Source organism: Acinetobacter sp. YH12052 (assembly GCF_013419835.1).
Classification (GTDB): Bacteria; Pseudomonadota; Gammaproteobacteria; order Pseudomonadales; family Moraxellaceae; genus Acinetobacter; species Acinetobacter amyesii.
This window is the reverse complement of the sequence record NZ_VOZI01000002.1, coordinates 57,672-115,342: the sequence shown is the minus strand read 5'-3', so window position 1 is coordinate 115,342 and position 57,671 is coordinate 57,672. Positions and strand designations below refer to the sequence as shown.

The 57,671-nt window shown below is 39.0% G+C and carries 48 protein-coding genes, 1 pseudogene and 1 riboswitch (1 of these 50 only partly in view); of the genes and pseudogenes, 21 read left to right on the top strand and 28 right to left on the bottom strand.

Annotated elements, in window-relative coordinates; genetic code table 11:
* On the bottom strand, positions 1-146 hold the 5' portion of the coding sequence (locus FTU06_RS01790) for a hypothetical protein (protein WP_180144532.1). It extends 52 nt beyond the left edge of the window; 146 of the gene's 198 nt are visible here — the first part of the coding sequence; the start codon lies at positions 144-146; its stop codon lies off the left edge, out of view.
* An 11-nt stretch (positions 147-157) separates the two neighbouring features.
* The gene (locus tag FTU06_RS01785) at positions 158-598 is read right to left on the bottom strand and encodes a CopG family ribbon-helix-helix protein (protein WP_078190923.1); all 441 of its coding nucleotides are present in this window, start codon (positions 596-598) and stop codon (positions 158-160) included.
* A gap of 447 nt (positions 599-1,045) precedes the next feature.
* Between FTU06_RS01785 and FTU06_RS01780 the strand changes: the two genes are divergently transcribed.
* From FTU06_RS01780 to FTU06_RS17045, 4 genes are all read left to right on the top strand, one after another.
* Positions 1,046-2,128 (top strand): putative zinc-binding metallopeptidase, encoded by a 1,083-nt coding sequence (locus FTU06_RS01780; RefSeq protein ID WP_180144529.1) that lies wholly within the window; start codon positions 1,046-1,048, stop codon positions 2,126-2,128.
* 190 nt (positions 2,129-2,318) lie between these two features.
* Positions 2,319-4,283, top strand: a complete 1,965-nt coding sequence (locus tag FTU06_RS01775) for a triacylglycerol lipase (protein WP_180144526.1) — start codon at positions 2,319-2,321, stop codon at positions 4,281-4,283.
* 232 nt (positions 4,284-4,515) lie between these two features.
* Entirely contained in the window at positions 4,516-5,385 is an 870-nt protein-coding gene (locus FTU06_RS17050) for an AAA family ATPase (protein WP_373684681.1), read from the top strand.
* Between the two features lie 2 nt (positions 5,386-5,387).
* Entirely contained in the window at positions 5,388-6,278 is an 891-nt protein-coding gene (locus FTU06_RS17045; protein WP_373684680.1) for a hypothetical protein, read from the top strand.
* A 30-nt stretch (positions 6,279-6,308) separates the two neighbouring features.
* Here the strand turns inward: FTU06_RS17045 and FTU06_RS01765 are convergent, their stop codons facing one another.
* The 6 genes from FTU06_RS01765 to FTU06_RS01740 all read right to left on the bottom strand — a co-directional run bounded on the left by FTU06_RS01765 (position 6,309) and on the right by FTU06_RS01740 (position 13,343).
* On the bottom strand, positions 6,309-6,611 hold the full coding sequence (locus FTU06_RS01765) for a helix-turn-helix domain-containing protein (RefSeq protein WP_078190926.1): 303 nt from the start codon (positions 6,609-6,611) through the stop codon (positions 6,309-6,311).
* Between the two features lies 1 nt (position 6,612).
* On the bottom strand, positions 6,613-6,960 hold the full coding sequence (locus tag FTU06_RS01760; RefSeq protein WP_180144525.1) for a type II toxin-antitoxin system RelE/ParE family toxin: 348 nt from the start codon (positions 6,958-6,960) through the stop codon (positions 6,613-6,615).
* Between the two features lie 128 nt (positions 6,961-7,088).
* Positions 7,089-10,694, bottom strand: coding sequence for an urea carboxylase (uca, locus tag FTU06_RS01755; protein ID WP_180144523.1), 3,606 nt, complete (start codon positions 10,692-10,694; stop codon positions 7,089-7,091).
* Positions 10,695-10,698: 4 nt separating this feature from the next.
* Entirely contained in the window at positions 10,699-11,361 is a 663-nt protein-coding gene (locus FTU06_RS01750; protein WP_180106789.1) for an urea amidolyase associated protein UAAP2, read from the bottom strand.
* 11 nt (positions 11,362-11,372) lie between these two features.
* Positions 11,373-12,110, bottom strand: a complete 738-nt coding sequence (locus FTU06_RS01745; RefSeq protein ID WP_180144521.1) for an urea amidolyase associated protein UAAP1 — start codon at positions 12,108-12,110, stop codon at positions 11,373-11,375.
* A gap of 29 nt (positions 12,111-12,139) precedes the next feature.
* A riboswitch (guanidine-I (ykkC/yxkD leader) is annotated at positions 12,140-12,251 on the bottom strand.
* Between the two features lie 198 nt (positions 12,252-12,449).
* Positions 12,450-13,343, bottom strand: coding sequence for a LysR substrate-binding domain-containing protein (locus FTU06_RS01740; RefSeq protein WP_168377518.1), 894 nt, complete (start codon positions 13,341-13,343; stop codon positions 12,450-12,452).
* A 190-nt stretch (positions 13,344-13,533) separates the two neighbouring features.
* Between FTU06_RS01740 and FTU06_RS01735 the strand changes: the two genes are divergently transcribed.
* Complete coding sequence (locus tag FTU06_RS01735; RefSeq protein ID WP_180041495.1) at positions 13,534-14,235, top strand: HAD family phosphatase; 702 nt, start codon at positions 13,534-13,536, stop codon at positions 14,233-14,235.
* An 89-nt stretch (positions 14,236-14,324) separates the two neighbouring features.
* On the opposite strand, the gene FTU06_RS01730 is transcribed toward FTU06_RS01735, so the two are convergent.
* The 4 genes from FTU06_RS01730 to FTU06_RS01715 form a co-directional block, all read right to left on the bottom strand.
* Positions 14,325-14,642 carry a hypothetical protein gene (locus FTU06_RS01730; RefSeq protein ID WP_111884393.1) on the bottom strand — a complete coding sequence of 106 codons (318 nt, stop codon included), beginning with the start codon at positions 14,640-14,642 and terminating at the stop codon, positions 14,325-14,327.
* A gap of 223 nt (positions 14,643-14,865) precedes the next feature.
* Positions 14,866-16,365 (bottom strand): succinate CoA transferase, encoded by a 1,500-nt coding sequence (locus tag FTU06_RS01725; RefSeq protein ID WP_180144519.1) that lies wholly within the window; start codon positions 16,363-16,365, stop codon positions 14,866-14,868.
* Positions 16,366-16,498: 133 nt separating this feature from the next.
* Complete coding sequence (locus FTU06_RS01720) at positions 16,499-17,668, bottom strand: thiolase family protein (protein WP_078193795.1); 1,170 nt, start codon at positions 17,666-17,668, stop codon at positions 16,499-16,501.
* Positions 17,669-17,769: 101 nt separating this feature from the next.
* On the bottom strand, positions 17,770-19,548 hold the full coding sequence (locus tag FTU06_RS01715; RefSeq protein WP_180011711.1) for an acyl-CoA dehydrogenase C-terminal domain-containing protein: 1,779 nt from the start codon (positions 19,546-19,548) through the stop codon (positions 17,770-17,772).
* A 606-nt stretch (positions 19,549-20,154) separates the two neighbouring features.
* Here FTU06_RS01715 and FTU06_RS01710 point away from each other — a divergent pair.
* On the top strand, positions 20,155-20,760 hold the full coding sequence (locus FTU06_RS01710; RefSeq protein ID WP_078190941.1) for a TetR/AcrR family transcriptional regulator: 606 nt from the start codon (positions 20,155-20,157) through the stop codon (positions 20,758-20,760).
* Positions 20,761-20,826: 66 nt separating this feature from the next.
* Here the strand turns inward: FTU06_RS01710 and FTU06_RS01705 are convergent, their stop codons facing one another.
* From FTU06_RS01705 to cysK, 4 genes are all read right to left on the bottom strand, one after another.
* Entirely contained in the window at positions 20,827-21,021 is a 195-nt protein-coding gene (locus FTU06_RS01705; RefSeq protein ID WP_180144516.1) for a heavy-metal-associated domain-containing protein, read from the bottom strand.
* Positions 21,022-21,087: 66 nt separating this feature from the next.
* Positions 21,088-21,507 carry a Cu(I)-responsive transcriptional regulator gene (gene cueR, locus FTU06_RS01700; RefSeq protein ID WP_180003682.1) on the bottom strand — a complete coding sequence of 140 codons (420 nt, stop codon included), beginning with the start codon at positions 21,505-21,507 and terminating at the stop codon, positions 21,088-21,090.
* Between the two features lies 1 nt (position 21,508).
* Entirely contained in the window at positions 21,509-24,181 is a 2,673-nt protein-coding gene (locus FTU06_RS01695) for a heavy metal translocating P-type ATPase (protein ID WP_180144514.1), read from the bottom strand.
* 569 nt (positions 24,182-24,750) lie between these two features.
* The gene (gene cysK, locus FTU06_RS01690) at positions 24,751-25,749 is read right to left on the bottom strand and encodes a cysteine synthase A (RefSeq protein WP_180102056.1); all 999 of its coding nucleotides are present in this window, start codon (positions 25,747-25,749) and stop codon (positions 24,751-24,753) included.
* A gap of 282 nt (positions 25,750-26,031) precedes the next feature.
* Here cysK and FTU06_RS01685 point away from each other — a divergent pair, with 282 nt between their 5' ends.
* The 11 genes from FTU06_RS01685 to gcvH all read left to right on the top strand — a co-directional run bounded on the left by FTU06_RS01685 (position 26,032) and on the right by gcvH (position 38,485).
* The gene (locus tag FTU06_RS01685; protein WP_078193801.1) at positions 26,032-26,349 is read left to right on the top strand and encodes a helix-turn-helix transcriptional regulator; all 318 of its coding nucleotides are present in this window, start codon (positions 26,032-26,034) and stop codon (positions 26,347-26,349) included.
* Positions 26,350-26,652: 303 nt separating this feature from the next.
* Complete coding sequence (locus FTU06_RS01680; protein ID WP_180144511.1) at positions 26,653-28,389, top strand: SulP family inorganic anion transporter; 1,737 nt, start codon at positions 26,653-26,655, stop codon at positions 28,387-28,389.
* A 204-nt stretch (positions 28,390-28,593) separates the two neighbouring features.
* Positions 28,594-29,787, top strand: coding sequence for a serine/threonine transporter SstT (gene sstT / locus FTU06_RS01675; protein WP_180144509.1), 1,194 nt, complete (start codon positions 28,594-28,596; stop codon positions 29,785-29,787).
* Positions 29,788-29,821: 34 nt separating this feature from the next.
* Positions 29,822-30,496, top strand: coding sequence for a YoaK family protein (locus tag FTU06_RS01670; RefSeq protein ID WP_180144507.1), 675 nt, complete (start codon positions 29,822-29,824; stop codon positions 30,494-30,496).
* A gap of 12 nt (positions 30,497-30,508) precedes the next feature.
* Positions 30,509-31,045 (top strand): DUF2058 domain-containing protein, encoded by a 537-nt coding sequence (locus FTU06_RS01665; RefSeq protein WP_168377529.1) that lies wholly within the window; start codon positions 30,509-30,511, stop codon positions 31,043-31,045.
* Between the two features lie 248 nt (positions 31,046-31,293).
* Positions 31,294-32,544: a mechanosensitive ion channel family protein gene (locus tag FTU06_RS01660; protein WP_168377530.1), complete on the top strand. Its 1,251-nt coding sequence runs from the start codon at positions 31,294-31,296 to the stop codon at positions 32,542-32,544.
* A gap of 635 nt (positions 32,545-33,179) precedes the next feature.
* Positions 33,180-34,463 (top strand): sensor domain-containing diguanylate cyclase, encoded by a 1,284-nt coding sequence (locus FTU06_RS01655; protein ID WP_180144503.1) that lies wholly within the window; start codon positions 33,180-33,182, stop codon positions 34,461-34,463.
* Positions 34,464-34,558: 95 nt separating this feature from the next.
* Entirely contained in the window at positions 34,559-36,433 is a 1,875-nt protein-coding gene (locus tag FTU06_RS01650) for an ABC transporter ATP-binding protein (RefSeq protein WP_078193808.1), read from the top strand.
* Positions 36,411-36,860 (top strand): MaoC family dehydratase, encoded by a 450-nt coding sequence (locus FTU06_RS01645; RefSeq protein WP_180008877.1) that lies wholly within the window; start codon positions 36,411-36,413, stop codon positions 36,858-36,860. Before FTU06_RS01650 ends, FTU06_RS01645 begins: the two co-directional genes overlap by 23 nt.
* Before the next feature lie 149 nt (positions 36,861-37,009).
* Complete coding sequence (locus tag FTU06_RS01640; protein WP_180008879.1) at positions 37,010-38,038, top strand: AraC family transcriptional regulator; 1,029 nt, start codon at positions 37,010-37,012, stop codon at positions 38,036-38,038.
* Positions 38,039-38,110: 72 nt separating this feature from the next.
* Positions 38,111-38,485 (top strand): glycine cleavage system protein GcvH, encoded by a 375-nt coding sequence (gcvH, locus tag FTU06_RS01635; RefSeq protein WP_180144501.1) that lies wholly within the window; start codon positions 38,111-38,113, stop codon positions 38,483-38,485.
* Between the two features lie 97 nt (positions 38,486-38,582).
* Here the strand turns inward: gcvH and FTU06_RS01630 are convergent, their stop codons facing one another.
* Both FTU06_RS01630 and FTU06_RS01625 read right to left on the bottom strand, forming a co-directional pair.
* On the bottom strand, positions 38,583-39,773 hold the full coding sequence (locus tag FTU06_RS01630; RefSeq protein ID WP_168377534.1) for a PilT/PilU family type 4a pilus ATPase: 1,191 nt from the start codon (positions 39,771-39,773) through the stop codon (positions 38,583-38,585).
* A 270-nt stretch (positions 39,774-40,043) separates the two neighbouring features.
* On the bottom strand, positions 40,044-41,126 hold the full coding sequence (locus FTU06_RS01625; protein ID WP_180088380.1) for a 3-deoxy-7-phosphoheptulonate synthase: 1,083 nt from the start codon (positions 41,124-41,126) through the stop codon (positions 40,044-40,046).
* A 700-nt stretch (positions 41,127-41,826) separates the two neighbouring features.
* Here FTU06_RS01625 and FTU06_RS01620 point away from each other — a divergent pair.
* Positions 41,827-43,410: an ATP-binding cassette domain-containing protein gene (locus tag FTU06_RS01620; RefSeq protein ID WP_180088382.1), complete on the top strand. Its 1,584-nt coding sequence runs from the start codon at positions 41,827-41,829 to the stop codon at positions 43,408-43,410.
* A 491-nt stretch (positions 43,411-43,901) separates the two neighbouring features.
* On the opposite strand, the gene FTU06_RS01615 is transcribed toward FTU06_RS01620, so the two are convergent.
* From FTU06_RS01615 to FTU06_RS01605, 3 genes are all read right to left on the bottom strand, one after another.
* Positions 43,902-45,071 carry an acyl-CoA desaturase gene (locus FTU06_RS01615; protein ID WP_180048929.1) on the bottom strand — a complete coding sequence of 390 codons (1,170 nt, stop codon included), beginning with the start codon at positions 45,069-45,071 and terminating at the stop codon, positions 43,902-43,904.
* A 35-nt stretch (positions 45,072-45,106) separates the two neighbouring features.
* Positions 45,107-46,126, bottom strand: a complete 1,020-nt coding sequence (locus tag FTU06_RS01610; RefSeq protein ID WP_180144498.1) for a flavin reductase family protein — start codon at positions 46,124-46,126, stop codon at positions 45,107-45,109.
* 291 nt (positions 46,127-46,417) lie between these two features.
* Positions 46,418-47,533, bottom strand: coding sequence for an S-(hydroxymethyl)glutathione dehydrogenase/class III alcohol dehydrogenase (locus FTU06_RS01605; RefSeq protein ID WP_078193885.1), 1,116 nt, complete (start codon positions 47,531-47,533; stop codon positions 46,418-46,420).
* 125 nt (positions 47,534-47,658) lie between these two features.
* On the opposite strand from FTU06_RS01605, the gene FTU06_RS01600 reads away from it, so the two are divergent.
* Complete coding sequence (locus FTU06_RS01600) at positions 47,659-49,215, top strand: phospholipase D family protein (protein ID WP_180144496.1); 1,557 nt, start codon at positions 47,659-47,661, stop codon at positions 49,213-49,215.
* 92 nt (positions 49,216-49,307) lie between these two features.
* Here the strand turns inward: FTU06_RS01600 and FTU06_RS17040 are convergent.
* Positions 49,308-49,980 (bottom strand): annotated as a pseudogene (locus FTU06_RS17040) (class I SAM-dependent methyltransferase).
* A gap of 137 nt (positions 49,981-50,117) precedes the next feature.
* Between FTU06_RS17040 and FTU06_RS01590 the strand changes: the two are divergent.
* Positions 50,118-50,555: a hypothetical protein gene (locus tag FTU06_RS01590; RefSeq protein ID WP_180144493.1), complete on the top strand. Its 438-nt coding sequence runs from the start codon at positions 50,118-50,120 to the stop codon at positions 50,553-50,555.
* Positions 50,556-50,657: 102 nt separating this feature from the next.
* On the opposite strand, the gene FTU06_RS01585 is transcribed toward FTU06_RS01590, so the two are convergent.
* On the bottom strand, positions 50,658-51,266 hold the full coding sequence (locus FTU06_RS01585) for a uracil-DNA glycosylase family protein (RefSeq protein WP_180011442.1): 609 nt from the start codon (positions 51,264-51,266) through the stop codon (positions 50,658-50,660).
* Between the two features lie 38 nt (positions 51,267-51,304).
* Entirely contained in the window at positions 51,305-52,021 is a 717-nt protein-coding gene (locus FTU06_RS01580) for an SGNH/GDSL hydrolase family protein (protein WP_180011440.1), read from the bottom strand.
* A 228-nt stretch (positions 52,022-52,249) separates the two neighbouring features.
* Here FTU06_RS01580 and FTU06_RS01575 point away from each other — a divergent pair, with 228 nt between their 5' ends.
* On the top strand, positions 52,250-53,614 hold the full coding sequence (locus FTU06_RS01575) for an alpha/beta hydrolase-fold protein (RefSeq protein WP_180144490.1): 1,365 nt from the start codon (positions 52,250-52,252) through the stop codon (positions 53,612-53,614).
* A gap of 64 nt (positions 53,615-53,678) precedes the next feature.
* Here FTU06_RS01575 and FTU06_RS01570 read toward each other — a convergent pair whose 3' ends face one another.
* From FTU06_RS01570 to FTU06_RS01555, 4 genes are all read right to left on the bottom strand, one after another.
* Complete coding sequence (locus FTU06_RS01570; protein ID WP_180144487.1) at positions 53,679-54,725, bottom strand: fatty acid desaturase; 1,047 nt, start codon at positions 54,723-54,725, stop codon at positions 53,679-53,681.
* Between the two features lie 295 nt (positions 54,726-55,020).
* Positions 55,021-55,764 carry an SDR family oxidoreductase gene (locus FTU06_RS01565; RefSeq protein ID WP_078190968.1) on the bottom strand — a complete coding sequence of 248 codons (744 nt, stop codon included), beginning with the start codon at positions 55,762-55,764 and terminating at the stop codon, positions 55,021-55,023.
* Between the two features lie 19 nt (positions 55,765-55,783).
* Positions 55,784-56,482, bottom strand: a complete 699-nt coding sequence (locus tag FTU06_RS01560; protein WP_111884351.1) for a histidine phosphatase family protein — start codon at positions 56,480-56,482, stop codon at positions 55,784-55,786.
* Positions 56,479-57,600 (bottom strand): phosphotransferase family protein, encoded by a 1,122-nt coding sequence (locus FTU06_RS01555; RefSeq protein ID WP_180144484.1) that lies wholly within the window; start codon positions 57,598-57,600, stop codon positions 56,479-56,481. The genes FTU06_RS01560 and FTU06_RS01555 overlap by 4 nt, the downstream gene beginning before the upstream one ends.
* Between the last annotated feature and the right edge of the window lie 71 nt (positions 57,601-57,671).

The following is a 57,671-nucleotide window of genomic DNA, read 5'->3' as shown; positions in this document are numbered from 1 at the left end:
AAAAACGATGATGTATTCGGATTGCTGACAGATTGAGCATGGTGTTTTGTACGATTTGGTCTATGGTTGGCTGCATTAGTATGTGCTTGCTGTTGGTCTGTCACTTGGTCTTTAAACTGACCTTGTGATCGATATAATTGGCCCATTTTAAAACTCCTTAATTCTTTGCATTTTGCGGAATTGGCGGCATCACAGCGTCCATCAACTCCAAATGTCCTTTAATCACACCCTTAAGTGCTGAAAAATGCTGACTGATAACTTTGAGCTCTGAACTGACGCCTTGCAGAATCATGACTTCTAAAATTTTGTGGTCATCGAGTTGAATATGCAGCGAGCTCACTACTTGTTCTAAAAACTGCTGCTGTAAATCTAAAAGCTGAATACGTAGCGCCGTACTACTTGCGTCATAAAGTAAGGTAAATGTGCCAACCATCACTTCGTTGCGCTGCTCCTGATCGGCAATCAGATGCTTATTGATCATGTCTACAATGGCCTGAGAACGGCTTTCATAATGCTGATCGACAATTTTTTGATCCAAAGCATCGACTGTTTTTTCAGGCACTGTAATACTGATACGCGCCAGCTTTTGTTTAGGCACTGTTTTTCCTTATTTTTTTTGCTGAATATAGAAACCCGCGCGGGCGCTCAGTAGCTCAATAAAAAACTGCTTTAATTGATGCAGAAATGTTGCTGATTGATGGCGGTTCATATGCATCTCCTGTTTGAGTAATACAAAATATTTATTTCGTAATATCGATAGAAATGCAGAAACTGTGCCAAGTGAGGAATATGAAAAATGGTCGATTTTTTGGGCTTTTAACTTTCATTTAGATTTTATTGTTCATAAATTGTGCAATAAATGCACTCCTACCGCCCCATTTGCACTATTGCTGCGATGTATCTTTTGATGAAGGACTATTTTTTAATAGCGTTGTTCTTAAGCAAGAGCATTGACCGACCAGCAACAAACTCGAAGTGCAATTTATTTCATCAACATTGAACATCATTTATACTGATTGATCATTCTATTCATCACTCAACGCCTATGAAATATTTCAGCTGCGCGGTATGTTCTAACCAAATCTTTTTTGCCAATTCACACTGTGTCAATTGTCAGACTGCGCTGGGTTATATTGCCTCTGAAAAGCAAATGGGCTGTTTTGAAAAGCACAGCAGTACGTTATGGCTTGCGTTAAATCCTGAAATAAAGGGAAAACGCTTTAAACCTTGTCATAATTATCAGCATCATCAGGTATGTAATTGGATGGTACCTGCCGACAGTGAAGAAATTTATTGTGAATCTTGCCTACTGACGCATACCATTCCCAACTTAGATAACCCAGACCATATTGTGTACTGGGCACGATTGGAACATGCCAAACGGCGTTTTTTATATTTAATGCAGCAACTGAATACCATGCCGCGTCCTAAACGCAGTCAAGATGACCGTTTTGGCCTGCGTTTTGACTTTCTCATGCCAACAGAAAATACACCGGTTATGACCGGTCATGCCAATGGCATTATTACCTTGAATGCCAGTGAAGCAGATGTGATTTACCGCGAAACAACGCGTATAAAAATGGGTGAAAACTACCGTACACTTCTAGGTCATTTTAGACATGAAAGCGGTCATTATTATTTTGATTTGATCAAACATTTACACCCTGAACTGATTGAGGAATTTCAAGAACTGTTTGGTGATGAACGACAAGATTATAGTGAAGCTTTGAAACGTCATTATAATGACGGTGCTCCGCAAAATTGGGCGGATTACTATGTTAGTTCCTATGCCAGTACACATCCTTGGGAAGATTGGGCGGAAACATGGGCGCATTATTTGCACATGATGGACACTCTTGAAACCGCCTACTATGCAGGATTAGTGGTCAAAACCAATAAGTCAGATTTGAATAATTTAGAACTGAAAGAGAACCCGATTGGCGCTCAGGATTTTGACCTATTGCTGCAACACTGGATGACCTTGACCTTTAATTTAAATGCGTTGAACCGCAGCATGGGCTTAGATGATGCTTATCCATTTACGTTGTCGAATCCGGTATTGGATAAACTTAGATTCATTCATCATAAATTGCTCAATATGACCTTAAAAAATCAGCAGCACAATTAGATTAAATTTAACACGTGACAGTGTTTGAATCTCAAATCAACTTTTCGGTATCACAGCATTCGAACATTAGCTTAGTTTGAAAGGATACATACGTAGTAATTTTCTAGGATTGAGCGCTGTAACACCTGCCCTATTTTTACTATTTTATAAAGGTTAAAATAACAAAAAATAGATGCCTGTGACCTTTCCAATGATGCCTTTCACGCATTTACCCGCTCGTTTTATGTGTATCATCAGCCTGAGTTTGCTTAGTGGATGCCAATTGGTCAAATTACAAGAAAATCAACTCAGTGCGTCACTAAATAATAAAACAGATAGCATATTAACCCATCAGAAGCTCAGTACATTTAGCCATCAAATCCTGTTAATGGTGAATGAAAGCGACCAATCTTGTTTAAATGCGCTTGAAAGCTGTATTCACAAAATGCGTAATAATGAAACTTTAGATATTGCTCAAGTCTATGCAGCAGCAAGTGAGCTGTACATAGCACGTGCTTTAAGCGCCGAACAAAATCCACAATGCAAAAAAAGCTTAAAACAACACAGCGGAAAATTAGCTTCAAGCAAAATTAAAATGTGTATGGATCAGCAGCTTGCAGACTTTGATTTCAGTCTGCGTTACAGCTATGTCTATCTATTTAAATCCGCTCAAGCCCCTGAAGAGCGCTTATTTGATTTGCGTCAGGGACAAGTCCGTACCTTTTATAATGTGGCTTTATCACGTCTGATAACCTCATCATTCACCCGTTTTGACTATCAGAAAATGCCTGAAAGTTTAATGTTGGGATCATCGCTTTATCATTTTAACTATGAACATTATCCTGAAATCAAAAATGCGGACATTGATAAATTACTGTCGAGCTATAATTTTAATTTTTCAGGCTTAAAAACTATTAACCGTCAGGAAGGCATAGGCTCTGAATTTGTCTTAGTCAAAAAAGCCACGGATCTGTCTGCTGCGCAGCCTTTTATATTAGATCCTGAACAATATTATTCAAATAAACCCAACCCCAATATCCATACAGCACGCTATTTATCTGTCAGTGCAATCGCAGAGCCTGCCAAGACTAATAGCAGCATTAGTGAAATTTTGTCACCGCAATCAGAGTTTAAGGTTGAATTATTTAATCCCTATCAATTTAAAAAGGCAAAAATTGAATCTCAGTCCTACACGCTAACGGCCAATTATTCTGTGCCTTATGGACTTTGGTTAGCCGAAAATAAATTAGGACAATCTGGCTATTGGACACTTCTGAATAAGGAAGAACATTTGCGCATGCCACATGTGTTTATGTTAGAGCCATATCAACCCAATAAAAAAATTATTGTTATGGTTCATGGCCTTGCCAGCAGTCCTGAAACTTGGATCGGCCTGACCAATAACATTATGGGTGATCAAAAACTACGTGATCATTACCAAGTTTGGCAAGTGTTTTACTCAACCAATATGCCAATATTTGAGAGTCGTTTTCAAATCAATGCTTTACTCAAACAGGCATTTGCAACTGTTCAGCCCAATACGCCTTCGGCTCAGGATGCTGTCATTATCGGACATAGTATGGGCGGCATCATCAGTCGTTTATTGGTTAGCGATGCAGATATTTCCGCTCAAGCTATTCCACTCATGAACTATGAACAAAACACTCAGTTACAACGTCATCCAATTATCCGCGATCGTTTTGTCTTTAAAGCCTTGAAGCCATTTAGCCGTGCAGTTTTCATTGCCGCACCGCATCATGGTACTGACTATGCAGACCGCTGGTTTACCAATTTGGCGAAAAAAATCGTGGTATTGCCTTTAAGTTTTTTAAATGATGTCAATGTTGAAATTCCGAATGCAAAAAATTCAACTATGGGCCTGATTAAGTCTGGACCTGCAGATTTAAGTCAACAATCACGTTTTATGCTGTTGACTGCTGACATCATGCCAAATAAAGATATTCCTTATCATTCTATTATGGGAAATCAGACGCAAAGTACTGAACCGAGCAAAATGTCGGATGGCATTGTTCCCTATACAAGTTCTCATTTAGATGGTGCGGTGTCTGAAAAAATATTCAATGGTGGACATTCCATCCATGAGTCTGCAGATACCATTTTAGAATTGCGACGCATTTTGAGAGTGCATATGGACAATGAAGCGTTGAATCAATAACGATAAAATTGCTTTATGTATTTATAAATTATCTTTTAAAAGCAGTGTTTTATTGCTAAATTAGCTCCTATATTTGGGGGCTATATGACAGAAAAATTATATTATTGGGCAGAAAATTTAGAAGGCTATAATTCCGATATTGACAACGATTTTCCTTATTCAATTGAGATAAAAAGGCTCAATTTTTTTTATTGGTAAAAACAATGCCGGTAAAAGCCGTTTCTTAAGAAACTTGTTCATAAATAGTACACATACGATACCAGACTTTTCTTTTCCTAATTTATCTAATTATTTTACTGAATTAAAATCCATCATTGAATCAAGTCAAGGTACTATTTGGCTTGGGGCGATGAGCTCAGGCGAAAATCGAACTACACTATTTAAATTGATAAATGATGCCATAGACTGTCCTATTTTTCCTAGAAATAGATATAAAGAGAATTATCAGCGTACAATAGATCAATTAAGTAAAGTGAGAATTGAATATACACAAGAATTTACATATAAAGTTTCTGAAATTCAGAAATATGTTAATGATTTTGAAAATAATATAGTTTATGAAAAATCAAAATCTTATATCCCTATCCTACGCGGTATGCGTCCTGTCACAGAACAAGAGAATACACAGCCTTATATTAAACGAGCCCAAAAAGATTATTTTTCAGATACGAATAAATTTAACTCTAATAATATTATTACTGGTGAATGCTTATACAATGAACTTAAAATTCATCTTTTAGGTGAACCTGAACAACGTGAACTAATTAAAGATTATGAAGAAAAATTAAGTCAATATTTTTTTGATAATGAGACTGTTTCACTTATCCCTAAGCATGATCAAGATGTTGTAAATATTAAAATTGGTAACGATCAACAATTCCCTATTTCACAGTTGGGTGATGGCTTACAACAAGCGATAATCTTAACTTATGAAGCTTATATAAAAAGTAAAGACAAAGAAGGCAAACCAGAAACGCATGCCTTTTTCATAGAAGAACCAGAACTGCACATGCATGCAGGTATGGTTCGTCAATTGATGAACTTTTATCTTAATGAAACACCGCATTATTATTTTTTACTACTCACTCCAACCATTTACTAGATATGGCAGATGAATCTGACCAAGTCATGATTCAAAAGTTCGTAAAGCAACCTAAAGAAGAAGATCCTACGAAATTTGATTTTAAAATTTACCGTTGTGACAGAGATCGAGACTTACTTGCTTCATTAGGCGTACGTCCATCTTCTGTCTATTTAGCAAATTGCACCATTTGGGTAGAGGGCATTACAGATCGGCTTTATATCACTAAATATATGGAAAAATATTTAGCTGAACTAGAGTCAGCTGATATGGAGCTTTATAAAAAATACCGTAGATTTATGCCGAACTATCACTATACGTTTGTGGAATATGCAGGCAGCAATTTATCTCATTGGTCTTTTGATGATGATTATCCTAAAACACGGGAAGAAAGAATCGAATTTTTAAAGCAAGACCGTGGTCAAAGTGCAACTGCTGTTGCAAGTGACATGCTATTAATTGCTGATGGGGACATACAAAAAAATTCTGAAAAAATTAAGTTATTAAGAAAGGAATTAAATAAAGAAAATTTAATTATTTTGGACTGTAAAGAAACTGAAAATACTTTACCTAAAGATTCAATTCTTCGAGTTGCAAAAGCAAAGTTTCCTCGACTTCAAAATGTAAAACAGAGTTATGATATTTCTTTAATAGACGGTATTACAGAAGATAATTATTTCGATAATAACCTATACGGCATTGGTCGATTGCTTGATGAAAAAATCAAAAAATCTACCTCACCTACAAAGTCAGCTTTTGCAGATGGCCCTGGCGTAGGTACAATTAAAGATAAATTAAAATTCTGCCGAGAGATTATTAAAGATTTTGATGCAAACTCTGATTGGAAATTAACGCCTAAAGCTAGAGAATTATGTAAGAAAATTTTTAAGCATATCGAAAATTGTAATTCTTGAAAATAGACCGCTTAAGCGGTCTTTTTTTAATTAAACATTAAATCCAATATGCTTACCTGTAGGTAATTCGACATCAATACGAAGTTTTCCCCCCATTGCTTCTACATATTTTTTCATGGTTGATATTTTTAAATCATTACCACGGTTTTCGATTGCAGAAAGCGAAGGCTGTTTAATCCCTAAAGTTTCTGCTAATTCTTTTTGAGAAATTTCCAACTCTTCACGAATCATGTGAAGATGCTGTTCAAGCATCAGTTCTTCTGCCATTTGCTGAATACGAGCTTGGCTTTCAGCAGAGCGAGCTGCCAATAACTCTTGTAAACTTTTTGCCATGTTAGGAATCTCCTAAACTCTTTAAATGCAAAGTGTATTGCTCATCTGCAATTGCCAGCATTTCTGTATAAAAACGCTTTTTACCGCTTTTATCACCAATGCATAACACAATCGCTTGTCTTAATGGATCAAAAGCAAAGAAAGCTCGAATTGGTTTGCCACGGTGTTGCACACGAAGTTCTTTCATATTGGGATATTTAGAATCATATACAGTGTCCACCAAAGGTCGACCTAAGCTTGGTCCTTGTGATTGCAACACAACTAAAGCTGCCAAGACCTTTTCTTGTGTCGAATCGTCTTGCTGAGCAAGCCATTCATTAAATACATCTGTGGTCAATACTGTCCACATAGCACAACCAAAATATAGACTATAAGCTATATCATAATTTAATCGAGTAAACACTGCAAATAAAAAACCGCCCTCACGGACGGTCTTAAAATTGCCTCCTTTTTTAAAGGAGGGTTAGTGAGGATTTTTTATGCCACAGGCGACAACGTAAACAAAACTTGCCCTGTTTTCACTGTTTGCCCTTTTTCAATGGTAATTTCAGAAACCTTCATCCGCTCAGGCGCAATAATTGGAATCTCAATCTTCATCGCTTCAATCACCGCAAGCGTTGCACCTTCTTCAACAATATCACCTGACTTGCATTCAATTTTCCAAATACTTCCCGACATGTGTGATTCCACAGCACAACCACCTTCTGGAATTTGAACATCACTATCATCAGTTACAGCATCTAAGCTTTCAGAAACATACTCTGCAAGCCCAGCTTCATGCCAACGACGACGTTCTTCATCAAAATTGGCTTGTTGGACGGATTTAAATGCTGAGATTGATTCTGCATTTTCAGTCAAGAAGTTATTGTATTCTTTTAGGTTTAAAACACCTTCTTCCACACGTAATTTTAAACGTCCTGCTTTAAAGTCCTCACGCATTTGCATAAGCTCGGACTCAGAGACTTCATAAAACTTAATTTGGTCAAAGAAGCGTAATAACCACGGCATACCTTGCTCAAAGTCAGGGTTTTTACGGTAACGAGACCACATTTGCGTAGTACGACCGACGAACTGATAGCCACCCGGACCTTCCATACCGTACACGCACATATACGCACCGCCAATACCGACAGCATTTTCAGGCGTCCATGTCCGTGCAGGGTTGTATTTCGTTGTCACTAAACGCTGGCGAGGATCAAGTGGTGTTGCCACAGGTGCACCTAAATACACATCGCCCAAACCCATGACCAAATAACTCGCGTCATAAACCACATCTTTGACCGCTTGTTTGTCTTTTAAACCATTAATACGACGGATAAACTCAATATTGTCAGGACACCATGGCGCATCTGGACGTACGGTTTGCATATAGCGCTCTGTTGCTAGCTGGGTTTGTGAATCCTCCCAAGCAAGTGGTAAATACACAGTCCGTGACGGTACTTGCATTTGGGTCACATCAGGCAGTTCAGCTTCAGCGACTTGTAATAAACGCAGTAAATCAATTTGATCAAGCTTGATCGAATCAAAATGGATTTGTAGCGAACGAATCCCCGGTGTCAGGTCAATAATCCCTGTGATATTTTGCTTTTGAACCCATTGCATGAGTGCATGAATACGGAAACGTAAGTTTAAATCTAAAACCAATTCACCATATTCCACCAACATGTAGTTGTTGCCCGCAGGACGATACACCACATCCGGCAAGCCATTCTGACCTTTTAAAGTATCAAACACCGCATTTTTTAAGGTGAAAAGTTCAGGATAAAATGACTCATCAAATGCCACAACCTGCGTATCATTTGCTTCTAATTGTGCATGATATTTTTCATTTAAAAGTTTCGCTTGATGATAACTCACAGGTATAAATCTGACTTTGTCTCCTGCTTTCAATTGACCGAGTTTCCAAAGTTCAGAATTAATCACCACTGCAGGACAAACAAAGCCTCCTAAACTTGGACCATCTGGACCGAGAATAATCGGCATATCGCCCGTGAAATCAATCGCACCAATCGCGTATGCATTGTCATGAATATTTGATGGATGCAAACCGGCTTCACCGCCATCCTCACGTGCCCATTCAGGTTTTGGACCAATCAAACGAATACCTGTACGGCTTGAGTTAAAGTGAATCTCAAAAGTATTGGCAAAGAAGGTATCAATGTCTTTTTTAGTAAAGAAGTCTGGTGCACCATGCGGGCCGTACATCACCGCAATTTCCCATTCATGGCTAAACGTTGGCACTTGTTCAGGGGCAAGCGTTTTCACTTCATCAGAGCTAAATCCCGTGATTGGTAACATATCACCAATCAGTAAGTTACGCCCTGCATGACCACCAAACTGACCCAAGGTGAAGGTTGCTTGTGAGCCGAGATATTCAGGTACATTTAAACCGCCTTTAATACCAATATAGGTACGGCAACCTGTCGCAATTTTGCCACATTTGAGCACCTGACCTTTACGCACATTCACGTTCTGCCACATCGGAACTTGAGCGCCATCTAGTGTTGATGGCATATCGCCCCCGGCAAGCACGATTTGGCTGTCACAATGGAATTTTAAAGTCGGACCTTGTAGCGTACATTCTAAGCCTGCAGTGTTATAGGCATTACCAAGTAACTGGTTTGCGACATTCAGTGATAGTGGATCAATGGCACCTGATGGTGGCACACCGACATCCCAGTACCCCAAACGACCTGTCACATCTTGCACAGAAGTTTGAATGCCTGATTGCAACACTTCAATTTTTTGAGTTTTCCACTCGAATGTATTTAAGAAACGTGTGGTTTGCGTACCGGCTTTAAATACATCGCAGTCGATAATATTTTGTAGATATTCAAGATTGGTTTCGATGCCTGCAACCGATGTTTTGGCAAGTGTTTCGGTCATGGCTTGAATTGCTGAATCGCGGTCATCTGCCGTGACAATGATTTTGGCAATCATCGGGTCATAGAATGACGATACATTTGAACCCGTTTCCACCCACGTTTCATTACGCGCATTGGCATCAAATTCAACGTGCGTTAAAAGCCCTGCACTAGGTTGGAAGTTTTTGATTGGGTCTTCGGCATATAAACGCACTTGAATCGAATGACCTTTCGATTCAAGTTGTTCTGTTGGTGTAATCCAATCACCACTGCCTAAAGTCACCATCCATTCCACAAGATCGACACCAAACACTTGCTCTGTCACGCCATGTTCAACTTGCAGACGGGTATTCACTTCTAAGAAATAGAATTCCTGTGTGTCGGTATCCATCACAAACTCAACTGTACCTGCCGAACGGTAATTTACCGACTGCATCAGCCCAATCGCAATCGATTGAATATAAGCACGTTGCTCATCATTGATATGTGGTGCTGGGGTTTCTTCCACAACTTTTTGATTACGGCGCTGTACCGAACAATCGCGCTCGCCAAGTGCCAAGACTAAGCCTTTGCCATCACCAAAAATTTGCACTTCGATATGACGTGCATTTTGTACAAATTTCTCAAGGTACAAACCCGCATCTTTAAAGTTGGCTTGGGCAAGATATGAAACCGTAGAATAAGCATCTTTCAACTCTTCTTCATTCCACACCAAACGCATACCAATACCGCCACCGCCTGCGGTACTTTTCAGCATCACAGGATAACCAATACGTTTAGCTTCCGTTAAGGCTTCGGCTTCATCTGCCAAAAGCTGACTGCCCGGAAGAAGTGGTACATTGGCTTGAATTGCAAGTTCACGTGCAATATGTTTTAAGCCAAATGATTTCATTTGTGCCGAATTTGGCCCTAAAAATACAATGCCTTGCGCTTCACACAGATCACAAAATTCTGCATTTTCAGACAAGAAGCCATAGCCGGGATGAATCGCTTCTGCACCTGTTTGCTTTGCAACTTCTAAAATTTTATCGACATTTAAATAGCTTTGGCTGGCAGGACTATCACCAATAAATACCGCTTCATCAGCTAAGGTCACATGCAAAGAATCACGATCTGCTTCTGAATACACTGCAACGGACTGAATGCCTAATTTTTTCAGTGTACGGATCACACGGCAAGCGATTGCACCACGGTTGGCAATGAGGACTTTATTGAACATGGTATTACTCCTCGCCTTCACGAATGATCAATTGAATTTTTGTTGGGTTATAGGCATTACATGGGTTATTCAGTTGTGGGCAGTTTGAGATCAATACGACCAAATCCATTTCGGCTTTAATCTCTACATATTTTCCCGGTGCAGAAATACCGTCATCAAATTTCAAATGTCCCTCAGCGGTCACAGGCACATTCATAAAGAAGTTAATATTTGGGCCGATATGGCGCACGTTTAAGCCATGTTTTTTTGCAATCGGATGTTGTGACAACGCAATCATGAAATTATTACGGCAACTGTGCATTGGAAATTTGTCATGTGCATAGCGAACAGTGTTGCTTTCACATGAACATGCACCGCCTAAGGTGTCATGACGGCCACAATTATCGTCATGGATGGTAGCAATTTTTTTGCCAAAGTTAGTGTATAGCGCCGTGCCTTTTTCTAAATAAATCTGTTGGTTAATCGCTAAAGTATCCGTCGCGCTATAACGCTCTTCAGGGTTTTGGCTAGAGATAAATAGCGTATCCACCGCTTGATTGCCTTCGAGGTCAACGATACGGAAATATTGCCCTTTTTTGACTTCGCACATCCAAGCTTCGCCGGCAGGACATACTTCGCTTAACACTGATTTTTCAAAATTTTGTGTTGGATTTACTAATGCAGTCATGATCATTCCCCTCAAGCCGTTAAAGCGTAATAGCGTTTATTATTTTGAAAAGCACGTTGATTTTGCGGGCAAGAATCACGGCAAACATCGGTGTCTGCCAAAGGCAACGCCTTAAATAAACTTAGTTGTACATCAGCAGGGTTATATTCTTCTGCTTGAGATAATCCATGTGGTGCACTAGATAAAAAGACCAAACAATCCATTTCAAAGCGCAGTTCAATGACTTGATTTGTATTGTCCGATGCAACATAACTTAAGTTGCCATTGTCATCAGGTTGAACTTTAGAGAATAAATTTAAGGTACTGCTGAGGTCAGTTGCAGATAAGCCAAACTTGGTCATTTCAAGCAATAAGCTATCTTTGCCATTACGGTACATATCATTACGGGCATCTTGGAAAGTTTTTGAACCAAATTGTTGTTCGATTTGTTGTGCGGTACTTGGTGCACAAAAAGCATCATTCCAAGCATGATCATCTTTCACAATCGAGATCATGGCACGGCCTAAATCCGATGCCAAAATATGACCCGTACTTAAATATGCCGTGTGCTGCCCTTTAAGACTATCTGGCATGTTGTAGCGTTCAAGCTTATCTTCACTATTTACACAGTACAGTGCCACATTGGCATTTTGCCCTAGCGATTTAAGCTGTAATACTACCCCACGCTGAATACGCGCTGACCAGTGGTGTCCACCCGGTAAAAGTTCAGTCCATAGTGCTTTATCGTCATGATAATGTATTGTGCTCATTGCAGCCTCTGCCTAATTCTTAACTGTTTACCTCCCGGGCTTTTATCCCTCCGTGCAGCTTTGCTTTGAATTAAAACGAAGCCGTGAACTCTCGGTCGCGGTCATACATGAAGATGTATCGGAACCCTAGATCACTTTATGATGTATGTAGAAATGCAAAGGCTGTGCCAATTTAGTATTACCAATTTATATAAACGTAATACTGCTATTTATTAGACTTTTTTATAGTATTGAGCTATAGCATGACCAAATCGGGTGCAGCCCATGCACAAAATTGCTGCAAAAATTGCAAAAAAAAAAGCCCAAAATCATTTTTGGGCTTTATGTAATGCATAAAAATTATTTTACCAATATCTCATGGAACATATGACGTAGCCATTGATGGCTGGTTTTATGATGGCAAGACATATGCCAATATTGCTTCACGCCATAGGTTGGAAATGCAATCGGTGCGTCAAATATTTTTAAGTTGCCGCGCGAAAGCAATACTTCACTCAAGTAATACGGCACAGTAGCAATCGCATCAGTGTCTTGCACGACTAAGCCTACACCTAAATAACTAGGTAAACGCATCAAAATATCACGTTTTAAATCAAGGTTAAGCAGCTCATTTTCAATATGGTAGTGCCCCATCCCTGCATCAATATCAATGTGCGACTCTGATAAATATTGCTCAGTTGTAATGGTGTCACCCTTTAATCGTGGATGATCTTTAGCTGCAATCACCACATAATATTGCTCAAACAGTTTTTGCTGATAAAAGCCGCTTTCCAAATGCGGTAAAAAACCCAGTGCCAAATCAATTTCACCATTCGCCATTTGATAACTGGTTTCAGTGGTAATCGGTCGTACATTTAGACGTATTTGTGGCGCGTGTTTTTTTAGATATTGGCTGATTTTAGGCAATAAAACCAAATGAGAAACATCGGTCATGGCTAGAGTAAATTGTTGATCTGAAATGGCTTGATCAAAATTAATCGTAAAATTATTAATGGCTTCGACTTTACTCAAGGCTTCGCTGACTAAAGGAAATAATTGACGCGATAACTCCGTAGGCACCATTTCATTGCCGATACGTAAAAATAAGGGATCGTTATAATGCTGTCGTATTTTATTTAAAATATTACTGACTGTAGGCTGGCTCATTTGCAAGTGTTCAGCAGCTTGCGATACATTTTTGTACTTATAAACATGAAAAAAAATGCTAAGAAGTTTACAGTCCAATTCAAACACGAAAAATTTAGTCCCTAATTAAATATTGCAAGTTATGCTGTGCATCATCTGCTGAATTATACAAAAAGCCAATAACGAAATATTACTTTTATTGCAGATGAAACGCCAGTTTAGCCTGCTCAGTTGCATTTGGCTTTTCAACACTCCAATCAGTCCGCATAATAGACCCAGCACGAATTTGGATATCAACATGCTTCAAGGAAAAAAACTGGTTTGTTTTGATTTAGATGGCACACTTATCGACTCTGTTGGCGTGTGGAATCAGGTCGACGCAGATTTGATTCAACAGTTAACTGGACAAACCATCCAACTGGGTTTAATTCAACGTGAACGTGACATTCAGCTGCAATTATTTAAAAACACACCAGACCCTTACTTAATGTATTGTAACTATCTAAAAGATACTTATAAGATTGAACAACACACAGCAGATCAAATCAAACAGCAACGATATGCCATTTCACAGCATTTTTTAGAACATATCATCTTGCTTAAACCACATGCAGCGTTATTTGTTCAACAGCTCATTCAGCAAGGCATTCAGGTGGCAATTACCACCACGACCAGCTTGCAAAATATTTATCGATATCAAAAAAATATTAACATCTATCCAATGCTGCATTTTGAAAATAGCTTTGATCTGATCCTGACCCGTGAAAGTGTCAAAAATATTAAGCCGCATCCTGAAGTCTATTTACAGGCGATTGAACATTTTGCAGTTCGACCTGAAGAATGTTTAATTTTTGAAGATTCACTCATTGGTGTAGAAGCTGCAAATGCAGCAGGCATTGAAGTGGTTGCCGTGTATGATGCATATTCAGAGCACGAAATTGAGCAAATCAAAAATAAAGCGGATTATTTTATCCATGATTTCTCTTCGGTTCTGAACTAAGTTAAAGTAAATAAGCGTTCGCTTAAAAGTTAAAAAGCAGCCCAACTTAGAGGCTGCTTTTGATATTTTTGCATCTATAGATAATTGATCTATTTTACTTTTTTATAAATGGATCCAGACCCAACTAAATTTCCAGTTTTTTCGTCAATCGCAAATTCAACAGCACCTGTCCCAGAGTTTACAGCCAGTAAACCAGATTCAGCGACAGACGCAGGTACAGGATTTTTCTTTTCAGATTTACCACTTTGTTTATCTTTTAAAGTATTGGTAATGAAATAGTTTTCACCATTTTTACTAATAATCAACGCATTTTCAAGTTGCGGATCTACTGCGGTATTTTGCCATGTTCCAGCATAATCAGGCGCTGGACTTTGTTTACATGCAGTGAGGAGAACTGCGAACAACATCGCAGAAAAAAATTGAATCTTTTTCAAAATACTGACCTTCTTTGTCAATGAATTTTGCATTATAGAAAGCCTTGAAGAGAACTTAAGACCGTTCATGTTGTGCAAAAGTTGCAAACCAAGTCCTGCTGTTTTTCTTTTGTCATGTTTTGAAACATTTGTAGTCTTTCATAATAAATAAGCCCACTTGATCGTGGGCTTATTTAAAAATTTTCAATCTTTAGATTTATACGATTTGACGCATTGAACCGGTTTCTTCAAAAGTGGCATGCCAAGACAAAGCCTCTTTTAAAATATGCGGCGTTTGACCACCAAGCTCACATGCGCGTTCAAAGTAGCTCAACAATGCTGCGCGATAATCTGGATGTGCACAGATTTCAATGACTTTACGTGCACGCTCACGTGGTGAAAGACCACGTAAATCTGCCAAGCCCTGCTCTGTAACCACGATGTCAACGTCGTGGTCAGTATGGTCGGTATGACTCACCATTGGCACCACAGATGAAATCGCACCACCTTTTGCAATCGACTTGGTTACGAAAATGGCAATGTGCGCATGACGAGTAAAGTCTCCTGAACCGCCAATACCGTTCATCATTTTCGTACCCGTCACATGGGTCGAATTTACGTTTCCGTAAATGTCAAACTCAAGCGCCGTATTAATCGCAATAATGCCTAAACGTCGAATGATTTCAGGGTTATTGGATAGCTCTTGTGGACGTAACACAATTTTGTCTTTGTACTGATCAAAATTGTTCATCACGTGCTGTGCACAAGGCTCAGATAACGTCATTGAACAACCTGAGGCAAATTTCATTTTTCCAGAATCAATTAGCTGGAAAGTACAGTCTTGTAGTACTTCTGAATACATTTCCAAATCATGAAAATTCGAATGCTCAAAACCGGCAAATACAGCGTTGGCAATCGAACCCACACCTGACTGTAGCGGGCCTAAATTTTCAGGCAAACGCCCTGCTGCGACTTCACCTTCAAAGAAATCAATCAGATGCTGAGCAATCGCTAGGGTTTCAGCATCAGGTTCATCCATTTTAAACTGGGTATCTGGCAGATCATTCAACACAATAGCTGAAATCTTATCGGGGCTGACATTGATCCCAATCGTACCGATACGTTCACCGACCTGAGTCAGTGGAATTGGCCCACGGTTTGGTCGCACTTTCGGCACATAAATATCATGTACACCTTCTAGCACTGGGTTAATCGTATTATCAATTTCAATAATCACATGATCTGCCATTTCAATGAAATTGGCTGAGTTACCACATGAACCTGTCGGAATAACTTGACCATCTTCTGTAATTGCAGTCGCTGCAATAACGGCCACATTAATGCGCGGTAAATTATGATGACGAATATTATCGGCCATTTCAGACAAGTGTTGGTCAATATACATGACCTCGCCAGCGTTAATGGCTTTACGTAAACCAGGATCTGCCTGATACGGATAACGACGTTCTATCGCATGCGCCGCATTGAGGCGACCATCGATACTATTTCCTAAACTAGCACCCGTTGCCAACGTGATACGAAGAGGATGTGAAACTGCATGATCTGCAAGTGCCAATGGAACCGTCTTTGCCTCACCTGCACCACCAAAACCACTTAAACCAACCACTGAACCATCTTGAATTAACTCAATCGCTTTTTCAGCAGACATTACTTTGTCGCGAAGGGAGAGTAAGCGAATGCGATCTAAACCATTCATAATTAAATCTCAAAAAATAAATATCTCAAAATAAACATCTTTTTTCGCCATCCCAGCGAACTGAGATAGCGTTTGTTATTGCTTATCTAAAAACGTACTTATCTAAAAGCTTACTTATATAAATTGAGGCAAATTAAATCAGTTCAACCGCAATTGCAGTTGCTTCACCGCCACCAATACACAGTGCTGCGACACCTTTCTTACCGCCAGTGCGTTTTAAGGCATGAATCAGCGTCACAATAATACGTGAACCTGATGAACCTAGTGGGTGACCAAGTGAGCAAGCACCACCATGAATGTTCACTTTTGCTTCATCTAAGTTAAATCCATCAATTGCCAGCATTGTAACCATGGCAAATGCTTCATTGACTTCCCATAGATCAACCTCTTGTGCATCCCAACCGGCTTGTGCAAGTACTTTCTCAATAGCACCGACTGGAGCAATCGTGAACTCTGACGGATGCTGTGAATTTGTAGCATAAGCAACGACTTTCGCCAGTGGCGTTAAACCACGCGCTTGAGCCGTTTCTTCTGATGTAACCACCAAAGCTGATGCACCGTCAGAAATTGAGCTGGCATTGGCAGCTGTGATCGTGCCGTCTTTTTTGAATGCAGGACGCAGTGTTGGGATTTTTTCAGGCTTAGCACTTAATGGCTGTTCATCTGTGTCAACAACGACGTCACCTTTACGGCTTTTAACAGTAACTGGCACGATTTCATTTTTGAAGAAACCGCCTTGAATCGCTGCAACGGCTTTATTGAGTGAGTTGATGGCAAAAGCATCTTGCTGTTCACGGGTATAGCCTTTTTTATCTGCCATATCTTGTGCCAGAATACCCATCGATAAACCTGTCTCAGCATCTTCTAAGCCTTCTTGAAACATGTGGTCTGTAGTTTTACCATGCCCCATACGATAGCCTGAACGCGCTTTTTCAAGTAAATATGGCGCATTTGACATCGACTCCATACCACCAGCAACCACAATATTAGCAGAACCGGCTTTAATCGCATCAGCTGCTTGCATCACTGCCTTCATGCCTGAACCACAAATTTTATTAATCGTGGTGGCACCCGTTGTATCTGGCAAACCTGCTTGACGCATCGCTTGGCGTGCAGGACCTTGTTTAAGACCAGCCGGTAATACACAGCCAAAAATAACTTCGTCAATATCTGTAGGTTCTAAACCTGCACGTGCAACAACAGCCTGAATCGCTGCAGCACCTAAGTCTGGGGCTGTACAAGATGAAAGTGAACCCTGAAAACCACCCATCGCTGTACGTACGCCATCTACAATTACAATCATTTCTTATTTCATCCTGTTTTAAATCTTTTAACCCCAAGGAACCATGACTGGTTCCTCAGATTTTCCATCTTAATGTTTTTCACAGTGGTTTCGATGAAACCTTAAGATTGAGCGGTGAAGTATTCTTCAGATAGCTGCATGATAAGTTCAGAACCTGCTTTAATGCGTTGAGCACGGGCAGCAAGGTCAGGTAGAACTTTCTCAACATAGAAATCTGCGAGTACCAGTTTGTTTTGGAAGAAGCTCTCTGGTTTTGCAGCCGCAGCTTTGCTAATACGTGCAAACATATAAACAAAGCTGAGTAAACCAACTGCATGCAGATAATCGACTGCAACCGAACTGCTAAAGTCTGGTGTAGTTTTAGATTGTTCAATAATGAATTGCGTTAATGCTTCAACTTCGTCAGAAACTTGCAATGCTGCAGATTTAACTTTTGAATCAGCCATGGTTGCAGCAAAGTCACGAATTTCAGCAATGTATTCGGCAATAAATGCACCATTACATTTCGTGGTTTTGCGTCCAATTAAATCAATCGCTTGTACGCCATTTGTGCCTTCGTAAATCTGTGAAATACGTAAGTCACGAATGCATTGCTCCATACCCCATTCACGGATATAGCCATGACCACCAAAGCACATTTGCGCTTCTAAAGTAGCTTGTAGGGCTGTATCTGTTAGGTAGGCTTTTGCAATAGGTGTCAATAAAGCCACGCGGTCATTGGCTTTTTTCACAGCAGCTTCGTCAGTTGAATATTTTGTAATATCCAGTTGCTGGCCAACATACACAGCAAATGCACGAGATGCTTCGTTGTTGGCACGTACATTCAACAACATACGACGTACATCACCATGTACTAAAATAGAGTCTGCTGGTTTTTCAGGAGATTTCACACCTGTCGCAGAACGACCTTGTAGACGATCAGTCGCATACTGTGCAGCATTTTGGTAAGCAAATTCTGCGGCGCCAATCCCTTGGATACCCATCGATAAACGTTCATAGTTCATCATGACAAACATCGCCGCAAGACCTTCGTTTTCTTTACCAACGATATAACCTTTGGCACCATCAAAGTTCATAACACACGTTGCAGAACCTTTAATACCCATCTTGTGTTCAATTGAACCCGCTGAAACAGCATTACGTTCACCGACTGAGCCATCGGCATTGACATGGAATTTTGGAACGATAAACAATGAAATACCACGTGAACCCGCAGGTGCATTTGGCGTTTTTGCTAACACAAGATGGATGATGTTTTCACACAGATCATGTTCACCACTGGTGATGAAAATTTTCGTGCCTGTAATATTAAATGAACCATCTTCATTCGGCTCTGCTTTGGTTTTAATGATCCCCAAATCAGTCCCTGAATGTGGTTCAGTTAAACACATAGTGCCTGACCATTCACCCGTATAAAATTTTGGAAGATAGGTTTCTTTTTGCTCTTGCGAAGCACGGTCATTAATCGCCATACCTGCACCCACAGTCAGTAGTGGATACAACATAAATGATGGATTGGTACTCCAAATCATTTCGTCAGCAAGTACCGTCAACATTTTCGGCATGTTTTGGCCGCCCCATTCTTCAGAAGCGCCTAAACCAACCCAACCACCTTCGGCGAATTGTTTAAAAGCGTCTTTAAACCCTGTAGGCGTAGTAACAACACCATTACTAAACTGCGCACCACCTTCTTCATCGGCTGTACGGTTCAAGTCTAGAATAACGTTTTTAGAAAACTTAGCCATTTCTTCTAAAATAGCATTTGCAGTCGCCATATCAATATGAGCTAAGTTTTCATTTGACTGCCAGAACTCATCTGCATTGAATACATCATTTAAGATGAAGTCCATGTCCTTTAACGGCGCATTGTATATTGGCATTGTACTTTCCTTTTCTACAGGCTTTGTCAGCGTCTTTGACAAAGTACTTTTTTAAAGTTGCACGCTCCCGCACAAAATCATCAAATCAATTTTGTGTGGATTTTTTTAAAGATCTGTTTTTTCAGATAGATATCTAAAAAGAATATAGATAATGTGTTTTTACCGACAAGTGAAAAATAACCACCTGATATTTTGAGCAGCATTATTTTATTACACTTAAATAAATTTATTGAGTTGACTAAATTTATAATTGGTAATTGATTAAAACCAAACATAATAGTACCCATAATCATGTTTAATTTAGGTTGTATTAATAACATAACAACCAAGACCGTTTTGTTAAATGCTGCTTTTGTTGTAAAAGCGAAAAGACAATAAATTAAAAAAAATAAAAATGGAATTTTATTTCAAAAAAATGACCTCAAGGGTTCAGTTTTATTGACATTAATTTTATGCTATGAATTCTATATGCTTTACGCACTCTACTAATGTCTTTATTTTTAAACCAATTTATGTAATATTTGAGACCATAGTGGAATGTAAGATTCACAAGATTTAGCTTAAGCTAGGCTTGTTCACCCTCAAGCTGTTTATGGAACAGGTATCATGAGTTCAGTACGCCAACAAAATTTTATCCTTCGCAAGGAAAAAATTTTAGCCATGGCAGAAACCCTGCTATTAGATAATAATCAAGACATCACCTTAAGTGAGTTAGCTTGTGAACTAGATATTGCCAAAGGCACGATTTATAAACATTTTAAAAGTAAAAACCAATTATATTTAGAACTGATTATCTTAAATGAAAAACGATTATTAGAAATTTCAAAAAAATATAATCATGATATTAAAACTTATGTTTCACAATATATGCTTTATAATATGTTGAATTCTAATCGAACTATATTATTACATGTCATTGAAGAACGTCTAACCAATAATGAACGTAAATTAAAAGAGTTATTTGAAGAGCTCTATCGTGTCCGTGAAGAACGTATTATTGAAATTAAGGACATGACCAGTGATTATTTAAAATCACTTGAAAGCGCAATGTCGATACGTGATTATTTATCCTATATTTGGACGGTCACTTATGGTGCATCCCTACTCCTTAATTCGACGCATTATCAAAAATCAATCGGTTCACGTGAACGTTTAATCAAGCTATATATTAATCAGGCGCTGATGACGCCAGATAAAATTTCAGCCGTATAAAATTGATTGAGAAATAAAAAAGCCGAACAACTTTTCGGCTTTTTTATATATTGCACAATATCTAAGTTATGCAATCACAGGTGGGAAACCATCTTCGGTTAAAGCGCTAATCAATTGCTCTACACTAGCACTGGATTCAACCTCAACTAATTTAGTGGCTACATCAATAGTGACCGTTGCATTTTCATCTAAGTCTTTAATCGTTGCTGTCACGCTACGTGCGCAACCACCACATGTCATATTATCAATACGAAATTTCATGCTGTTCATCCTTCTTTTCTAATAACAACACTATAAACCTTGCCACGATTGTAAGGTCAAGCGGGTTTAAATCTTTGCTGTATGGCAGCACTCAGCCATGCCCGTTTCGATTTGATTTAAAATCGTACAATCGGCTTGATCATTACCGGCACAGCCATCGACGGACTGTTGCAAGATCTCAACCATGGCCTGTAAGTCTGCGATTTTTTGATTTAAGGTCTGGATGTGTTTTAACGCCAATGCTTTAACTTCTACACTTTGCCGACTTTGATTTTTCCAAAGCCCAAGTAAATCTTTCATTTGTTCAGAAGAAAAACCTAAATCACGCGCATGTCTTAAGAAACTCAAGGTTTTAATATCGGCTTCCGAGTAAATTCGATAGCCTGCATCAGTGCGCTGCGCATTATTTAACAGCCCAATCGATTCATAATAGCGGATCATTTTTGCAGAAATGCCCGATGCTTTCGCTGCTTGTCCAATATTCATCTCAAGACTCCTGAAAAACTGGCCCTTTAAATGCTTTTAAACGCAAGGCATTCGACACAACAAACACCGATGAAAGTGCCATTGCACCTGCTGCGAACATAGGTGAAAGCAGTATGCCAAAGAATGGATATAACACACCTGCAGCGACAGGAATCAATGCTGCATTGTAAATAAATGCCCAAAATAGGTTTTGGCGAATATTATTCATCGTCGCTGTGCTCAGTGCGATTGCTGTCGGTACCATTTGTAAATTACCCGACATGAGCACCACGTCCGCAGCCTCTATCGCCACATCTGTCCCTGTACCAATCGCCATGCCCACATCTGCTTGCGCAAGTGCAGGCGCATCATTAATACCATCGCCCACAAAACATACAACACCATGTTCTTTTTGCAATTTTTGTACAAATTGCACTTTTTGATCTGGCATCACTTCAGCAATCACATGATCAATTTTCAACTGTCGTGCTATCGCAGTGGCAGTGTGTCGGTTGTCACCTGTAATCATGGCCACTTTCAGTCCTAAATCATGCAAAGCTTGAATGGCTGCGAAGGTTGTGGCTTTGATCGGGTCGGCAACAGCAACAATGGCAGCAAGCTGTTGATCGATCGATACATATAGCGGGGTTTTCCCTTCATTGCCCATGCGTTCTGCCAGTGCTGAAAAGATTTGTGTTTCTAAACCAAGTTTATGCATCAAATGATCTGCACCAATATAAATGCTTTGTCCTTCAACAACCGCCTGAATCCCAGCACCAGTCACAGAATCAAACTGGTCAACCTCTAAAAGTTGCACTTGCATCTCTTTCGCAGCTTGTACAATGGCATAGGCAATCGGATGTTCAGATTTCTGCTCTACAGAGGCCAATAACTGAAATACGCGATCTTTATCAAAAGCTTCAGTGACTTCAAAATCAGTCAGTTTCGGTTTACCTTCCGTCAAAGTCCCTGTTTTATCGACTGCAACCACTTGAGTATTTTTGAGTTGTTGTAAGGCTTCACCTTTACGGAACAATACTCCAAGCTCTGCACCTCGCCCTGTACCGACCATAATAGACGTTGGTGTTGCCAAACCCATTGCACATGGGCATGCGATGATCAGTACTGCTACAGCATTGACTAAAGCATAGGTTAAACTCGGTTCAGGTCCTACAACATACCAAACTAAAAAGGTGATCAAGGCCAACGCCATCACCACTGGTACAAACCATAAAGTGACTTTATCCACCAAAGCTTGAATCGGTAATTTTGAACCCTGAGCCTGTTCGACCATATGGATAATTTGTGCCAAAACAGAATCTTGACCCACCGCAGTGGCTTGTATTTTCAATGCCCCATTTTGGTTAATGGTTCCACCGACAACTTGATCACCGGCTTTTTTCTCGACAGGAATTGGCTCGCCACTGATCATGGATTCATCAATATAACTGTTCCCAGACACTACAGCACCATCGACTGGGCAACGTTCACCAGGCCGTATTTCAATCAACATACCTGTTTCAACATCGCTAATCGGTAAATCTATATAGCTACCAGATTGCTCTACACGTGCAGTTTTGGGTTGCATACCGACTAAGTATTGAATGGCTTGCGATGTTTTACCTTTGGCTTTCGCCTCCATAAAACGACCCAACAGAATCAACGCCACAATCACTGCAGCTGCTTCAAAGTACACATGAACGGTACCTTGTGGTAATAATTGCGGAGCAAACGTGGCAACGCAAGAAAAACTATAAGCAGATAAAGTCCCGACTGCGACTAAAGAATTCATATCCGGGGCAAGTCGCGCAAGTGCAGGTATGCCGTGCTGATAAAAACGTCTTCCGGGTAGGATTAAGACCAAAGTGGTTAATATAAACTGAATATACCAACTATTTTGTGTCCCTAAATTATGCGCAATAAAATGATGAAAAGCTGGAATCATGTGTGATCCCATCTCCAAAATAAAAACAGGAACAGCAAGTACCAATGCGATGATTAAATCACGTTTGAGTAACCGAGCTTCATCGGCTTTTTTTTCTGCCATTGTCGGTTGTAGTTGTGTAGCAACGGTCGCACTGTATCCCGCTTTTTTAACTGCCGCGATCAATTCTTGTGTTTTTGAAACTGGCGCCTGAACAAAGGCTTTTTCACTGGCTAAATTTACCGTTGCTTTATTGACACCCTCTACAGCGTTTAAGGCTTTTTCAACCCGTGCTACACATGAAGCACAGGTCATTCCATCAATATTTAATTCAATATTGGGCTGTGCAATATGAAAACCTGCTTTTTCTACAGACTTCGCCAATGCAGAATTTTCAACAGGTGCCAATGCCGTGATCGTGGCTTTTTCAGTTGCCAAATTCACTTTTGCATCGATGACTTCTGGAACTATCTTTAAGGCTTTTTCAACACGTGCAACACACGATGCGCAAGTCATCCCTTCAATTTCAAGTTCAAGCTGCTTTTGTGCAACGCCAAAACCTGCCTTTTCAACGGCCTGAATTACCGCCGGATAATCCACATTTTTATCACTCTGAACATGTGCTGTTTCAGTGGCTAAATTCACTTGAGCATCAGTGATGCCATCGACTTTTTTTAAGGCTTTTTCCACCCGTGCCACACAAGAAGCACAGGTCATCCCTTCAATAGCAAGTGTGCCATCAAAAAGTTTGTGTTCTGTCGAATCTGTCATGGCAACACCCCAATTATATGTGCTTGTTTTAGGCTATAGCTTAAACTTTACCACAATGGGAAGGTCAAGTTTTTCTGACTCACAGCAAGGCTTTTCTTTAAGGTATAAAATTGCGAAGATTTAAAAACATAATCAATAATATTGAATAATGATTATTCAATTAGTTTATTTTTCTGATATTAAAACTACACATTTCCTCATTATTCAGTAAGATAAAGATTCGTGACCACCAAACGAATTACTCTCTTTCGCATGTACAAACTGTCGAACATTTGCTTTAACTGCGCATATTTGTGTGCTTTTTTATTTTTAATTTTAAGTTGGAGTCTAGATCATATTGATGTTTGGCTCACTCAAGTGGTTATCCCTGTTGTCACGATATGCATACTCTTAGGCTTCCTGTTTAAATACATCGCTCGAAAGTTAGGATATGAACCGCCTAAACGAAAAATAAAACAACAAAATCCCAAAAACGATGATCAAGACCCGGCTTAAGATACTTATAAATAACGAAATCATCAATAAAAAAGCCCATTCAATTGAACGGGCTTTTTTTCATGTCAGAATTATTAGTCAGCACTAATATCTTCAAATAAAACTGAAGAAAGGTAACGTTCACCACCATCCGGTAAAATGACCACAATGGTTTTGCCTGCATTCTCAGGACGTGCAGCAAGTTTTGCCGCAGCTGCCATTGCCGCGCCACTAGAGATACCCACTAAAATACCGTCATGAGTAGCCGTTTTACGCGCCCACTCAATTGCTTCAGCACTTTCAATACCGATCACTTCATCAACAAGGTCTAGATCTAAGTTACCCGGAATAAAGTTAGCTCCAATCCCCTGAATTTTATGCGGCCCAGGAGTCAGTGTTTCGCCTTTTTTCGCTTGGGCAATAATCGGAGATTCAGCCGGTTCTACCGCAACAGAATAAAGCGGCTGATGTTTCACTTTTTCAAAATAGCTTGAAATGCCTGAAATCGTACCACCTGTACCTACACCCGATACTAAAATATCCACTTTACCACCAGTTGCTTCCCAAATTTCTGGGCCTGTGGTCAATTCATGAATTTTAGGGTTTGCAGGGTTTTCAAACTGTTGTGGTAAATAATACGTTTCAGGATGTTCAGCAACGAGGCGCTGTGCTTCTTCGACCGCACCTTTCATGCCTTTAGCAGGTTCAGTCAATACGAGATTTGCACCAAAAGACTTCAACACCTTACGGCGTTCGATACTCATACTTGCTGGCATGGTTAATGTAATTGCATAACCTTTCGCTGCTGCAACAAATGCCAAAGCAATCCCTGTATTACCACTTGTAGGTTCTACAATATGCATACCCGGTTTTAATAAACCTTTTTCTTCTGCATCTGCAATGAGAGCTGCACCTACACGACATTTCACTGAAAATGCTGGGTTACGGCTTTCAACTTTAGCCAAGACCGTTGCATCTGACTGAATCGCACGATTAATACGAACTAAAGGTGTATTACCAATCGCTTCAGCGTTATTACTATATACTGCGATACCTAAATTACTCGTTGCTGGAAAAGCTGAATCTGTTGTCATGACTATTTATCCCTTGTGTATTTATTGAATACGATCTTTAGATGATACAATTATTTTCAAAGTGTGCATGATTTTTTAAGCTAATGTCTTATATTTATGTGCATTTTGTGAAAGCTTGCACTAAAATCAAGCAATAAATTTAACTGATTAACTAAATTTAAACTTATAAAAATTAATGATATTTGATTTCATAAAAAACCATAGAAATTGTCTTATTTATTCAATGTATTAAGCCGCGATATCCGTATACTTGAGCTGTTGTTAATCGTATGGACATATCCAATGAATACCGATCTGGAAATCACTACTATGCGTGATTCTGCCGAATTAGTCGTGGGCGTTTTAAAGTCGCTGGCAAATACGGATCGTCTACTAATTTTATGTCATCTAGCACAGCAAGAATTGAATGTGTCTCAGATTGAAGAAATCACTGATATTAAACAGCCAACCCTCTCACAACAACTGATGATGTTACGCAAAAGTGATGTTGTGACCACGCGTCGTGATGGAAAGCAAATTTATTATTCAATTAAAGATGCAAATTTAGTTCAAGTTCTCAATACTCTTTACCAATTGTATTGCAACCAATCTTATAAATAACACTCAGTTATTTTAAAATTTCAAGCCAGACATGCTGTTCTTGCACCACTATAGATGAATTATCGCAATGGACAGCAATTCAATACCTTAATTTACCCTCCAGACTTCTTTTAAATATCAATAATTATTTCGAATATCCTAAGCTTTAAAACAGCTTATCCTTTTCATTAATTCATTTAAAATGATGGCTTCTTAAATATCCCCTTAAATTTCCTGCAATATTGTACGGTCAAAATTTATTGCACAAGACTTCTTAGCATTTTTTATGCATAATATATATGAAATTGTGATTTAGATAAGTTTATGTCAGATTTAAAACCTCATTTCTTACAGAAATTTCCTGCTTGGCAGTGGTTACAGCACTACAGCACTGTGAAATTTAAATCTGATGTACTTGCTTCGCTGATCGTTATTGCCATGTTAGTCCCTCAAGGTATGGCGTATTCCATGCTGGCAGGTTTACCCCCAATCATGGGTTTATATGCCAGTATTTTACCTATGATTGTCTACGCCCTCATTGGTGGAAGTTCAACCTTATCTATAGGCCCTGTGGCAATCATTTCGATGATGACCTTCGCCACGCTCAATCCGCTATTTGAAGTTGGTTCACCTGTTTATATTGAAGCCGCTACACTTTTGGCCTTAATGGTCGGGCTGATTTCTCTGCTGCTAGGTGTACTACGTTTCGGTTTTTTAATTCAGTTGATCAGTCATCCTGTCATTAAAAGCTTCATTATTGCTTCTGCACTGCTCATTGCACTGGGTCAGTTTAAGTTTCTCGTCGATGTCCCGCTAAAAGCCAACAACATCCCTGAGTTTGTTTTAAGTCTGTGGGAATACCTGAGTTTAACTCACTTTGCTTCACTCATCTTTGGTGTGCTGGCCATACTGTTTTTAATCTATGTACCAAAAATATTGGCCACTCAATCGATCCAATCTCGATTCGGCTCTACCGCCTTTCTAAGTAAAGCACTTCCATTGATACTAGTGGTGATCTCAATTGCATCGGTGATGTTATTTGACCTGCAAAATGTCGGCATTAAAACCGTCGGTGAAATTCCTTCAGGTTTTCCACCCTTAAGCTTTCCACATTGGAACTGGGAACTGGTACAAACCTTACTGCCCGGTGCAACAATGATTGCCATGATCAGTTTTGTTGAGTCACTGTCTATTGCCCAAGCTACTGCCTTACAACAACGAAGCCAACTCAATAGTAATCAAGAGTTGATCGCTTTAGGTTTAGCCAATCTAAGCGCTGGGGTTAGCTCTGCCTTTCCAGTGACGGGTAGCTTATCTCGTACAGTGGTTAATGCAGATGCAGGTGCAAAAACCCCGATGGCAGGTGTGTTGTCGTCATTGCTGATTATCGTTGTCAGTCTCTACTTCACTGGTTTTTTCCAAGACTTGCCCTTAGTGATCTTGGCGGCCACAATTATTGTTTCCATTTGGAAATTAGTCGACTTTAAACCTTTTGTGGATACATGGCGTTATTCAAAAGCTGATGGTATAGCGATGTGGGTGACCTTTTTCGGTGTGGTGTGTATCGATATTTCTACAGGTCTCATTATTGGCATCATTTCTACCTTTATTCTGTTGTTATGGCGCATCAGTCGTCCACATATTGCGGTGATCGGTTTAGTCGAAGGCACACAGCACTTCCGCAATGTACAGCGCCATCATGTCTATACCGCACCACATATTCTCTCGCTCCGTATAGATGAAAATATCTCGTTTTTAAATGCCAATACGCTTAAAGGTTTCCTGATCAATGAAGTCAGTGAAAATATTGATCTAGAGCATGTTGTTATCAACTGCTCAAGCGTCAGTTCAATTGACCTCAGTGCCTTAGAAATGTTGGAAGATTTAAATGCTGAATTATCAAAATTAGATATTCGACTGCATTTTTCCGAGGTCAAAGGCCCTGTCATGGACAAATTGCAGCACTCAAAACTACTCACGCATTTGAGTGGTCAAATTTTTCTCACCCACTATCAAGCCGTTACAGAGCTTGCGACAGCCAGTTCTGAGTACCAAATTTAAAGGCCTATTAGCTCACTGTTTAATCAATGCGAATTTGATAAACAGTGAGTTTTGAAGGGTTTACATTTTAATACACAAAAATAGATTATAAAAAACAAAGTTTTATTTTTAAATTAAATTATTTTTTAAGCATTCCACATTTTCGTATAAAATACAGGGCTAATTTTCATCATTTTGTCATTGTAATTCTGACAAGGCTCTCCTATGTTTTCAGCATTTACACGCTTGAGTTTAGTAACCCGAATTATTATCGCCATTATTTTAGGTGTATTGGTTGCTGTCGTCGCTCCGGGCGTTGCACCCTATTTAAGTTTGCTTGGTGATTTATTCATTAAGGCATTGAAATCCGTAGCACCGATACTGGTCTTTGTACTTGTACTGTCATCCATTGCAAATTTCAAAGTGGGCAGCAGTAATTCTTACATTAAACCGATTATGTTGATGTACGCTATTGGTATGTTCCTTGCTGCTTTAAGTTCAGTAGTAGCAAGCCTTTTATTCCCAATTACATTAATTTTGGATGTTGCTGCAGAAAATCTTGTTCCGCCAGGCAGTCTTGCTGAAATATTGAAAAACTTATTATTAAGTTTTGTCGCAAACCCTGTTACAGCCATTTCAGAAGCAAATTTCATTGGAATTTTAGCTTGGGCTGTTGCCTTGGGTATTGCATTTCGCCATGCATCAGATACCACTAAAGTTTTCTTATCCGATGCTGCTGATGCGGTGAATAAAGTAATCCGTTTAGTGATTAACTTTGCACCTGTCGGTATCTTTGGTTTGGTTGCTGTTACATTTGCCGACTCAGGTCTAAAAACGCTTGTTAGTTATGCGCACTTACTTGCGGTATTACTCGGTACCATGTTCTTTGTAGCTTTGGTCATTAACCCACTAATGGTGGCATTTATGACTCGCTCAAACCCGTTCCCATTGGTTTTCCAATGTCTACGTGAAAGTGGTATCACTGCATTCTTTACACGTAGTTCCGCTGCAAACATTCCAGTTAACTTAGACCTTGCAAAGCGTCTTGGTGTACCAGAGTCAACTGCAAGCGTAGCGATTCCTTTAGGTGCAACTGTCAATATGGCAGGTGCATCGGTCACAATTACAGTCCTCACACTAGCAGCAGTTCATACTTTGGGCATTTCTGTTGATTTCAGCACAATGTTGATTTTATCAGTCGTTGCTACCGTTTCTGCATGTGGTGCTTCAGGTGTTGCTGGTGGTTCATTGCTGCTTATTCCAGTGGCTTGTGGCCTGTTTGGTATTTCAAGTGATATCGCGATGCAAGTTGTTGCCATTGGTATGGTTATTAGCGTACTTCAAGATTCAACTGAAACAGCTTTAAACTCTTCGACTGACGTATTATTTACAGCTGCAGTCGACCGTGGTTTAAGATAATATCCTGATATTGGATACTTTTTAAGGCGAGGCCATGCCTTTTCAGACTTTACCGCTTTGGATACAACTGGGTGCTTTTTTTCTCGCAGTGAATGCAGGAATGATTAATGTACTCGGCCTGGTGACGATCTTGCACCAGTCGGTATCTCACATGACGGGTAATGTCAGTATGTTAGCCATGGCTTTAATTGCATGGCAGCCGGCTACAATTATTTATTTGATTTTAGTGTTGCTCTGTTATGTGATTGGCTCATTTTATAGTGGGCTAATTCTAGGAAATAGTCACTTTAGCTTAACGCGACGTTATGGCGTCCCATTAAGCTTAGTGGCTTTTTTTATTGTCCTGTGTTGGATGATATTGCCCTATTTTCCACGTTACGCTTTGCTTTGGGCATGCGTGGCGATGGGTGTACAAAATGCAATGGTCAGCCACTATAAAGGTACCATTATTCGTACCACACATCTCTCTGGTGTTTTGACGGACTTAGGTTTGGCTTTGGGTTATAAAGCCCGTGGACTTCAGGTTGAGTCTAAACGTGTGGTCTTACATTTATTAATTTTGGCTGGATTTATCGTTGGTGGCATACTTGCCAGTTGGCTTTATCCTTATTTAAAATTAAACGCATTCCTAATTCCTGCCGCACTCAGTGTAGTTATGAGCGCAGTATATTGGATCATCTATTTTCATTATCGACATATACACGATTAGTTGGAACGTACTATGGTTAAAAATGCATTACAGGCGCAACTGCTTAAAGCAGGTCTGGTCGATAATAAAAAGGCAAAAAAATTGTCTAAACAAGCCGTACATGAAAAACGTACCGGTGAAAGTAAAGATGCTGAAATCAAGGCGAAAATTGAGCAAGATCAGCAGCAGAAAATGGCTAAAGATCATGCTTTAGAGCAAGATCGTAAAGCAGTGTTGCAAGAAAAAGAATTAAAAGCTGCCATCATGCAAATGATTAATCAGCATAAAATTCGTGATACCGATGGCGAATCGACCTATCAATTTATCGATGATGCCAAGATCAAAAAGCTTTATATCAATCAGCAAATTTATAATGCCCTTGTTGCGGGTAGTCTTGTTATTGCACGTGAAAATAGCAACTATGCTTTTTTACCAAAAGAATTAGCCGACCGTATTAATGCGAAAATGGAAGGCTTTATTATTGTGAATAATTCTGAAGTCAATGAACAAACCACGGATGAAGAAGATCCATATGCAGCTTATGTAATTCCTGATGATTTAATGTGGTAAGCATTTCATATCGCTAATGAAGCTCCTAATTAGGGGGCTTTTTTTAGCTCAACATTTATCTATTTTAGTTCATCAATTAGGTTATACCTTCAAAAAAATCATTTCTTAGCACCCAATAAGTAACATTATGGACTATACATGTCGTAACTCCGTAAAGTTTACGAGTATAAAATTGCTTATATAATCATCATAATTACAATAGTTTGATCATTAACCCTTTCATTTACATCAATAAGAGTAGGATGATTTTGGAAAAATTTCAGTTCATTAAAAATATTCAAGACTGGTCAGATCAATACCCTTGGCTAGAAATGCTGACTTCGCTCAGTCTTATTATTATTTTTGCCATTATCGCAAATTTTATCGCCAAGCAAATTGTGGTACGTGGTATTCGTAAGCTCGTGTCTAAAATGGCATTTAGCCACAGTCAAATTTTGTCAGAACATAGTGTGATTAAACGCTTTGCCAACATTGTTCCAGCAATTGTAATCTTAAATGGCATAACCACAGTCCCACATTTATCTGTGAAGTTTATCTCAATCGTTCAAATGGCTTGTCAGGCCTTTATCTTCCTGACCATTGCTTTAGCCATTTCTGAATTACTAAATATTTTTAATCTGATTTATCAACGTAATCCAAAATCTAGAAACAAACCAATTAAAGGCTATTTGCAGTTGGTCAAATTGATCATCTTTTTGGTTTGTGGCCTAATGATCTTAGGTACTTTTCTGAAAAAAGATGTATTTACATTACTCGCAGGCTTCGGTGCTATGGCGGCTGTACTGATGTTGGTCTTCCAAAATACCATTTTGTCACTGGTCGCTTCGGTACAAATTTCTTCTTATGATATGGTGCGAATTGGTGACTGGATTGAAATGCCCTCGCTCAATGCGGATGGCGATGTCATTGATATGTCATTACATACCATTACTGTACAGAACTTTGATAAGACCTTTACCACGATTCCAACCAATAAACTGGTGACAGACACCTTTAAAAACTGGCGTGGTATGGCACAGTCCGGTGTACGCCGCATCAAACGCTCACTTTATATCGATCAAAGCTCTATTCATTTCATGACTCAGGATGAGCAAAATAAACTCAAAGAATTTTTATTATTAGATCAATATCTTGACCATAAGCATGAAGAGCTTGCTCAGTTTAATCAGCAACTTTCAAATCAGTCGCAATATAATCAGCGCCGTTTAACCAATCTTGGGACCTTTCGTGCCTATGTAGAATTTTATTTACAACAGCATTCAGGCATTGCCCAACACCAAACGATTTTGGTGCGTCAGTTACAACCCACGAGTGAAGGCATTCCTTTAGAGATTTATGCTTTTAGTAAAACTATTGCATGGAAAGATTATGAAGCGATTCAATCGGATATCTTTGACCATCTGATCGCAATCACACCTGAGTTTGGACTTAAAATCTATCAAGCCCCTTCTAGTGCCGATTTTAAAGCCCTCGTTCAACCAAATGTCGATAAAAGCTAAGACTTAATTGCGCATCTCCCCATGTATATTTGAAGAAGAAATTCTTTAGGTTAAAGAATTCACAATGTCGATTGAATATATATTGGGGGCGTTTTCTTTAAAAGCTATTCGACATCTGCTAGTGCTTTTTTATCGCGCAATGCAAGGATTTAGAGCAGGCTAGATAAATGCGCTGATCGTATAATTTCCTAAAAATATAATGCATCTGAAACAACTAAAAATAATTAACTGATGTTACGCACATAACAGTAATTTCACATTTTAAAAATGATTTTTAATTCTATTCGACGGAGTCTTACATCTAGGGGGTGAATAAAGGGATTAGCCTTCGGCTGGAGGTACTTTTGTTTTGGCAAAAGCACCCAAAACCATTGTCATCCGCAAAACTCGTTCACTAGCGTCAAATTATTCAAAGTATCGCAAAAACATTTTTGATTAGAAGAAGTGCTGTCTCAAACACTTGCGGATGACGTTACCGCGTATCATACTTTTATTTAAATCAAATTACGCTTCTGGTGTTACTGCGTAACATCAGTAATTAAAAAAACCCAAACAAATACTATACAAATGTAGACAATTTTAGATACTATTTGTTAACAGTTGCATAAAAACGCTTCTAAAATAGGAGCTTGGTCATGGAAGGCCCCAAGAAACCTTCTCAGAAATCAGTTAAAAACGAATCACAATTACTCATAGAATCGATTAATCGCACTTCTGCCAAACATACGCTCATACAGGCAGAAGCATGTGATTTAGAGAATCGTGTCCGTATTGAGCGTGCTTTATCCGACCCGATTGCACGTATTCCGGCACAGTTTAAAAATGCTTATTACAAATTTTTGTACTACAACCAGAAAGACTATTTAAAGCAGGTCAACTATTTCGCTCAATTGGCATTTTTAATCTATTTTTGGGCAGATCGCTATGTGCTGCCAGACGTAGAAATGCTTTCAGGTGTGATTCGTATTATTGCCATTATAGGTGCATTTAGCCTGAACTATGTTCTGTTTAAATATATCAAACAGATTAAATTGCTCGATTTGATTTTGCCACTCGCCACTTGCCTTTCAGCGATTCTCTGGTTTGAGATATTACTTCAGTCGCAAAATGAACTGGTGCATAGCTATCAATATGCCGCCATTATTTTGATTGTATTGGGTAATTTAAGTATTCATGTGCATTTTCGCCCTTCGATCATGACCTCTGCCATGATCTCGGCAGCGATACTTTTTGGCGCATGGCGCACTAATGATTTTGGTGATTTTACGATTTTTTTATTGGTGTATATTCCTGTGCTGCTATTCAGTATGTATATCTGCTGGAACTCAACGCTGAACTCTCGTAAAACCTTTCTAAGAGCGCTGCTAGATGACTGGAACTTTCATACCCTTCGCAAAATTGCCCATACGGATGAATTAACCCAGTTAAGTAATCGTCGCCAATTTGTACATGCCGCCAATAAAAAAATCCAAGAAACCCCGATGACGGTCTGCACCAGTCTATTGATTTTTGATGTCGATCATTTTAAAGCGATTAATGATCAATACGGACATGATGTCGGCGATCAAGTGCTATGCCAAATTGCTGAAATTGCACGTAAAGAAATGCGGTTTTACGATATGTTGGCACGTTTTGGAGGTGAAGAATTTATTGTACTTTTGCCTTATACCGTCCCAGAAGATGCATTAAAAATTGCTGAACGGTTAAGACATAAAATGGAACAATACCAGTTTTATATAGATGGTCAATTGGTGAAATTTTCGATCTCCATTGGTGTTTCCAAAATTGACCCTAACCACGCCAAACTTGATCAGTTAATTAAACAAGCCGATATTGCTCTATACGAAGCAAAACGCCAAGGTCGTAATCGGGTTGTACATTTTAATTCTATGAACTTTTGCAGCCAAGCTTTTAAGTAAATAAACAAATCAAAATGGAGAAAAACCAGCGAATCCATTACACTCAGAGCTGAAGAAAGAAAGATTAATTACAGCAAAATTCTCAGGTTATCTGCATGCTTAAATGGTTTGAAAATTTAGTTGACGCTTATCCTGAACAGGACTTGAATAAACCATTGCCGACAAAATTTTTCCCCTTTGTATGGCAAGCTGCGACGGGTGTAAAAAAATACCTATTGTTATTGGTACTCTGTACAGCAGGTGTAGCGAGTTTTGAAGCACTGCTTTATTCCAAAATTGGCGAATTAGTCAATTGGATCAGTAAGTCTCAACCTGAAACCTTTTTACAGCAGCACCAGACGAATCTGACCATTTTAAGCTTTATTTTATTGGCAAATATCTTCTTTTCTTGCCTTCAAACCATTATTAAACATCAGATTCTATATAGCACCTTTCCAATGCGCCTACGTTGGAGATTTCATAACTTATTACTGAAACAAAGTTTAGATTTCTTCCACAACGACTTTGCAGGTCGTTTATCTGCCAAAGTCATGCAAACTTCACTGGCTGTACGTGAGTTTTGGATTATTCTTGGTGACATGTTGGCCTATGTCTTCATTTACCTGATTTCGATCACCGTGATTTTAGGTGCTATATCGCCACTGTTGATTGTTCCATTATTACTTTGGCTGGCTTTATTTATTGGTTCTGCATGCTATTTCATCCCAAAATTAAGCAAAATTTCAAATGAACAAGCCAATGCACGCGCAGTAATGACTGGTCGTGTCACCGATGCCTACACCAATATTCAAACAGTGAAATTATTTGCCCATGCGGGCCGTGAAAGCCAATATGCCAAAGCCTCAATGAAAGAATTTATGGTGACGGTGTATAAGCAAATGCGACTTGCTGCAAAATACAACATCGCGACGAATTTGCTGATCATTGTTTTATATGGTGGCGTACTTGGAACAGCCGTTTGGCTCTGGATGGATGGTCAAGCTGAGCTTGGGGTCATTGCAGCAGCGACCGCCATGATTTTAAAACTCAGTAGTATTTCCGAGTTTATGATGTGGCAAACATCTGCCCTATTTGAAAATGTCGGGACCATTCAAGATGGGATGAAAACCATGGGCCGCCCAATTCATATTCAAGATAAAGCTGATGCAACCGACTTAAAAGTACAGCAAGGCGAAATTAAATTTGAAGATGTCAGTTTTGCTTATAATGATAAAAAGGTCATCAATCAATTTAATTTAACCATTCGACCAGGTGAAAAAATCGGTATAGTCGGGCGTTCAGGTGCCGGAAAATCGACATTAATTCAACTTTTACTCCACTTTTATGATATCAATCATGGTCGTATTTCGATTGATGGCCAAAATATAGAAGATATTACTCAAGATAGCTTGAGAAAAAATATTGCTTTGGTGACCCAAGACACCTCGTTATTGCATCGCACGGTTGAAGAAAATATTAAATATGGCCGTCCGAATGCGACTGATGAAGAAATGTATGATGCAGTACGCAAAGCGAAAGCTGATGAATTCATTCCTCAATTGATCGATTTACGTGGTCAACGTGGCTATGACGCATTTGTTGGTGAACGTGGTGTTAAATTATCTGGCGGTCAGCGTCAACGTATTGCAATTGCTCGAGTATTTTTAAAAGACGCACCAATTTTAATTTTAGATGAAGCCACAAGTGCGCTCGATTCAGAAGTCGAAGCTGCGATTCAATCGAGTTTAGATGATTTGATGCAAGGCAAAACTGTGATTGCCATTGCGCATCGACTGTCAACAATTGCGCAAATGGATCGATTGATTGTCTTGGATCAAGGACGTATTGCTGAGCAAGGCACCCATGAAGAGCTTGTCGCTTTGAATGGTATTTATGCACACTTGTGGCAGCGTCAAACCGGTGGATTTTTAATAGAACAACATAAAGTAGAATCAAAGGAAGATGAAAATGCTGTATCTGGAAGACCTTAAAGTTGGTGATCACTTTAGCAGTCGTGAATATGAAATGACTGTTGAAGAAATCAAGCAATTTGCCAACGCTTTTGATCCTCAGGAATTTCATACAGATGAAGTCAAAGCCCAACAGCACCCGATCTTTCAAGGGCTAGCGGCAAGTGGTTGGCATACTGCTGCTGTAACAATGCGCTTATGGACTGAATGTTTCCTTGTGGCTTATGGCTTAATTGGCTCTGAATCAAGTCTGCGTTGGCCGCGCCCAACACGTCCGGGGGATAAAATTCGTGTAGAAGTTGAAATATCTGCAATTACTCCGTCGAAAAGTAAGACAGACCGCGGCATTGTGACCTATGTTACGCAAGCGCTCAATCAGCACAATGACGTTCTTTATATGTCTACGACCAAAATTGTGGTCTTTTCCAAAGATTTTAAACCGAATTAATCCTTAACGGCCTACTTTACAACGCTAAGGTAGGCCGCTATAAATAGTTGAGCCTAGTCAGTTTGTCCAACAATTTTTGTGGGATACAACACGGAATCATGCCAATATAACCTTGAACAGAAGAAAAACCCGCATTGCAACGGAACGCTATGAAAACAATTAATTCCCGTCAGGATCAGGGTATTCCCGGAGTGTATGGATTGCTCCTTTTAGATGTGGTCTCTCGATGGGGCTACACTGCAGAAACATTATTTAGTCCATTCGGATTAAACAGCGAACAATTGGCTGAACCAGATTTCCGTATTCCAACACCCATCGCCAATCAATTGGTAGAGCACGCACTACGATTAACTGGTGAGCCAACTCTAGGTTTTCATTTGGGCAACCAAATGCGCATCTCAATTCATGGTTTTATTGGCTATGCCATCATGACGGCGAAGGACATAACTGATGCCTTAGTCTTGGCAAACCGTTTTATTCAGTTACGCATGCCCTTTTTACAGCTTTTTTTCTCAACTTTTGGAACCAAAGCTACTGTTCAACTACAAACCGACGTTACGATTGAGCCTTTACGTACTGAGATTTCTATTGCCTTAATTTTTGGCATGATCAGCATGGGCAAAGCAATTACTGGTGTGGATTATTCTGCGGGAGAAATTGATTTTGATTTCCCTCAACCTGAAGGTTTTGAGCGGTTTATTGCCAAATATCCACGACACCAATTTAGATTTGATCAGCCACATCTCCTACTTAGTTTTGATAAGCAATATTTAACCAATAAATTGGTCCATGCAGACCCGATTGCCAGTCAAATCGCCATTAATCAATGTGAAGCTGAACTTTCTGCTTTGGGCGAACGCCACCGTATTGCCATGCGCGTTCGTGACATTTTAACCAACTCTGAGCAGCACTATTTAAGTATTGAAAGTGTTGCTGAATGGCTACACATGTCCGATCGAACCCTTAAACGCCAACTTGCTGCCGAAGGGACTTCATTTTCAACATTGGTTGACGAAGTTCGCTACCGTCATGCTACTTCGCTTCTATCACGGACTGATTTTACCTTAGAGCAAATTGCTGATGAATTGGGCTATAGCGATGTCGCCAATTTTAGCCGTGCTTTTAAGCGTTGGAGTGGTCGTAGCCCAAGCAATTGGCGTAAAGATCCGTACTTATAAGTCTTTTGTTTTACCTAAAAAGCATGTATAACTCATGCCAAAAATGAATTTAATGGATTTAAGGAGTTATCAATGAATCATCCTTCAGATTTAAAGTACGCAAGTACACATGAATGGGTGCGAATTGAAGGTGACCTTGTTGTTACAGGCATTTCTGATCATGCACAAGACGCATTGGGTGATTTAGTTTATGTTGAAGCACCAGATGTGGGTCAATATATCACTGCTGGTGAACAAGCGGGTGTGGTCGAGTCGGTAAAAACCGCTTCTGATATTCATGCACCGATTTCTGGTGTGGTTGTTGAAGTCAATCCAGACCTTGAAGATGATCCTGATTTTGTAAACGATGCACCTTATAGCAAAGGTTGGATTTATAAAATTAAACCAGACAATATGGCTGATGTAGATGCTTTATTGACCAGCGAACAATACGAAGCTGGTCTGTAAATATTTCTAATATCTAAAAAATCAGCCCTCAGGCTGATTTTTTTATTTCAATTTGATAGCTAAATTGGCTTATATACCATTTGCATGAATATGCAGCTTATATTTCTTCCGAAGCTTCGGTGCTTTCAGGTTCTTCTTTCTTTTCTTCAACCATACTAAACGATTGCGCAGCCGCTGAAGTACCATTTGCACGTGAACTTTTTAGTTTAATTTGCAAACGTAATTCATTGGTTGAATCGGCATTTCTTAAAGCTTCTTCATAAGAAATTGCGCCATCATTATATAAATCAAATAAAGCTTGGTCGAAAGTTTGCATCCCAATTTCACGAGATTTTGCCATGATCGCTTTTAGTTCATGAAACTCACCTTTCAAAATCAAATCTGAAATGAGCGGCGTATTTAACATGATTTCAACGGCTGCACGGCGTCCTTTACCATCTTCAGTCCGGATTAAACGCTGCGAAACAATCGCTTTCATATTGCTCGATAAATCCATAAGCAATTGATTTCTTCGCTCTTCTGGGAAGAAGTTAATGATTCGATCTAGGGTTTGATTGGCGTTATTTGAATGTAGCGTACCTAAACATAAATGTCCTGTTTCAGCAAAGGCAATTGCATGTTCCATAGTCTCGGTGTCACGAATTTCACCAATTAAAATCACGTCTGGTGCTTGTCGCAAGGTATTTTTTAAAGCGTTATGCCACGAATGACTGTCTACACCGACTTCACGATGCGTAATCATTGATTTTTTATGCTTATGCACATATTCCACTGGGTCTTCAACAGTGATGATATGCCCTGCACTATTTTCATTTCGATAATCAATCAGCGCCGCTAAAGAGGTTGATTTTCCTGAACCTGTACCTCCAACCACTAAAACTAAACCACGTTTTTCCATAATCACGTGCTTAAGCGAAGCCGGTAATTTAAGCTTTTCAAAATTTGGAATTTCTGCCGTAATGGTACGAATGACCATACCCACATGTAACTGTTGCTGAAATACATTGACACGAAAACGCGAAACGTTTGGCACACTAATCGCAAAGTTACATTCTAGTTCTGTTTCAAACTCTTTGCGCTGCTTCTCATTCATCAAACTATAGGCGAAAAGCTTTGTTTTCTCAGCATCAAGTTCTTGCTGCCCAAAGGGTTTCATCATGCCTTGATGTTTAATACTTGGTGGAAAATCTGCCGTAATAAATAAATCAGAACCCCCATATTCAACCACTTTGGTTAACATGTGGAACATAAAACGGCGTGCTTCTTCCAGCAATTCAGCAGTGTACATCAACTTCCCCAATATAAAATTTCAAACACCCAAGCACAGATTGTCATTATTTCTGGCGCTGTATTGAGCTTAGACATTATTGTGCATAAAAAATTTGATTCACTCAAACATAAAACACTGAATTATCAGTATATATTTTAAAATATAGGCCATATTTCAATTTTTATATTGAAGTAAGCAACAAAGGATTTTTCAAAATAAAAGCCTTAGAACAATCAATGTTCTAAGGCTTTGGGGTAAATCAATTCAGACTGAGTATGCTCTGGATTGTTAAGCACTACGTTTAATTTGTGATGCATGAAGTTCATTCGTAACCTGTTGAATCAAAGCAATGGTCTTATCCCAACCTAAGCATCCATCTGTTATAGATTGACCATAAGTCATGTCACAACTAATTTTTTGATTACCATCCACTAAATGACTTTCCAACATCACGCCACGCACTTGGGTATGCTCACGCTCCGCTACAATAGTGCGTAATACTTCAGGTTGCTTCATTGGGTCTTTATGGCTATTACCATGACTACAATCGATCACTAAAGCCGGTAAATCGCCTTTTACTTTACTACGAATTTTGTCTATTTCAGCCAAACTATAATTTGGACCTGTATTGGAGCCACGTAAAATCAAATGTGCTTGTGGGTTGCCAACAGATTCTAAAATACACGGTAAGCCGGCTTGACTCATACCTAAGAACTGGTGTGGATGGGACGCAGATTGAATGGCATCTAGAGCAATTTGGATTGAGCCATCTGTTCCGTTTTTGAAACCAATACTGTATGGCATATGACTCGAGATTTCACGATGAATTTGTGATTCGCTGGTACGCGCACCGATTGCACCCCAAGCCAAAAGGTCATCAAAATAACCCGTCGCCATTGGGCTTAAAATTTCAGAGGCAATTGGCAAACCCATTTCAATAATTTGTAAGTACAGCTCACGTGATTTTTCTAAGCCCAACTGCATATTAGATGAACCATCTAAACTTGGGTCATACATATAGCCTTTCCAGCCCACTGTAGTACGTGGTTTCTCAATGTATGCGCGCATCACAAGAAAAATTTGATCTGAAACCTGTGCCTGTAATTGTTTTAATTTTTCAGCATATTCCAACGCAGCAATTGGATCATGGATTGAACATGGGCCGCTAATAATCATTAGACGCGGGTCTTGACCCGTCAAAATATTTTGAATCGTTGCACGATGTGCAGCAATTTGCTCTGCAGCATGAACTGATAAAGGTAATTGTTGTTTCAATTGATGTGGCAAGCTCAAAAGTGTTTCTTTTGGCTGTGTAGATTTCTGAATTTCTGAATTTTGAGTTTGTTGTAAAGCTGTATTTAGCGCATTCATTGGTTCTATTCCTTTGGACTGTATACATTAACAGTCCGATCTTTTATCTGAGCGTTATGGGACTTTGGGACTTCAGGGCTTTAGACATAGACTGACTAAAGTAAAACCAATAACCGTTGCTAAAATATGAATTATTTACTGTAAACATGAGATTTCTCCAAAAATATTATAAAAATCAAGACATAAAAAAACCTGATCAGGGTTGCCGATCAGGTATAAACTTGGTGGGCAACCTTTTTCATGCCCGAACGCGTTCAGGCAATTATCTAAACTGCCAAAAGTAATAATATGCGTTTAAGATTAAAGGTTGCTTTAACATCTTGATTTCATCAAAAAGTATCTGTCTGAAAATTAAAATACGCTGTATTCATCGGTTTGACAATAGTTTTTTGCTATTTTGTTGTATTAAATAACTCTACTGTCAATTACTGCGACCTATTTTTAAAATTTGATGTATTGATTAATAAATAAACATTTATTAGACTGCACAACATTAGGCTGTTTAAAGCTTTTTTCCACTTATTTTTAATTCGAGTATTTGCCAATGAAGTAAGCCCTGTTTTTTTCATCATCAAATCCATTTTTTTGATGTGCAAACACATGGCTAATGACTTCGACTGCATTTTCTCAAATATTGTCTTTTTTATAGAATAAAATTAGTTATTTGTATTGCGCATCTTTGCTATCGCAAGGTGCATCTATGACTCAAACAACTTGTACAATTTCCAAACTAAGCTTGGAATTTCCTTCTAAAACACTTTTTAAAAACCTGAAATTTAACCTCAATCAACAACAGCTTTCGGCATGTATTGGTCGCAATGGTTTAGGAAAGTCCTGCATCCTTAAAATTTTACATCAGCAAAATCTGAAAGATCTCCCATACGAAGGGGAAATTTCATGGAATGTACCACATGCCTATTTATCACAATTTACTCGACTAGAAGCTGACACGATTGCTTCTGCACTCGGTGTGGAAAATTTATATGACGCATTTCAACGTATCGAAATAGGCAATGCCAGTTTTGAAGACTTTGAGCTGACTGAAAACCAGTGGCACCTTCCTACACTTTGGCAGCAACAACTTAAGCAGGCGTCACTTCCAACAGATTTAAATTTTCCAGTCGCTCAGCTGAGTGAAGGTCAAAAAACCAAATTGGCTTTGTGTGCATTATTTTTAAAAACTGACCATTATTTACTTTTGGATGAACCTAGTAACCATTTAGATGTATCTTCACGTTTATGGCTCATCGATCGTTTAAAAAACCATCCTGCGGGTGCATTCGTCGTCAGTCATGATCGAGAGTTGCTGCAACATGTAGAGCATATCTACGCTTTAAATGAGTTTGGAGTCACGCATGTTACTTGTAACTATGAAGAATACATTCAAAAAAATGATCTGCAAAATAAAGCCTTACAGCGTAATGCTATGCAGCATCAGCGTGAGTTAAAACAACTCAAATTACAACAACACGAAACACAAATGAAAGCACAAAAACGAGAACAACAAGGTCATGCACTACGCAAGTCAGACTCCCAAGCTAAAGTTTTACTCGATTTTAAAAAAGAGCAAGCCGGTCAAAGCCTCGCGACAGTTCAAACGCAACAGCAGAAGCAATTGGAAGAAAAGAGAACCCAACTGCTTCAATCACAGCAACAACTTGAGCATATCAAAGAGCAGCAATTTGTTTTTCAACATCGCACTGAAAAAACAGGAGAAATCTTAAGAGTTAAAGATTTTCATAGCAAAACATCTCAGCACCTACCTTTCGACTTGGCCTTACAAGCAGGTGACAAAATTCATTTAAAAGGAAAAAATGGTATTGGTAAATCTACATTTCTAAAGTATCTGAGTCAGACCACATCACAGTCTAGCCATGAAATATTTTTGTCTGTGAATACCCTGTATTTAGACCAAAACTTGAGTGATTTATCACCTGAACTGAGTGTTTTGGACAATCTAGCAAAGTTTAATCGTGATGTTTCCTCAACGGAATGGCGTAATCAACTTGGTCAACTTAGAATCCGTGGTCAAAAAGCGGAACTGCCATTTCACTGTTTAAGTGGTGGTGAACGTTTAAAAGTGACCTTGTTAGGCTTAAATTATTTAACGCCAAATATAGAGCTTTTATTGTTAGATGAACCTGAAAATCACTTAGATATAGAATCTAGAGCGTTATTGGCTCAAGCCATTCAGCATTATACAGGTGCGGTGATCCTCGTTTCACATGATGCTTATTTTGTAGAATCTTGTGGCATTCAGAGTAGCGTCCAATTAGTTGAATAGCTCTTACTCTTTAGAAAGATCTAAAAAAGCCAAAGTAGATGAACGCTACTTTGGCGAATTTACTGCTTTAGAAATCGTTCTTATTTAACTGATATTACGCACGTAAAAGTAATTTCGCATTTTTAAAATGCTTTTTCAGTCTATTCGACGGAGTCTTACATCTAGGGTTTAGATAAAGAGATTAGCCTTCGGCTGGAGGTACTCTTACGAAACGATGTTTCTCATTAGGCAAAATGAGAAGCAAAGCTTCGCAAGGAAACCATCTTGCGGTGCAATGCACCTCACCGACTAAACTCGTTCACTAGCGTCAAATTATTCAAAGTATCGCAAAAACATTTTTGATGAGAAGTAGTCCTGTCTCAAACAGTTGCGGATGACATTACCGTGTATCGTTCTTTTATTTGAATCAAATTACGTTTCTGATGTTAATACGTAGCTTCAGCTTCTAATTTAAGATCTCTTAGGACAATATTGCTAAACAATACTGTGTTTTAACGCCCGATTTTCTTCATGATTTTTTGTTTAACATGCTGTTGAAGTGATGCTGAACGTTCCTTGATTTCGGCTCTCCAGTCATTCGGCACTGAGCATTTCGCGAGGCGAACCCAAACGCTTGCAAATTGTTTGATAAAACTGGCTTCGTTATAGTGAATACCATATTCGTCACAAAGTGCTTTAATTTTAGGTGCGGCTTCTGCATAGCGATTCGCAGGCATATCTGGAAATAAATGGTGTTCAATTTGGTGACTCAAATTACCACTGAGTATATGCAACCATTGTGTTCCACTAAAATTACTTGAGCCACGAATTTGACGGAGATACCACTCTGCTCGAGTTTCGTTTTCGGTATTGTCCATTTCGAAGTTTTCCGCATCTTCAGTAAAATGGCCATTAAAGATGACAGCGGAAGCCCATAAGCTACGAATCACGTTGGCTACAGCATTTCCTGCAAAGACAGGAATCGCATTGGGACCTGCAATAAGCGGAAAAAACACATAATCTTTAATCACTTGGCGCTTAATTTTCTGACGTACATCAGCCGCTTCATGCCATACATCTTTCCAAGTTTTGGTTTTATACGCAATAACATCTTCTAAATGTAAACGTTGAATGCCGACATACCACTCAAAGAAAACCATGAGTTGAGCAGCCAGTGGAATATTAAATAGGAAGCGTGGCTCCCACTTTTGCGATTCGCTCACACGGATCAAACCATAACCGACATCATGGTCCATACCCACAATATTGGTATAGGTATGATGCACATAGTTATGGGTATATTTCCAGTCTTGACCCGTGGCAATAGTATCCCAGTCATAGTTAGCACCATTTAAACTCGGGTCATTTAACCAATCAAACTGACCATGCATCACATTGTGTCCGAGTTCCATGTTCTCTACGATTTTAGAAATACCCAATAAGCCTGTGCCGAGTAACCACACTGGTGGAATCCAGCCTGCAAACATCAACATGCCACGAGATGCGATCTCGCTATAACGGACAAAATTGCGAATTTTATAAATATACGCTGCATCTTTTTCACCCACACTCTGGATGATTTCACGGCGAATTTGCTCAACTTTTTCGCCAAATTCAGCAGTTTGTTCGGGTGATAAATAACGTGACTTACTATTCGGACTAATATATATCGATTGATTCATGATGACGCCCCTGATTTGTTTTTATGCGGCTTGGGTTAGAGTTGAATGCGTACGGGTGAAATTGCCTGAGAGACACATAACTTGATTTGTGTGTTATTCGCATGATCCATTTCGCCAGTGAGTAAGTTTTTCACTGAACCCTGTAATTTGGTACACGAACAGGTATTACAAATACCCATCCGACAGCCATGCGCAGGTTTTAAACCGGCTTTTTCAGCACTTTCCAGTAAATTTCCCTCTGCCAAAAAATCTTGCTGGGCTAAACTAAAAGTAACAGGTTGAGCAGGCACTGAATCATCAGCAATCATCTGAAAATATTCAGTATTTAAATATTCTGAAAGCTTGAATTCACGATACAATTGCTCAATGCTTTGCATCATTTGCGTTGCACCACAGGCATAGCAATCTCGCAGCTTAAAATCAGGAACCATGTGATTTAGCACCTCTGGTGAGATATGCAATTTGGTTTTCAGCGTATTAATCGCATGTAAATGTACATGGTTAGATTGCTTCGCTAGTTGAATCAATTCATCCAAATAAGCATCATCTCGATTGAAGTAAATCAGGTCAACTGTACGTCCAAGCTGAATGGCTTGTTTAAACAAAGCCATGATTGAGGTAATACCACTCCCTGAAGCAAGCAGTAAAATTGGGCGATCCGAATTTAGCTTTAGGCCAAACTCACCTTGCGGTTGCGATAATTCAACAACATCACCTGTTTTTAATTGCGTCAGGCAATTGGACACTTTGCCTTGCTGTTTAACTGCAATCACCACATGACCAGATGTATTAATTTCGACGACGCTATAGCTACGTTGATGACGTACACCATCTTTGACAACTGTCACCAGAACACATTGGCCTGGTCGATAATTTGCTGCCTTAAAATTGTGATTCGCTAAAAAACTCAGTTCATAAAACCCGATCCCCACACAACGTGATTTGACCAATTGTGCTTTTACACGTTTGTAGGCCCAAATTGCATCAAATTTCTCTCCGATAAAATCAATAAAATCTTCCCGAATCCACTCAGGCTTGTAACTTGTAGTTGTCATTTTTTGCCTCGGATAATGCATTAATATACATTTGTTTTTAAATTATGCTTACCTTAAGTTTAGTGCTAATTTCCCACCATGTGAATTCGGGACAAAATCTATCATTTGGCATTTTTTATCATTTTATGTCTAACAATCTGTCACTTTTTGCAAATCCTAATTTGAAGTTTTGATTTGTTATACCAACATAAATAAAAAAACTAGGCCAAAGCCTAGTTTTTAAAACAGTGAAAATAAACGTATTAATATTTAAATGATTAGTCGTTTAATCAATAATATTTAAATCAATGTTTAATCTTCAAAATGTACAACAGAGCGAATTGATTTACCTTCATGCATTAAATCAAAAGCTTCATTGATTTTATCTAGCCCCATGGTATGGGTCACGAATGGTTCAAGTTTGATCTCGCCTGACATGGCTTCTTCTACCATACCCGGTAATTGTGAACGACCTTTAACACCACCGAAAGCAGTGCCTTTCCAAGTACGACCTGTAACCAATTGGAATGGACGGGTTGAAATTTCTTGACCTGCACCTGCCACACCAATAATCACAGATTGCCCCCAACCACGGTGAGCACATTCCAAAGCAGAGCGCATCACATTGGTATTGCCAATACATTCAAATGAATGGTCGACGCCCCAACCCGTCATTTCTACAATCACTTCTTGAACTGGACGATCATAATCTTTTGGATTAACAAAATCTGTAGCGCCAAATTCTTCAGCCAGTTTGAATTTGTCAGGATTGGTATCTACGGCAATGATACGACCTGCTTTAGCTTTTTTAGCACCTTGTACCACAGCCAAACCAATTCCACCTAAACCAAAGACTGCAACTGAATCACCTTCCTGAACTTTAGCGGTATTTTTAACTGCACCTAAACCTGTTGTTACGCCGCAACCCAACAAACACACATGCTCATGGTTCGCTTCAGGGTTAATTTTTGCCAAAGAAACTTCTGCAACCACAGTATATTCAGAGAATGTTGAACAGCCCATATAGTGATAAATCGGCTGACCATTGTAAGAAAAACGTGTTGTGCCATCAGGCATTAAACCTTTCCCTTGTGTTGCTCGTACAGATACACAAAGATTTGTTTTACCCGATTTACAGAATAAACATTCACCACATTCTGCGGTATAAAGCGGAATTACATGATCACCCGGTTGCACTGAAGTCACACCTTCACCGACTTCAACCACAACACCTGCACCTTCATGCCCTAAAATTGCTGGAAATACGCCTTCAGGATCATCACCCGACAATGTAAATGCATCTGTATGACACACACCTGTATGGCTAATTTTGACTAAAACCTCACCTGCTTTAGGTGGTGCCACATCAATTTCAACAATTTCTAAAGGCTGACCCGGTCCAAAAGCAACGGCTGCACGTGATTTCATGTCTAAAAACATCCTGTATGGCTTATATTAACAGATGAGTTACAGTAACCTCTTTTTAAGCCTAGATACAACCTTAAAACATGATGTTATGATGAATTTTTCAAGGAATGATTAATGCTATTCGAATGATACAATTACGTGAAATAAGTTGTACTGTCGGTTTAACTGTTTCGATCAGCCTATTAACTGGATGCAGCTTACCTAGCAATCAGTCAAAAAAAGATGTCCCTATACAATCACATGCAGAAAAATGGATTACGTCTGCTACGGATTTAGAAAAATTAGAACAAAAACAAACGGCTTATTTAGCATTAGATGATGCCTTCTTAAGCATTGCTTCTCGCCTACATTTGATTCGAAATGCAAAATACACCATCGATTTGCAATATTATATTTGGGAAAATGATGCTATTGGGCATCTGATGTTTCAAGAATTACTGCATGCCGCTGACCGTGGGGTAAAAGTCAGGCTACTAATTGATGATCAAAACGGGACGAAACTCGATCCGACCTTACAATCCCTTTCAGCTCATCCCAACATTTCAATCAAACTGTTTAATCCCTATAAATTCAGAAAATTACGTGTCATTGATTATGCATTTCGCTTAAAGCATATTAACCATCGTATGCATAATAAATTAATTGTTGCCGATGGTTTTATAGGCGTAACTGGTGGTCGTAACATCAGTAATGAATATTTTGATGCCAGTGAAAGTTTTCAATTTACAGATTTGGATATCCTTTTCTATGGGGAAGCCATTCAACAAGCCAATCAAGTGTTTTTGAACTTTTGGAATGATGATTTAAGTTATTCTGTTCAGCAATGGATTGGTGCAGGTACAAAAGAAGACTTAAATCAATTAAGACAAACGTACCAAGAAAACTCTACAACGTTGACTAAAGATCAACAGCGCATTAACTATGCACAGCAACAACTGGCGGCTCAGCTTAAACTAAGACCGGTGAATTGGGCCGAAGCACATTTCATTGCGGATAGTCCGAATAAAATTCGTGGTGAGGCTAAAGAGCAAGAATTAATTTATAACCAATTTTCGACCTTGATGGGACAGCCCAAGGAACGCATGGAATTGGTTTCAGCTTATTTTGTTCCCACGCAACAAGGAACTGACTTTCTAACGGGTCTTGCAGGTAAAAATGTAGAAGTCCGTGTGTTAACCAATTCATTTTTAGCCAATGACGTCGCTGTCGTTCATGCGTTTTATCAAAAATATCGCAAAGACTTACTCGAAAATGGCGTGAAACTATATGAATTTAAACCTTATATAGAGCGTTCAAAACGCACATGGTATGAGGTCATAACTGGAAATATCATCCCTGCAAAAGGCAAAAATGCCTCTAGTTTGCATGCAAAATTTTTCGATATCGACGGAATGGTGTTTATTGGATCATTTAACTTTGATCCACGTTCCGCAAATTTAAATTCGGAAGTTGGCCTTGTCGTTAAGTCTGATCGATTACAAAATGATATTTCTGCCGCATTAAACCAGTATTTACCGCAAATTGCATATGAATTAAAACTAGATAAAAATGGCGAAATCATTTGGTTAGAGCATCAAAAAAATGGAACAATCAAAACCTATACTCATGAACCAGAAACAACACGATTCCAAAGATTTAGCATAAAAGCAGTGTCATACCTCCCGATTGAATGGATGATGTAATGACAACGTACTGCTAAATGATTGAATTGCCCTCGTCGAGGCTATTTATTGAAATAATCTGATAAGTTCGATCAAGTCAAAAACGGTCTTAGTCAGTCTCGTTCATATGAGTGCTGGCTTTTGAAAACAACCAAGCCATTGATTTCGCCAAGAAATTCCACTTGCCCATATTTGGCTGCTTTCAGCGCGGCTAAATGTTCCTCAACTGACATATACAACTCATGATTTTGCTGTGCATGTGGTGCATATAAATGATCACATAAAAAATACACGCCTTGTGTATTTAACAATGTTTTTACAGTCCGATGAAACTCTGCTGCATACGCCTTATGTCTCAATTCATGTAAGGCCTGATGAATAATAATCAAATCAAAGGTGCTTTTCTCATTGAAATGAAGAGGTTATTCCCAATTAGATTGTTTGAAATCCCCTGTTATAAAATTACATTTTAAGAGTTGTTCTGCACTTAGTTTTTCTTTTGCCAAGTCATGCATAGCTTCGGAAAAATCAAATGCTGTGTAATCTATATTTGGACAATGATTGATTAAAAATTCAGCAAAATAGCCTAGACCTGAACCGAGTTCAAGCACGTGCGCATTCGGGTTGAAAGCCAAAATAGAGTCGACATACATTTGAAAGATGTCATAACGCCACGGACGTTTAAGATTGACTTCAGTCAGCAGCCCATTGTTTAGCTTCGATTGGATCTTTTAAGTCTATGGGGCTGTGCACATCATTTATGTGAATATTATTTTCGCAATTCATTTTCTTAGACTTAATTTAGATAGATTGAATGCTATTTATACATAAAATATCTCAATAAAAGCAAAGGTTTTACTCACACTTGATGATGCTTTAACATCCACCTCTTATTTTGTTTTATTTCCTCCTAAAGTTTTCTAATGCAATTTTTTGATTTAAGCCGCCAATTTAATTTAAGTGATATTTTAACGCCTTTTACGACACTTCCTGAACTTGGTCATCAAGAATGGTTTTTGTCGAAAGTTCGGGTTGAGCATGACTGCTTATCTGACAATGACATGATTGAAGGCCAAGCTGTGCTTAAATCTAATCACAATATCCAAATTGAGTTGGAATGGTTAATCCAAGATACAGGTCATGAATTACAGCTTTTATTTAAAGGCATTGAAACTGCAGCTAGCGAAGAAACTTTGGTGATCGTGAAAGGCGCACAAATTTTAAATGATGCAAACAAAAAAGTTTCATCTCAGACACTGAGTTTATGGATCGATGGTACTTTACTACCTATGCTGCCGAATATTCGCAAAGAAATTAAAGCGCGTTTAAACCTTTGGGATTATGTTGAATATGATGGCTAAGGAGTTGATGTTTATCCATAAGATGCCACGTGTTGAGTATTGAATGTTGCCTGTTTAAATGAGACATATATTTCAAGGTATCTCACAATAACGTAAACTTCCCTAAAGTAAGCCTATATCTTTAAATAAGCTTTGATAGGCCTCAGCTTTTTTTTCCAGTGCCAGTGGATAAGCCCTAGATGATGATGGCATGCGGTATAAAGTCAAATCTCTGCCTGCAAATTCGGTACGAACAGCATGCCCAATGTGTGGTTTTTCAGTATTTTCTGGCATCGAGAGCATCAAAGTATCAGTCGCCTTGTCTCCCGTCGTCATAATACTGTGGCAATTCGGCATTTTTTGAAGCAGCTTCGCAATATCGGTTGGCTGATGGAGCTGTAAAAACTTGTCTGATGCATTTCCTTTCAAACGAATCACTTGATAGGCCGTATCAAAAATGCCTATGCCTTTTTGATTTAAAAAATCTCGAATGCGCTGTTCTTTAAAAGTCTTGCTATCTAGATTGAGAAAATGATTTTTATCCTGAAAAAAACATAGGCCAAAGATTTTCCACATGTCATTTTGGAAATTTGGATAGTAAAAATCCATTTTCCAGCGTGTTTTGGGTGGCGGAAAACTCCCTAGCATCAAGAGTTTCCCATTTGATGGCAAAAATGGCGCTAAAGGATGCGTTTCGATTTGCGGATTTGCGTCGGAAATGTCTTTGCTCATGTAGATTTAACTTCGCCCAGTGTTTGAATCATTATTGTCTATGAAAATTCTTCAGTGATGTGTTTCGCTATTATTTCAGCCCATAACTGATAAATTTCTTTACTCGGGTGAAAGCCGTCTTTGGCCATTTGTAAATTTTTCTCACGATAATCGTGTAAATCGTATTGAATTAACCGCATATTCGCTTGAGTATTAACATAATTTTTTAACAGCGCATTCATCTTCTTTGAATATTGTCCAAACAGCCATGACAATGGAAACGGTAAAGCTGGAAACTCATCCATTGGTGGCACACCTGAAATAATCAATAGCTGTGGATGAAACTTTTCCTCAACAGCTTGATATAAGCGCTGCTGGAGCTTCAACCATTGGTCTGGCTGTTTTAAAGCTGTGACATCATTGACACCAACAGAGCTGATCACGACATTAAAGTTCTGCGTAGTGACATTGTCCAAAGCATTGATGATTTGCTGGCTGTTATGTCCCGTTGTGGCTTCAAGGCAATAGTGAACTTGATAATCAGGCGATAAAATTTTAAGTAATTGTCCCAATAACGCATCCGACTGATGCTCGACGCCGACACCTGCTGCTGCTGAATCACCTAGTATTAATAGCGATAATGGCCGATTACCCTGACCAATCATTCCACAGCGCTCTCCCACCGGTTCTGCTAAACGTGGGGTATTTTTTTTCACACGGTAACCTTGGATCAGTAATGCAGGTAACAGCAGCAGTGTTGATACTTTGAGTAGCATAATATTTGGGTAATGAATTAAAGCTTGTCGACTGCATTATTTTAATTATTTTAAAAAACAAAGCATTGACTCTATTGTTATTTTTCTACATTTTCTTTTTTTAAAAGCACCATTCTGCGGCATATTGCTAGTTTTTTATATTAATAATGATTATCATTTATCTGATTTCATTCTACCTATTTTATTATTTCAATGAAAAAACTTTCCCTACTTTTTTTTGCTTGTTCTATGAGCTTTGCTGTTTCTTCTGCTTTTGCCCAAACTCAAAACTTACCCGCTTTAACCGATACAACAGAAAAAAAACATTTCCCTTATGCTGCTGCATGTGAAGATGTCAAAGCGCAAAGCCAAATATTATTAAACCTACAACATCAGTTAAATCAAAATCCAAAACAACATGCTCAAATTCTTGAAGATTTTTGGAAGCGTGTAGAGCTTATAGGTACACCAATCATTGAAAACTATGATGAAAAACATGACCGTATAATTTTTTTATGGAAAGGTGCGCAGCATAATGTACGCCTTATTGGTGGGCCGAGTAATGACCATGAATGGTTAACACGTCTACCAAATACCGATATTTGGTTTAAAGAATCGATTATTGATCATCGTTATATTGGCAGTTATAGCTTTGCTGTCGACTTACCGAACTTAGAAGGTTATCTGTCAAATTATTGTCCGCATCTGAATCCTAAACTTAAAGAATCAAGAACGCAGCGTCGTGCTGTGATACAAGTACAACGCATCGATCCTTTCAACAAAAACACTTATCTCGCAAGTGATGACACATCAGGTTTACGTAATGAAAATTTTGCGGCGCTTAAAGATGCCCCGCCATTTATTGATCCAAAACAATATCCAAATGTAAAACAACCCCAATTACAAGAGTTTGTTCTACACAGCAAAATTTTGAATAACTCACGTAAAATCCAAATTTACCAATCTAAAGCTAAGAAAAATCAAAGCTATATCACCGCTATATTTTTTGATGGTCAGCATTATAACGAGTTGCTGAATGTTCCAAAGGCATTAGATATATTAGTTGAGCAAGGTCAGTTACCGCCAATTCAAGCCATTTTTGTTTCTCCACCGAACGATCAGGAACGACCGAAAGAATTAACACCAAATACTAAATTTTCAGCATTTTTTAGTGATGAACTGATGCCTTGGATTCAAAAAAATGCACCTGCAAAAGTCGATTCGAAGAAAACGGTACTACTTGGGTCAAGTCTTGGCGGTTTAAGTTCAGCTTATTTAGCCTTAGAAAATCCAAATCAAATTAGTCATGTCGTACCGTTATCTGGATCATTTTGGTGGCAAAATGCGCCGACAGACCTCCCTAATGGCATGAGTAAAATCATTCGTGATAAAACCTCACAACCTAAACAGAATTGGTTTATTACTGCCAATAGTTATGAAAGCTCTCGAAATAATAATGAACTGAGTATTTTAGAGACTTCGCCTATTGTTGCAGCCGACTTAAAAAATAAAGGTCATGATGTGCATTACCAATCATATATCGGCGGACATTCCTACGCGGTATGGCAAGTTGCCTTGCAAGATGCGCTCAAGCATTTTTTTGCACACAAGTAATTTATAAACGTTTAGATCATAAAAAAGCCCTCAATTGAGGGCTTTTTTTGAAGCTAGTACTGATTTAATTCCAGCGATTTATGCGTTTAAAGGTTCCAAAATCATTGAAACGTACACCAACCTCACGCATGACTTGGTGTGCAGTTTTTGCGGTTAGATGACGAATATAAAACGGCTCTTTGACCACAAAATGGTGGATGGCATGGGTCGAACCAAAGTTAAAGCAAAATAATTGCATTGGGAACAACCACCACGGATTTAACACCTGAGTTTGTTTAATGACATCGCGTGGGTCAATATCACCATAATAATGCATATTTGAGCTGATAAATTGTAAGCAGAAAGAACGTATAAAGTTCGGAATAATCCAAATCACAGCTAAAAAATTAATCGTTGGAATTAACTTTACTAAATTAACTGACCAACTAATACTTTGTCCTAACATTGGAGCAATACCATTCACCACATGATAAATGACAAATACATACCAAATGCCGTAATAAACAAAACTTAAAGGGAAAAATCCAGTCAATTGAGAGAACAATGCCGTTTTACGTTCTTTTTCAGGTTGTTTTTCAATGAATTGTCCTATCATTTTAAACATTTGAAATGGGCGCAAATACACCGTCATCAATTGATCGCTAATGACCAATATACGACGTAAACCCCACGGCATGCCATTACTGATGCCCCGTTCTTCCAAATCGTATTCTGAACCTGAATATTTATGGTGGTTGAGATGCAAACGACGACGTGCCCAAGGACTAATGGTATTGGGACGTGCTAACCACACCAAAGCCAACATGAGATGGTGAGCCCACGGCGTCTTTTTAAAATACATATAATGAATCAGGTCATGTTCTAATTCATGTGTCAGTGAAGCAAACATCGCCACCAAAATCACACAAGCCCATGCCGGTAAAATGCCAACGGCAAACGCCCAAGCTGAACCCAACATTCCCAGTAGCGCAAAAATAAGGATGGAAGCGCCAATAAAGTTTTGATGTTTTAAAATGGGATACTGTTGACGTAAGTCTTCACCAGCTTTCGTTACGACAGTTCTGACTTTGTTAATTCGCTGTTGATCTGTCATATCGGAAGACATAGACATAATACAAACCTAAAAATTAATGAACAGTTGTACATTAAAGCAAATTAAAAAAAAGGAAATCGCTATTTTGAGAACAAATCATCGTCTGTTCAAATATTCAACATTTTATTTATTTTCAATATCTTATTTATAAATAATCTGAGTATTTACTCCATTTTTTCTTTGCAAAATCGGCTGCTTTTACTGTCTTTTCATCACAGGTTTGATGTATTCCTTTTTTAACCTACAGAGGATGACGAATATCACTTGAGAATAAAAAAGCCCCAAAATTGGAGCTTTATTATTGAATAAAGGTTTAACCCAATTTATTCACGATCTTCAATGGCAATACTTTCATCGCAAGACCTAAAGGCAACCACGGCCATTGTGGTACATAAGCTTTAACCGGTGCTTTCTCAATAGCTTTTGCTAAAAGATGTGAACCAGTTTTTTCATCGACTTCAAATGGCAGTTTTTTCGCACCTTCATTGATCTCTGTACGAATATAACCAGGGAAAATAGTCGTCACTTTAATTGGGGTATCAATCAGCTCTGCACGAATGCCTTCAGCTAGAGCAGCAACACCTGCTTTACTTGCACCATAAGCCGTTAAATGTTTAGGCATGCCGCGCATAGCACTCATTGAAGAAATCACCACCAAATGCCCTGCATTTTGGCTACGGAAAATTTCAACTGCAGCTTCGCATTGCGCCAAAGCAGAGATAAAGTTAGTTTCAACTGTCGCACGGTTAATTTCAAAATTACCTTTACCAATACGACGACCTTCACCGACACCTGCGTTGACAATAACACGGTCAATACTGCCAAAATCTGCTTTAAAGGCACGGAACACTTCAAACACTTGATCATAATTTGTGACATCGAGGGTTTTCGCAATCACTTTGATGCCATATTGGCTTTCCAATTCCTGTTTTAGTGTTTCTAGACGCTCTAAACGACGTGCACAAATGGCCAAGTTGTAGCCTTTTTGTGCAAACTCGCGTGCCATTCCTGCACCAATTCCCGAGCTTGCACCTGTAATTAAAATTGTTTTAGCCATGATAATTCCTTTGTTTACCTTAGATCCAAGTCAATAAATTTGGATCAACTGCTTTTATAAAATGGTGTTCATTTAAACTGAGTAGTTGCGGTTCATTTCCAACCAAACGCAGTGTTGTCATACTGGTATTGGCAATGGCCCAATTGAGTGCAAATGTTTTTTCAGGACTCAGCCCTAATATTTTACCTACGGCAACCGAGATCACTCCACCTGAACTAAAAACAACGGCATAACGTGGTTTGGTTTCAGCCAGTTGAGTGCATAACTTTTCTAGCGCTGTTTCGACTCGATTTTTAAAATGTGGCCAAGATTCATCGTATTCATGATGAAATTCTCCGCCTGTCCAACGCTCAATGGCACCTTCAAAAATTTTGGATAAATAAGCACGCGGGTTTTCATGCTTAGATACATCTTCTTTTAATAAATGCGGCTGGTTAAATCGAGGTTCATACTGAGCAAAAACTTGCTGATGATTAAATTCATTCCATGCGTTATCTGTATCAACTTGTGCTTCTGGAAAGCATTCAGCCAATGCAAGATTGGCTGTTTGTTGATGACGTTGCATGGAGCCTGCAACTACATAAGGACTTTCTTTTAAAATACGGTCGAAATACTGTCCCAGCACCTTAGCCTGTAGCTCGCCGTTGGGAGAAAGCTTGTCATAGCTTTCTGCACCAAAAGAAGCCTGACCGTGCCGAATTAAATATATCGTGGTCATTTCCCTAAAATATCCTTCATTTTTTCAATATATTTTTGTGCCACGTCATTGGCTTCAAGTTTTTGCAAACCAATAAGTTTTAAGGCACGAATATGTAAAGCATGGATCACAATCCAAAAATCTTTGAATGCCGGATTATTGGTTTGCTTGTGGTAAAAGCGATAATAAATTTGCTGTGCAATCACGGCTAAACGGAAAATGCCGAACACTTCATAAAAGGTCCAATTGTCCGTTTGCAGACCAGTTTTTTCTAAGTAATATTCAACGACTTCCTTACGGCTAAACATGCCTTTCAAGTTAGTCGGCTGACGGCGTGTCGCTTTAAAAATTGCGTTATCGCCACTTTCAACCCAATACGCCAAAGCTGATCCTAAGTCCATCAGTGGATCACCCAGTGTTGCCATTTCCCAATCCAATACGCCAATCACTTGGGTTGGATCATGTGGATCTAAAATCACATTATCAAAACGCCAATCGTTATGAATCACACAGGTTTTAGAGTCAGCAGGAATATTGTCTTTGAGCCAATTACGGACATATTTAAAAGAAGGAACATTTAAGGTTTTGGCTTTTTCATAACGTGCGTCCCAACCTTCAACCTGACGACGACAGTATCCGTCGCCCTTACCTATTTTTTCTAAAGTTGTGCCTTCATAAGGCACTTGATGCAGTTCAATTAATTTGTCGATGACGTTGGTACATAACGCTCGAACTTGAGTTTCATCAAAATTGATTTCTTTGGGTAAGTTTGCACGTGGAATGATACCTTCTACGCGCTTCATCACGTAGAAATCACAGCCAATCACTGATTCGTCCTGACATAGTGCCACCATTTCAGGGAGCACAGGATAAAATTCAGATAATGCCTTCTGTACATTATATTCACGTGCCATATCATGTGCAGACTTGGCTTTGGTGCCTTTCGGTGGACGACGTAAAATTAAATCAGCATTGTCGTATTTTAAGCGATAAGTCCAATTTGATGCACCGCCTGAATATTGAGTGACTTCTACAGGCCCTTCTATTTCAACGCCATGTTCAATCAACCAATTTCCTACAGCACGTACATCCAGTTCTTCACCCTCACGAACTGAACCGCCTACATCGATCACTGACATGCTTTTCTTCCTAAATTTGAATCTATCATGATGATAAAAATATAATTTTCTATAGTTTTATAGCATGGACA

Coding starts and splice junctions, on each gene's coding strand:
- FTU06_RS01780 (WP_180144529.1), top strand. CDS start 1,046: ATGAAATATTTCAGCTGCGCGGTATGTTCTAACCAAATCTTTTTTGCC.
- FTU06_RS01775 (WP_180144526.1), top strand. CDS start 2,319: ATGATGCCTTTCACGCATTTACCCGCTCGTTTTATGTGTATCATCAGC.
- FTU06_RS17045 (WP_373684680.1), top strand. CDS start 5,388: ATGGCAGATGAATCTGACCAAGTCATGATTCAAAAGTTCGTAAAGCAA.
- FTU06_RS01765 (WP_078190926.1), bottom strand. CDS start 6,611: ATGGCAAAAAGTTTACAAGAGTTATTGGCAGCTCGCTCTGCTGAAAGC.
- FTU06_RS01760 (WP_180144525.1), bottom strand. CDS start 6,960: ATGTGGACAGTATTGACCACAGATGTATTTAATGAATGGCTTGCTCAG.
- uca (WP_180144523.1), bottom strand. CDS start 10,694: ATGTTCAATAAAGTCCTCATTGCCAACCGTGGTGCAATCGCTTGCCGT.
- FTU06_RS01750 (WP_180106789.1), bottom strand. CDS start 11,361: ATGACTGCATTAGTAAATCCAACACAAAATTTTGAAAAATCAGTGTTA.
- FTU06_RS01745 (WP_180144521.1), bottom strand. CDS start 12,110: ATGAGCACAATACATTATCATGACGATAAAGCACTATGGACTGAACTT.
- FTU06_RS01735 (WP_180041495.1), top strand. CDS start 13,534: ATGCTTCAAGGAAAAAAACTGGTTTGTTTTGATTTAGATGGCACACTT.
- FTU06_RS01730 (WP_111884393.1), bottom strand. CDS start 14,642: ATGTTGTTCGCAGTTCTCCTCACTGCATGTAAACAAAGTCCAGCGCCT.
- FTU06_RS01725 (WP_180144519.1), bottom strand. CDS start 16,365: ATGAATGGTTTAGATCGCATTCGCTTACTCTCCCTTCGCGACAAAGTA.
- FTU06_RS01720 (WP_078193795.1), bottom strand. CDS start 17,668: ATGATTGTAATTGTAGATGGCGTACGTACAGCGATGGGTGGTTTTCAG.
- FTU06_RS01715 (WP_180011711.1), bottom strand. CDS start 19,548: ATGCCAATATACAATGCGCCGTTAAAGGACATGGACTTCATCTTAAAT.
- FTU06_RS01710 (WP_078190941.1), top strand. CDS start 20,155: ATGAGTTCAGTACGCCAACAAAATTTTATCCTTCGCAAGGAAAAAATT.
- FTU06_RS01705 (WP_180144516.1), bottom strand. CDS start 21,021: ATGAAATTTCGTATTGATAATATGACATGTGGTGGTTGCGCACGTAGC.
- cueR (WP_180003682.1), bottom strand. CDS start 21,507: ATGAATATTGGACAAGCAGCGAAAGCATCGGGCATTTCTGCAAAAATG.
- FTU06_RS01695 (WP_180144514.1), bottom strand. CDS start 24,181: ATGACAGATTCGACAGAACACAAACTTTTTGATGGCACACTTGCTATT.
- cysK (WP_180102056.1), bottom strand. CDS start 25,749: ATGACAACAGATTCAGCTTTTCCAGCAACGAGTAATTTAGGTATCGCA.
- FTU06_RS01685 (WP_078193801.1), top strand. CDS start 26,032: ATGAATACCGATCTGGAAATCACTACTATGCGTGATTCTGCCGAATTA.
- FTU06_RS01680 (WP_180144511.1), top strand. CDS start 26,653: ATGTCAGATTTAAAACCTCATTTCTTACAGAAATTTCCTGCTTGGCAG.
- sstT (WP_180144509.1), top strand. CDS start 28,594: ATGTTTTCAGCATTTACACGCTTGAGTTTAGTAACCCGAATTATTATC.
- FTU06_RS01670 (WP_180144507.1), top strand. CDS start 29,822: ATGCCTTTTCAGACTTTACCGCTTTGGATACAACTGGGTGCTTTTTTT.
- FTU06_RS01665 (WP_168377529.1), top strand. CDS start 30,509: ATGGTTAAAAATGCATTACAGGCGCAACTGCTTAAAGCAGGTCTGGTC.
- FTU06_RS01655 (WP_180144503.1), top strand. CDS start 33,180: ATGGAAGGCCCCAAGAAACCTTCTCAGAAATCAGTTAAAAACGAATCA.
- FTU06_RS01650 (WP_078193808.1), top strand. CDS start 34,559: ATGCTTAAATGGTTTGAAAATTTAGTTGACGCTTATCCTGAACAGGAC.
- FTU06_RS01645 (WP_180008877.1), top strand. CDS start 36,411: ATGCTGTATCTGGAAGACCTTAAAGTTGGTGATCACTTTAGCAGTCGT.
- FTU06_RS01640 (WP_180008879.1), top strand. CDS start 37,010: ATGAAAACAATTAATTCCCGTCAGGATCAGGGTATTCCCGGAGTGTAT.
- gcvH (WP_180144501.1), top strand. CDS start 38,111: ATGAATCATCCTTCAGATTTAAAGTACGCAAGTACACATGAATGGGTG.
- FTU06_RS01630 (WP_168377534.1), bottom strand. CDS start 39,773: ATGTACACTGCTGAATTGCTGGAAGAAGCACGCCGTTTTATGTTCCAC.
- FTU06_RS01625 (WP_180088380.1), bottom strand. CDS start 41,126: ATGAATGCGCTAAATACAGCTTTACAACAAACTCAAAATTCAGAAATT.
- FTU06_RS01620 (WP_180088382.1), top strand. CDS start 41,827: ATGACTCAAACAACTTGTACAATTTCCAAACTAAGCTTGGAATTTCCT.
- FTU06_RS01615 (WP_180048929.1), bottom strand. CDS start 45,071: ATGAATCAATCGATATATATTAGTCCGAATAGTAAGTCACGTTATTTA.
- FTU06_RS01610 (WP_180144498.1), bottom strand. CDS start 46,126: ATGACAACTACAAGTTACAAGCCTGAGTGGATTCGGGAAGATTTTATT.
- FTU06_RS01605 (WP_078193885.1), bottom strand. CDS start 47,533: ATGAAATCACGTGCAGCCGTTGCTTTTGGACCGGGTCAGCCTTTAGAA.
- FTU06_RS01600 (WP_180144496.1), top strand. CDS start 47,659: ATGATACAATTACGTGAAATAAGTTGTACTGTCGGTTTAACTGTTTCG.
- FTU06_RS01590 (WP_180144493.1), top strand. CDS start 50,118: ATGCAATTTTTTGATTTAAGCCGCCAATTTAATTTAAGTGATATTTTA.
- FTU06_RS01585 (WP_180011442.1), bottom strand. CDS start 51,266: ATGAGCAAAGACATTTCCGACGCAAATCCGCAAATCGAAACGCATCCT.
- FTU06_RS01580 (WP_180011440.1), bottom strand. CDS start 52,021: ATGCTACTCAAAGTATCAACACTGCTGCTGTTACCTGCATTACTGATC.
- FTU06_RS01575 (WP_180144490.1), top strand. CDS start 52,250: ATGAGCTTTGCTGTTTCTTCTGCTTTTGCCCAAACTCAAAACTTACCC.
- FTU06_RS01570 (WP_180144487.1), bottom strand. CDS start 54,725: ATGTCTATGTCTTCCGATATGACAGATCAACAGCGAATTAACAAAGTC.
- FTU06_RS01565 (WP_078190968.1), bottom strand. CDS start 55,764: ATGGCTAAAACAATTTTAATTACAGGTGCAAGCTCGGGAATTGGTGCA.
- FTU06_RS01560 (WP_111884351.1), bottom strand. CDS start 56,482: ATGACCACGATATATTTAATTCGGCACGGTCAGGCTTCTTTTGGTGCA.
- FTU06_RS01555 (WP_180144484.1), bottom strand. CDS start 57,600: ATGTCAGTGATCGATGTAGGCGGTTCAGTTCGTGAGGGTGAAGAACTG.